This is a genomic window from Acinetobacter sp. SFB (genome assembly GCF_001647545.1).
Taxonomy (GTDB): Bacteria; Pseudomonadota; Gammaproteobacteria; order Pseudomonadales; family Moraxellaceae; genus Acinetobacter.
In genome coordinates, this window is record NZ_LSZH01000001.1 from 271,815 (window position 1) to 329,485 (window position 57,671).

General features: G+C 41.2%; 45 protein-coding genes, 1 tRNA gene and 2 pseudogenes (1 of these 48 only partly in view). 26 read left to right on the plus strand and 22 right to left on the minus strand.

Translation table 11 applies throughout. The features are described from left to right. From AY606_RS01310 to AY606_RS01335, 6 genes are all read left to right on the plus strand, one after another. Positions 1–944 (plus strand): lactate permease LctP family transporter (locus AY606_RS01310; protein ID WP_081408342.1); only part of this gene is annotated, 944 nt, incomplete at its 5' end. 20 nt (positions 945–964) lie between these two features. Beyond that, the gene (gene lldR, locus AY606_RS01315; protein WP_067863541.1) at positions 965–1,708 is read left to right on the plus strand and encodes a transcriptional regulator LldR; all 744 of its coding nucleotides are present in this window, start codon (positions 965–967) and stop codon (positions 1,706–1,708) included. Between the two features lie 2 nt (positions 1,709–1,710). Continuing rightward, positions 1,711–2,865: an FMN-dependent L-lactate dehydrogenase LldD gene (gene lldD, locus AY606_RS01320; RefSeq protein WP_067863544.1), complete on the plus strand. Its 1,155-nt coding sequence runs from the start codon at positions 1,711–1,713 to the stop codon at positions 2,863–2,865. A 295-nt stretch (positions 2,866–3,160) separates the two neighbouring features. Then, positions 3,161–4,858 carry a D-lactate dehydrogenase gene (gene dld, locus AY606_RS01325; RefSeq protein WP_067863546.1) on the plus strand — a complete coding sequence of 566 codons (1,698 nt, stop codon included), beginning with the start codon at positions 3,161–3,163 and terminating at the stop codon, positions 4,856–4,858. A gap of 184 nt (positions 4,859–5,042) precedes the next feature. Beyond that, positions 5,043–7,076 carry an NADPH-dependent 2,4-dienoyl-CoA reductase gene (locus tag AY606_RS01330; RefSeq protein WP_067863548.1) on the plus strand — a complete coding sequence of 678 codons (2,034 nt, stop codon included), beginning with the start codon at positions 5,043–5,045 and terminating at the stop codon, positions 7,074–7,076. A gap of 97 nt (positions 7,077–7,173) precedes the next feature. Further along, positions 7,174–7,264: transfer RNA gene (locus AY606_RS01335), tRNA-Ser, on the plus strand. Positions 7,265–7,516: 252 nt separating this feature from the next. On the opposite strand, the pseudogene AY606_RS01340 reads toward AY606_RS01335, so the two are convergent. Then, positions 7,517–8,267, minus strand: a pseudogene (locus AY606_RS01340) (LysR substrate-binding domain-containing protein); the annotation flags it as partial. Between the two features lie 251 nt (positions 8,268–8,518). Here AY606_RS01340 and AY606_RS01345 point away from each other — a divergent pair. Both AY606_RS01345 and epmA read left to right on the plus strand, forming a co-directional pair. Next, positions 8,519–9,586 (plus strand): 4-phosphoerythronate dehydrogenase, encoded by a 1,068-nt coding sequence (locus tag AY606_RS01345; RefSeq protein WP_067863550.1) that lies wholly within the window; start codon positions 8,519–8,521, stop codon positions 9,584–9,586. A gap of 2 nt (positions 9,587–9,588) precedes the next feature. Then, positions 9,589–10,575 carry an EF-P lysine aminoacylase EpmA gene (gene epmA / locus AY606_RS01350; protein WP_155858104.1) on the plus strand — a complete coding sequence of 329 codons (987 nt, stop codon included), beginning with the start codon at positions 9,589–9,591 and terminating at the stop codon, positions 10,573–10,575. A 99-nt stretch (positions 10,576–10,674) separates the two neighbouring features. Here the strand turns inward: epmA and AY606_RS01355 are convergent, their stop codons facing one another. The 6 genes from AY606_RS01355 to ahcY form a co-directional block, all read right to left on the minus strand. Further along, on the minus strand, positions 10,675–11,910 hold the full coding sequence (locus AY606_RS01355) for a multifunctional CCA addition/repair protein (RefSeq protein ID WP_067863557.1): 1,236 nt from the start codon (positions 11,908–11,910) through the stop codon (positions 10,675–10,677). 88 nt (positions 11,911–11,998) lie between these two features. Continuing rightward, positions 11,999–14,272, minus strand: coding sequence for an NADP-dependent malic enzyme (locus tag AY606_RS01360; RefSeq protein WP_067863560.1), 2,274 nt, complete (start codon positions 14,270–14,272; stop codon positions 11,999–12,001). A 149-nt stretch (positions 14,273–14,421) separates the two neighbouring features. Next, positions 14,422–17,283, minus strand: a complete 2,862-nt coding sequence (locus AY606_RS01365; RefSeq protein ID WP_067863564.1) for a bifunctional diguanylate cyclase/phosphodiesterase — start codon at positions 17,281–17,283, stop codon at positions 14,422–14,424. Between the two features lie 170 nt (positions 17,284–17,453). Further along, positions 17,454–18,170 (minus strand): 16S rRNA (uracil(1498)-N(3))-methyltransferase, encoded by a 717-nt coding sequence (locus tag AY606_RS01370; RefSeq protein WP_067863567.1) that lies wholly within the window; start codon positions 18,168–18,170, stop codon positions 17,454–17,456. Between the two features lie 29 nt (positions 18,171–18,199). Next, the gene (gene metF, locus AY606_RS01375; protein WP_067863570.1) at positions 18,200–19,036 is read right to left on the minus strand and encodes a methylenetetrahydrofolate reductase [NAD(P)H]; all 837 of its coding nucleotides are present in this window, start codon (positions 19,034–19,036) and stop codon (positions 18,200–18,202) included. Positions 19,037–19,187: 151 nt separating this feature from the next. Beyond that, positions 19,188–20,570, minus strand: a complete 1,383-nt coding sequence (gene ahcY / locus AY606_RS01380) for an adenosylhomocysteinase (RefSeq protein ID WP_067863572.1) — start codon at positions 20,568–20,570, stop codon at positions 19,188–19,190. A 235-nt stretch (positions 20,571–20,805) separates the two neighbouring features. Here ahcY and AY606_RS01385 point away from each other — a divergent pair, with 235 nt between their 5' ends. Both AY606_RS01385 and AY606_RS01390 read left to right on the plus strand, forming a co-directional pair. After that, positions 20,806–21,312, plus strand: a complete 507-nt coding sequence (locus tag AY606_RS01385; protein WP_067863575.1) for a cysteine peptidase family C39 domain-containing protein — start codon at positions 20,806–20,808, stop codon at positions 21,310–21,312. Positions 21,313–21,452: 140 nt separating this feature from the next. Continuing rightward, complete coding sequence (locus AY606_RS01390; protein WP_067863578.1) at positions 21,453–22,028, plus strand: hypothetical protein; 576 nt, start codon at positions 21,453–21,455, stop codon at positions 22,026–22,028. 90 nt (positions 22,029–22,118) lie between these two features. On the opposite strand, the gene AY606_RS01395 is transcribed toward AY606_RS01390, so the two are convergent. From AY606_RS01395 to AY606_RS01410, 4 genes are all read right to left on the minus strand, one after another. After that, positions 22,119–22,631, minus strand: coding sequence for a tetratricopeptide repeat protein (locus AY606_RS01395; protein ID WP_067863581.1), 513 nt, complete (start codon positions 22,629–22,631; stop codon positions 22,119–22,121). 481 nt (positions 22,632–23,112) lie between these two features. After that, entirely contained in the window at positions 23,113–24,084 is a 972-nt protein-coding gene (locus AY606_RS01400) for a Tim44 domain-containing protein (protein ID WP_067863584.1), read from the minus strand. A 112-nt stretch (positions 24,085–24,196) separates the two neighbouring features. Further along, positions 24,197–25,588 (minus strand): DNA repair protein RadA, encoded by a 1,392-nt coding sequence (gene radA, locus AY606_RS01405; protein WP_067863587.1) that lies wholly within the window; start codon positions 25,586–25,588, stop codon positions 24,197–24,199. A gap of 113 nt (positions 25,589–25,701) precedes the next feature. Continuing rightward, positions 25,702–27,057, minus strand: a complete 1,356-nt coding sequence (locus AY606_RS01410; protein ID WP_067864493.1) for an alanine/glycine:cation symporter family protein — start codon at positions 27,055–27,057, stop codon at positions 25,702–25,704. A gap of 411 nt (positions 27,058–27,468) precedes the next feature. Between AY606_RS01410 and AY606_RS01415 the strand changes: the two genes are divergently transcribed. From AY606_RS01415 to AY606_RS01440, 6 genes are all read left to right on the plus strand, one after another. After that, positions 27,469–28,872 carry an amino acid permease gene (locus tag AY606_RS01415; protein WP_067863590.1) on the plus strand — a complete coding sequence of 468 codons (1,404 nt, stop codon included), beginning with the start codon at positions 27,469–27,471 and terminating at the stop codon, positions 28,870–28,872. A gap of 132 nt (positions 28,873–29,004) precedes the next feature. Beyond that, a complete protein-coding gene (lptM, locus tag AY606_RS01420) occupies positions 29,005–29,223 on the plus strand; it encodes an LPS translocon maturation chaperone LptM (RefSeq protein WP_067863592.1) in 219 nt (72 codons plus the stop codon). Positions 29,224–29,260: 37 nt separating this feature from the next. Next, positions 29,261–30,505, plus strand: coding sequence for a diaminopimelate decarboxylase (lysA, locus tag AY606_RS01425; protein ID WP_067863595.1), 1,245 nt, complete (start codon positions 29,261–29,263; stop codon positions 30,503–30,505). A gap of 13 nt (positions 30,506–30,518) precedes the next feature. After that, positions 30,519–31,364 (plus strand): diaminopimelate epimerase, encoded by an 846-nt coding sequence (dapF, locus tag AY606_RS01430; protein WP_067863598.1) that lies wholly within the window; start codon positions 30,519–30,521, stop codon positions 31,362–31,364. 259 nt (positions 31,365–31,623) lie between these two features. Then, positions 31,624–32,520, plus strand: a complete 897-nt coding sequence (locus tag AY606_RS01435) for a tyrosine recombinase XerC (RefSeq protein ID WP_067864496.1) — start codon at positions 31,624–31,626, stop codon at positions 32,518–32,520. Between the two features lie 263 nt (positions 32,521–32,783). Further along, complete coding sequence (locus tag AY606_RS01440; RefSeq protein ID WP_067863601.1) at positions 32,784–33,155, plus strand: hypothetical protein; 372 nt, start codon at positions 32,784–32,786, stop codon at positions 33,153–33,155. A 332-nt stretch (positions 33,156–33,487) separates the two neighbouring features. Here AY606_RS01440 and AY606_RS01445 read toward each other — a convergent pair whose 3' ends face one another. After that, a complete protein-coding gene (locus AY606_RS01445; RefSeq protein ID WP_067863604.1) occupies positions 33,488–33,982 on the minus strand; it encodes an Lrp/AsnC family transcriptional regulator in 495 nt (164 codons plus the stop codon). Between the two features lie 114 nt (positions 33,983–34,096). On the opposite strand from AY606_RS01445, the gene AY606_RS01450 reads away from it, so the two are divergent. The 4 genes from AY606_RS01450 to gyrA all read left to right on the plus strand — a co-directional run bounded on the left by AY606_RS01450 (position 34,097) and on the right by gyrA (position 40,468). Then, complete coding sequence (locus tag AY606_RS01450) at positions 34,097–34,702, plus strand: LysE family translocator (RefSeq protein WP_067863606.1); 606 nt, start codon at positions 34,097–34,099, stop codon at positions 34,700–34,702. A 501-nt stretch (positions 34,703–35,203) separates the two neighbouring features. After that, entirely contained in the window at positions 35,204–35,953 is a 750-nt protein-coding gene (locus AY606_RS01455) for an electron transfer flavoprotein subunit beta/FixA family protein (protein ID WP_067863610.1), read from the plus strand. A gap of 17 nt (positions 35,954–35,970) precedes the next feature. Continuing rightward, positions 35,971–36,903, plus strand: coding sequence for an FAD-binding protein (locus AY606_RS01460; protein WP_067863613.1), 933 nt, complete (start codon positions 35,971–35,973; stop codon positions 36,901–36,903). Positions 36,904–37,459: 556 nt separating this feature from the next. Further along, positions 37,460–40,468, plus strand: a complete 3,009-nt coding sequence (gene gyrA, locus AY606_RS01465) for a DNA gyrase subunit A (RefSeq protein WP_067863616.1) — start codon at positions 37,460–37,462, stop codon at positions 40,466–40,468. A gap of 58 nt (positions 40,469–40,526) precedes the next feature. Here the strand turns inward: gyrA and AY606_RS01470 are convergent, their stop codons facing one another. The 7 genes and pseudogenes from AY606_RS01470 to AY606_RS01495 all read right to left on the minus strand — a co-directional run bounded on the left by AY606_RS01470 (position 40,527) and on the right by AY606_RS01495 (position 47,766). Then, positions 40,527–41,693, minus strand: coding sequence for a type I restriction endonuclease (locus AY606_RS01470; protein WP_067863619.1), 1,167 nt, complete (start codon positions 41,691–41,693; stop codon positions 40,527–40,529). Between the two features lie 175 nt (positions 41,694–41,868). Beyond that, complete coding sequence (locus tag AY606_RS16835) at positions 41,869–42,051, minus strand: cation:dicarboxylate symporter family transporter (protein WP_502692087.1); 183 nt, start codon at positions 42,049–42,051, stop codon at positions 41,869–41,871. A gap of 62 nt (positions 42,052–42,113) precedes the next feature. Beyond that, positions 42,114–42,570: pseudogene (locus tag AY606_RS01475) on the minus strand (cation:dicarboxylate symporter family transporter); the annotation flags it as partial. A 233-nt stretch (positions 42,571–42,803) separates the two neighbouring features. Then, positions 42,804–43,937, minus strand: coding sequence for an ABC transporter permease (locus AY606_RS01480; protein ID WP_067864498.1), 1,134 nt, complete (start codon positions 43,935–43,937; stop codon positions 42,804–42,806). Between the two features lie 8 nt (positions 43,938–43,945). Further along, positions 43,946–45,076: an ABC transporter permease gene (locus AY606_RS01485; RefSeq protein ID WP_067863621.1), complete on the minus strand. Its 1,131-nt coding sequence runs from the start codon at positions 45,074–45,076 to the stop codon at positions 43,946–43,948. Further along, entirely contained in the window at positions 45,076–46,257 is a 1,182-nt protein-coding gene (locus AY606_RS01490) for an HlyD family secretion protein (RefSeq protein WP_067863624.1), read from the minus strand. The genes AY606_RS01485 and AY606_RS01490 overlap by 1 nt, the downstream gene beginning before the upstream one ends. Positions 46,258–46,275: 18 nt before the next feature. Continuing rightward, positions 46,276–47,766, minus strand: coding sequence for a TolC family protein (locus AY606_RS01495; protein WP_067863626.1), 1,491 nt, complete (start codon positions 47,764–47,766; stop codon positions 46,276–46,278). A gap of 604 nt (positions 47,767–48,370) precedes the next feature. Here AY606_RS01495 and serC point away from each other — a divergent pair. Continuing rightward, positions 48,371–49,450, plus strand: coding sequence for a 3-phosphoserine/phosphohydroxythreonine transaminase (gene serC / locus AY606_RS01500; protein ID WP_067863629.1), 1,080 nt, complete (start codon positions 48,371–48,373; stop codon positions 49,448–49,450). 99 nt (positions 49,451–49,549) lie between these two features. On the opposite strand, the gene AY606_RS16250 is transcribed toward serC, so the two are convergent. Beyond that, positions 49,550–49,690 carry a hypothetical protein gene (locus AY606_RS16250; protein WP_165494286.1) on the minus strand — a complete coding sequence of 47 codons (141 nt, stop codon included), beginning with the start codon at positions 49,688–49,690 and terminating at the stop codon, positions 49,550–49,552. 397 nt (positions 49,691–50,087) lie between these two features. Continuing rightward, positions 50,088–51,020 (minus strand): hypothetical protein, encoded by a 933-nt coding sequence (locus tag AY606_RS01505; RefSeq protein ID WP_067863633.1) that lies wholly within the window; start codon positions 51,018–51,020, stop codon positions 50,088–50,090. 278 nt (positions 51,021–51,298) lie between these two features. Between AY606_RS01505 and AY606_RS01510 the strand changes: the two genes are divergently transcribed. After that, a complete protein-coding gene (locus AY606_RS01510; protein WP_067863637.1) occupies positions 51,299–51,769 on the plus strand; it encodes a YaiI/YqxD family protein in 471 nt (156 codons plus the stop codon). 12 nt (positions 51,770–51,781) lie between these two features. Then, a complete protein-coding gene (locus AY606_RS01515) occupies positions 51,782–52,693 on the plus strand; it encodes a DMT family transporter (RefSeq protein ID WP_067863641.1) in 912 nt (303 codons plus the stop codon). A 4-nt stretch (positions 52,694–52,697) separates the two neighbouring features. On the opposite strand, the gene AY606_RS01520 is transcribed toward AY606_RS01515, so the two are convergent. Continuing rightward, positions 52,698–53,267, minus strand: coding sequence for a PilZ domain-containing protein (locus AY606_RS01520; RefSeq protein ID WP_067863644.1), 570 nt, complete (start codon positions 53,265–53,267; stop codon positions 52,698–52,700). 23 nt (positions 53,268–53,290) lie between these two features. Here AY606_RS01520 and AY606_RS01525 point away from each other — a divergent pair, with 23 nt between their 5' ends. From AY606_RS01525 to AY606_RS01535, 3 genes are all read left to right on the plus strand, one after another. Continuing rightward, positions 53,291–54,526 carry a lipoprotein-releasing ABC transporter permease subunit gene (locus AY606_RS01525; protein ID WP_067863647.1) on the plus strand — a complete coding sequence of 412 codons (1,236 nt, stop codon included), beginning with the start codon at positions 53,291–53,293 and terminating at the stop codon, positions 54,524–54,526. Next, a complete protein-coding gene (gene lolD / locus AY606_RS01530; protein ID WP_067863650.1) occupies positions 54,519–55,202 on the plus strand; it encodes a lipoprotein-releasing ABC transporter ATP-binding protein LolD in 684 nt (227 codons plus the stop codon). Before AY606_RS01525 ends, lolD begins: the two co-directional genes overlap by 8 nt. Before the next feature lie 85 nt (positions 55,203–55,287). Continuing rightward, positions 55,288–57,671, plus strand: the 5' portion of a protein-coding gene (locus AY606_RS01535) for a DNA internalization-related competence protein ComEC/Rec2 (protein WP_067863653.1). It continues 43 nt past the right edge of the window; the window shows 2,384 of its 2,427 coding nt (coding positions 1–2,384); its start codon is at positions 55,288–55,290; its stop codon lies beyond the right edge, outside the window.

The following is a 57,671-nucleotide window of genomic DNA, read 5'->3' on the forward strand; positions in this document are numbered from 1 at the left end:
TAACATCTAATTTTGTTGGTCCCGAATTACCCGATATTACGGCGGCAATTGCTTCATTAATAAGTTTGACTATTTTGTTGAAATTGTGGAAACCAAAACATATTTTCCGCTTCCAAGATGAAGACGTTAAATTAGATGAAACGGTTGTTGCGGCAGCACGTAAGCAATATAGCTTAGGTCAAATTGCAAAAGCATGGTCGCCATTTGCGGTATTAACTGCAATGGTTACGGTTTGGAGTATCAAACCATTTAAAGATTTATTTGCTAAAGATGGTGCGCTCAGTGATTTGGTGGTTTCGATCAAAGTGCCTTATTTGCATCAGATGATTCAAAAATTACCCCCTGTGGTTCCTGAAGTTAAAGATTACGATGCAATCTATAAATTTGACTGGTTCTCTGCGACGGGTACAGCAATTATGATTGCCGCAGTCATCACCATCATTTATTTAAAAATGAAGCCGAAAGATGCGGTGGCGACTTTCGCTGAAACAGTAAAAGAATTGAAAACGCCAATTTATTCGATTGGTATGGTATTGGCCTTTGCCTTTATTGCCAACTATTCAGGTTTATCTGCAACGTTGGCATTGGCACTGGCCCATAGCGGTAAAGCCTTTACTTTCTTTTCGCCATTTTTGGGTTGGATCGGGGTGTTCTTAACCGGTTCCGATACTTCTGCCAATGCGTTATTTGCGGCATTACAAGCCACTACAGCACAGCAAATTGGTGTTCCTGAGGTGTTATTGGTTGCAGCAAATACCAGTGGCGGAGTCACCGGAAAAATGATTTCACCGCAATCCATTGCGATTGCCTGTGCCGCGGTAGGGCTTGTAGGCAAAGAATCTGATCTGTTCCGTTTTACCGTTAAACACAGTATCGTCTTTACCATCATGATGGGTATTATTGTTAGCTTACAAGCTTATGTGTTCCCGTGGATGATTCCATAACACGCCATTGAGGTCAGCAAATGAAAGTTTCCGACAAAGTCGTACAAAGCCTGCGCATATTGATTGAGCAAAACAATATGCAAGTTGGAGACCGTTTGCCTGCTGAACGAAAATTATGTGAACAACTGGGCGTGTCCCGTTCCTCTTTACGCGAAGCCATTCAGCAACTGACCAGTCGAGGTATGTTGCTGAGTAAAGTGGGAGCCGGTAATTTTTTGCAGCAATTGCCGACCAATTGGTCACAACATCAAATAGTGCAGCCTTTAAGTGATTTGATTGATCAGGATCCGGCTTACCGCTTTGATGTGCAGGAAGCACGAACTATTTTGGAAGGCGGAACAGCGTGGTATGCCGCAGAGCGTGCCACACCGGAAGACCTGCAAAATATTCGGGATTGTTATGCGCAGATTAGCCATTTTCAAGCCATTGGTGATGATGATCAGGCCGCACAGGCTGATGCCAGATTTCATCTTGCCATTGCCGAAGCTTCGCATAATCTGGTGCTGATCCAGATGATGCGTGGCTTATTTGATTTATTGCAATTCAACGTGGTTCTGGGACGCCGAAAAGTGTATTCCGAACCTCATCGTTTTGATCAGTTGCATTTACAGCATCAACAAGTGATAGATGCGATTGAACGTCGAGATCCAGAAGCTGCCCGACAGGCAGTGTGTGGACATATTGAGTTTGTTATCCAACAAGTACGCTCGATTGATGAGGAAGATGCCCGTCGTCAGCGTGCGAGTCGATTAAATAGGATTTAACCATGATTATTTCTTCTGCTAATGATTACCGCGAAGCCGCTAGACGTCGCTTGCCACCTTTCCTGTTTCATTATATTGATGGGGGCGCATATGCGGAATATACACTCAAGCGTAATGTAGAAGACTTATCCAAAATTGCTTTACGTCAGCGTGTTTTAAACGACATGTCAGAACTAAGCTTAGAAACCAAATTATTTAATGAAACCTTGTCGATGCCTGTGGCTTTATCGCCAGTCGGATTGACTGGGATGTATGCACGCCGCGGTGAAGTGCAGGCGGCGGTCGCGGCAGATAAAAAAGGCATACCTTTTACCTTATCGACGGTTTCCGTATGTCCGATTGAGGAAGTGGCACCGGCCATCCAGCGCCCGATGTGGTTTCAGCTGTATGTATTACGTGACCGCGGTTTTATGAAAAATGCCTTGGAGCGTGCCAAAGCCGCGGGTTGTTCAACTTTGATTTTTACTGTGGATATGCCCGTTCCAGGCGCGCGCTACCGCGATGCCCATTCTGGAATGAGTGGCGCCAACGCCGCCATGCGCCGTTATTTGCAATCGGTATTGCATCCGCAATGGGCGTGGGATGTGGGATTGCATGGCCGTCCGCATGACTTGGGCAATATTTCAAAATACTTGGGCAAACCGACCGGACTTGAAGATTATATTGGCTGGTTAGGCAATAATTTCGATCCGTCTATTTCATGGAAAGATCTGGAATGGATTCGGGAATACTGGGATGGACCGATGGTCATCAAGGGTATTTTAGATCCTGAAGATGCCAAGGATGCAGTACGTTTTGGGGCCGATGGTATTGTGGTCTCGAATCATGGTGGACGTCAGCTGGACGGTGTTTTATCCAGTGCCCGTGCTTTACCGCCCATCGCCGATGCAGTTAAAGGCGAGATTAAAATTCTGGCCGATTCCGGTATCCGTAATGGTCTGGATGTGGTGCGTATGCTGGCGCTGGGCGCAGATACCTGCATGCTCGGCCGTGCCTTTGTCTATGCCTTGGGTGCAGCGGGTGGAGCAGGGGTTTCTAATCTTCTGGATTTGATCGATAAAGAAATGCGGGTAGCGATGACTTTAACAGGTGCCAAAACCATTGCGGATATTAGCTCCGATTGTTTGGTGAGATTGGATCGAGAGTTGGTCGTGTGATTTTTAATTAATTTTTTTTCAGATGATTTATACAGGAATGCTCCTTCTCTTTGCGCCAAAAATAGCTCAGGGAGAAGGTGAGGATGAGGGAGCTTTAATTTTTTTGTCAACACCTCTGCCTGACCCTTTCCTAGAAGGAGAGGGAACTTCAATTACATATTTATACGCTCGTTTTTAGAATCGAAATGTTTTGGATCTCAAAAGATCATTGGATGAATGAAAAAAATCCAAATCCATAAAGTACGACGTTAAAAAAATTATCGTTTAGATATTTATAAATGGAAAAATGCCGAACATGAGTTCTCCAACAAATTCACCGCAAACCATTCAAAACCTCATCACGATTGTCGGCAAGCAGCATGTACTGACCGATGACAACGATACCCGTTTATACCGTCAAGGTCGTCGCTATGGTTCAGGTCAAGTGCTTGCCGTTGTGGCGCCCGGTTCTTTGGTTGAACAATGGCAAGTTTTGCAAATTGCTGTTCAGGCAGATTGTATTGTGATTATGCAGGCGGCCAATACCGGCCTCACCGGGGGTTCAACCCCTTTTGGTGATGATTATGATCGGCCTGTGATTTTAATGAGTACTCGCCGATTAACCGGTATTCAAGTAATTAATGATGGGAAACAAGTGGTTTGTTTGCCTGGAGCAACATTAGATAAATTGGAAAAGCAGTTGGCGCCGTTCAATCGTGAGCCACATTCCGTGATTGGTTCATCCTGTATTGGCGCGTCAGTTTTAGGCGGAGTTTGTAATAATTCGGGTGGGGCCTTGGTTCGCCGTGGACCAGCCTATACCGAACTTGCGCTGTATGCCCGCGTCAATGATGCTGGACAGCTTGAGCTGGTTAATCATTTAGGGGTAAACCTAGGCTCAACCCCTGAAGAAATTTTATCAAAACTGGAAAATCAGCAATATCAAATTGATGATATTCAGCACGATTCTAATTGTTGTGCATCTGATCAGCATTATGCTCATGATGTCACTCAAGTCGATGAAAATACTCCAGCACGCTTTAATGCAGATCCATCGCGTTTGTTTGAGGCTTCAGGTTCAGCAGGAAAAGTCTGCGTGTTTGCGGTACGTCTGGACACTTTTGAAAAGATTCCCAGTCAGGTCTTGTATGTCGGCACCAATACGCAACAAGATTTGACCGCAATTCGCCGTTTTCTCCTCACCGATTTAGCCCGCTTGCCGATTGCCGGTGAGTATATTCACCGGGTCGCTTATGACATTGGTGCCGAATACGGTAAAGATACGTTCATGTTTATCGAGAAATTCGGGACTGCCAAAGTACCGGCGGCTTTTGCCATGAAAGATAAGGTCGATGGCTACTTGGAAAAAATTGGCATGAAAGGGCTGTCAGATAAAGTCTTGCAAATGGTGAGTAAATTTTTACCCTCGCATTTGCCGAAACGCATGAATGAATTTCGTGATCTATACGAGCATCATTTGGTGCTGCGCATCGAAAATCAGGAGGTGGAACAGGTTCAGCAATTTCTGCAATACTATTTTGCAGATCATCCCACTGGAAACCATTTTTTGTGTAGCGAAGAAGAAGGCCGTAAAGCCTTTTTACATCGTTTTGCCATTGCAGGTGCAGCGATTCGTTATCGTGATACGCATTTAAATGAAGTGGAAGATATTGTCGCGCTGGATATTGCTTTACGCCGTAACGACCGTGAATGGGTGGAAACCTTGCCCAAGGAAATGGATGAGCTGATTATTCATAAGTTGTATTACGGGCACTTTTTATGTCATGTTTTCCATCAGGATTATATTGTGAAAAAAGGCGTCGATCCTTTGGCGATGGAACATCAAATGTGGCATTTATTGGATAAGCGCGGTGCAGAATATCCTGCCGAGCATAATGTCGGACATTTATATGTGGCCAAGCCTGCGCTCAAAAATCATTATCAAAAGCTGGATCCAACCAACAGTTTTAATGTCGGCATTGGACATACCTCGAAATTAAAACACTGGAATTAAAATCCTGTAATTAAAATATAAATAATCATGTGTTTTATATGTGGTGCAGTCTGAAAACTGCACCTTTTTTATGGAAAATTGACTGTTTCGTCAGACAATGTGGCAAAGATGTCATAAACAAATAAATAAAAATAGGTAAAGTAGTATGCAACAAGTTGCAAAGCCAATAAATTAAGGATTAATCATGACAACAAGCTATGCAAATATTTTAAAACCGCTACATTTGGGCTTTACGACCATTAAAAACCGTGTCGTGATGGGTTCTATGCATACCGGTCTGGAAGACCGTTTTTACAACTATGCAAAACTGGCAGCATATTTTGGAGAACGTGCAAAAGGTGGGGTGGGGCTGATTATCACAGGCGGGATTTCACCGAACCGTCAAGGCTGGTTACTGCCAGCTGGCGGAACCATGAATAACTTGGGCGATGTGGCGCCGCATCGTCTAGTGACCCATGCGGTACATAAGCATGGCGCAAAAATTTTGATGCAGATTCTGCATTCTGGACGTTATGGTTACCAGCCTTTTGTGGTTTCTGCCAGTCCAATCAAATCGCCAATTTCACCATTTAAACCGCGGCAAATGAGTGAAAAGCAGATTCTGGATACCATTGATGATTATGCACATACCGCCAGCATTGCCAAAAAAGCTGGTTATGACGGTGTGGAAATCATGGGGTCGGAAGGTTATTTGCTGAACCAGTTTTTAAGCCGTCATGTTAATCAGCGCGATGACCGCTGGGGTGGTGATATTCTAAACCGCATGCGTTTTGCAGTGGAAATTGTACGCGCGATCCGTGAAAAAATTGGGGAAAACTTCATTATCTGTTTCCGCCTGTCGATGCTCGATCTGGTTCATGATGGCAATACCATGCAGGAAGTGATTACCGTAGCTCAAGCTCTGGAAAAGGCAGGGGTGACTTTGCTGAATACCGGTATTGGCTGGCATGAAGCACGTATTCCGACCATTGTGACTTCAGTACCGCGCGCTGCATTTGCAGACTATACTGCTGAAGTGAAAAAACATGTGGCAATTCCAGTGATTGCATCCAACCGTATTAACATGCCTGAAACAGCCGAAGCCATTTTAGCGGCTGGAAAAGCAGATATGGTGCAGATGGCACGACCCCTGTTGGCCGATGCCTTTTGGGTCAATAAAACTGCGACCAATCGGGTTGATGAAATCAATACCTGTATTGCCTGTAACCAAGCCTGTTTAGATCATACGTTTAAAAACCAACGTGCAACCTGTTTGGTTAATCCACGCGCTGCTTATGAAACTGAATTGGTGTATGTCAAAACCAAAAATCCTAAAAAAATTGCCGTTATTGGTGGTGGCGTAGCAGGAATGTCTGCTGCAACCGTGGCTGCAAGTCGTGGTCATCGGGTCACTTTATTTGAAGCTGCCACTGAGGTCGGTGGACAGTTTAATTTAGCCAAAGTGGTACCGGGTAAAGAAGAATTTCACGAAACCATCCGTTATTTTAAAGTTCAGATTGAAAAAACCGGGGTGGAACTGCGCTTAAATACTAGAGTCAACCGGGAGCAATTGGAACGTGAAGGATTTGCTGAGGTGATTGTCGCAACTGGTGTTGTACCGCGTAGTTTAAAAATTGAAGGTAGTGACGCACCTCAAGTGTTGTCTTATGCAGAGGTGTTGCGCGGCGCTCCAGTGGGTCATAGAGTTGCAGTAATTGGTGCCGGTGGGATTGGTTTTGATGTCTCGGAATTTTTGTTAAGACCTGAACATCAGCCACAACCGCAACCTTTGGAAGATTGGCAGCGCGAGTGGGGCATTGATCCAAATCCAAATTATATTTCTGAAGGCGGCATGCAAGCGGCTGAAGTAGATCATCCGGTACGCGAGATCTATTTGTTACAACGTAAAACCACCCCACTGGGGATTGGATTAGGCAAAACTTCAGGTTGGGTGCATCGAGCGCAATTGAAAAAGCATGCTGTGAAGATGCTACGCGGTGTGCAATATAAGTCTGTTACCAGTGAAGGCTTATGGATTGAAACCAACGGTTATGACCAACTGTTACGGGTAGATACCGTGGTGGTGTGTGCAGGACAAGAGTCAGTCAAAGATCTTATGCCAAATGATGATGATTTTACCTTAGCAAATTACCATATTATTGGCGGTGCCAAACTGGCAGCAGAGCTGGATGCGAAGCGCGCCATCCGTGAAGGTGCTGAATTAGCAGCCAGATTATGATTTTTTAACTCAATGTGGTGAAACTATATTCAGTTGAATGGTTTGCTTGCAATTTTTGCTTGTCAGTTTTTAAAAAGCTCCGTATGATTGCGCACATGGAAGCGTGGCAGAGCGGTTTAATGCACCGGTCTTGAAAACCGACGAGGGCTTATACCCCTCCGTGAGTTCGAATCTCACCGCTTCCGCCAAATTCAAAACCCCGATCAATGATCGGGGTTTTTTATTGCCTAAAATTTTTTATTGATAAAAAACTTAAGTATAAATGAAGCAGAAAATCTGAAATTTATAACGATATGATTTTTGAATTATCACCGACAAGTAGTTGGTTTTTATACCGTATAAATACACAATAGAGCATGACTAAAAAACTTGAAAAAGATGATTTAGCTTCATGGTTTCTATCTTAGCTGACCTAAATAAAAGCATGGAGATACGCTGTTTTATGCTTCTATATTTCTATCATCATTTTTAGTGAATGAAAGCAGTAATTCTTGTTGAATCCAATCAATAAATTTTTGGATCAGTGGAGAGGACTCTTGACTAGAATGTACTAAATAATAAGAGTGGCTTCCTTCCAGTTTTTTACTGGAGGCAATGACTAATTTTTTATTATGTAATTCGGGATTAATCAGTATTTGTGGAATGAGCGCCATACCCATGGATTGCTTGGCTGCAACCGCTAACATGGAGAACAGTTCATGCCGATGACCATCGTAGGCTTTTGGATGAAATATTTGATGGGTTTTAAACCATTCATGCCAAATGGTCGGGCGCGTGGTTTGTTGTAATAGAGGAAGCTGAATTAGCTGTTCAGGACTTAAATCATAGCTGTATGCATTAATCATTTGCGCATCTAGGAAATTTTTTTAAAATCAGCTGCGGGGAGCAAACTGCAATCAGATCTTCTTTCATGAGGTAATGGGTTTGTACACCTGGCCAGTGTGCAATTTGTTGCGGAGTTCCTGCATATATTGCAGCATCAAAGATAGTTTCATTAAATAAGAAGGGCTTGGTGCTGGTTTCTAAATGTACGGTAATTTCAGGATAAATTTCATTAAAGCGGTGCAGTTTGGGAAGTAGCCAACAGGTTGCAAAAGTGGGAACCACCCCTAATTTTAGCGTTCCCCCTAAACCTTTGTGTGCCATGATATCTAAAGTACTTTGCTCCAGACCTAATAAATAAGGTTTGATCAGGCTCCTTAATCTATTTGATTTAAGCTTTACTGATGGCTGTTTTGACCGATTTTTTTACAGAATTCGGTCTTTTTAATTTTTGCTGGTTCAACATCGAATTGATAAACGAGTCGAACAGTCTGGAAAATAAAAAATGGGGGTTACGAACGATTTAATCTCGCGCTAAGCCTTTGCTGCTACTTTAACGTGCATAGTCAGATTCGCTTTCAAGGGTTATTATAGCGGTCTTCATGTCATTGGAACGCACTATGAAAATCGTTGCAGATGAAAATCTGGCCTTTACCGAATATTTCTTTGCAGATTTTGGCGAGATTCAGCAAGCAGCAGGGCGGACTTTAACCCATGCAGATGTACAGGATGCTGAAGCTTTGCTTGTTCGTTCTGTGACCCAAGTAAATGAACCGCTTATTCAAGATACAAAATTAAAATTTGTCGGCAGTGCCACCATTGGTACCGACCATCTTAATATTCCAGCTTTAGAAAAACACCATATCGCATGGTCAAATGCGGCAGGATGTAATGCCCAAGCAGTGGCTGAATATGTAATTACCGCACTGCTATATTTACAATCCGATTTAATCGATAAAAACGAGCAATTCACCCTCGGTATTATTGGTTTGGGGAATGTCGGTTCACGTCTAGCCTATATTGCAAAATTAATTGGTTGGAACGTGATTGGCCATGATCCCTTTGTTAACCATGAACATATCCAACAAGTTGAATTAGAACAATTATTAAAAACAGCAGATGCCATTTCTATTCATGTCCCCTTGACCACAACCGGTGAGCATCCAACTTTTCATTTGATCAATGCTGATGCCTTGGCAACAATGAAACCTGAAGCGATCTTGATTAATTCAGCACGTGGTCCCGTAGTCGAGGAAGCGGCACTGATTGCTGATCTTCAACAGACCAAGCGTCAAGTGGTTCTGGATGTGTTTGAACATGAGCCGGAAATTTCAGAACAACTGTTAATTCTGATTCGACTGGTTACACCGCATATTGCGGGCTATAGCCTGGAAGGTAAGGCTCGAGGTACGCAAATGATATACGATGCCTTGTGTAAAACTTTTGATTTCACTGCAGACAAAAAGTTTGAAACCCAGCTCCCCGTATGTGAACAATATTTCCAGAATCAGGATTTGAAACAGGTACTAAAACAGTATCTTGCTCAAATTTATGATATTGCACGTGACGATGCAAATCTGCGTGCCTGCTTAAAAGAGGGCAAGGTGGATCAGAAAGCCTTTGATTATTTGCGTAAAACCTATCCCTTACGTCGTGAATGGGCAGCGCACGGAGGCCCTAAAGCATGAGCATGGCGAATACAGAAAGCATCAATTATCAACCGACATGCGATATCAAAGCTATAAAAGCCCGTGCCAAAATGTATGGTCAAATCCGGCAGTTTTTTGCTCAACGTGATGTGCTTGAAGTAGAAACACCGATATTGTCCCAAGCTGGCGTAACCGATGTGCATCTAGCATCTATTCAAGCCCAACGTCATCTCGGTGGTCGCAAATACACTCATTATTTACAGACTTCGCCTGAATTTTCCATGAAGCGATTACTTGCCAGTGGCAGCGGTGCAATTTACCAAATTTGTAAAGTCTTTCGAGATGATGAGCATGGACGCAAACACAATAGTGAATTCACCATGCTGGAATGGTATCGCCCCCATTTAAGCTTGAAAGAACTGATGTTTGAAGTCACCGATTTGCTCAATGTGACTTTGGTGCATCGTTTTGGTGCTGTTCGCCCAACGATTTTAAGTTATAAACATGCTTTTATGGACCGTCTGGATCTCAATCCCTTACAAGCCAGTTTAAAACAGCTCAAAGACTGCTGTAATCGTATCGGTCTAAATCTGGATTTGGGGGATGACCGCTTGGGTTATATCGATCTGTTATTTTCACATATGGTTGAACCGAGTCTGGGCTTTGATACGCCGGTATTTTTAACCGATTTCCCCCCGGAAATGGCATCACTTGCCAAAGTTAAAGTCGATGAAGATGGGGAACAGGTCGCAGCACGTTTTGAGCTTTATATTGAAGGTTTGGAATTGGCCAATGCCTATGATGAGCTGATTGATGCTGCGGTATTACGTTGCCGTTTTGCAGCCGATAATCTGGAGCGTGAAAAGCTTGGCTTGCATGTGATGCCGATTGATGAATATCTACTGGCAGCTTTACCGCATATGACCGAATGCTCAGGCATTGCTTTAGGCATTGACCGTTTATTGATGGTGGCGACTGAACAAATGAAACTGGAAAAAGTCATTACTTTCCCTGCGGATGTGTCTTGATATAAATCATCGTCTTAAATCCCTCTGTAATAATAAAGGGGAATTTTTTATCATCCTCGCGACATAAAAAAGCTTCTCAAAAGAGAGGCTTTTTATAAGTTATTCAGCAGCAATAATCTGCCGGGCTTTTAATTCTTCAAGCGCTTGAATACGCCGTTGAATCAACATTTCACCAATATCAGGGCCACTGATATCCGGTGGTAAATCCTGCGCTTTAATGCCACGAACCACTTCCATTGCATCTAACACATATCGTGCTTGCGGATACTCACGATCTTCTAGGCCTAAGCGACCACGTGAATCACATTCACAAGCCTGAACATAAGCTTCCACACGTTCAGGTCGACGTAATACATCTAGTCGTTGTAATAAGCGCCATAAAGTGCCCGGTTTAAGATTCAAAGCTTGATGACATTTTAAATGTTCTTTACATACTGCAAGGGCAAGCTGTTTGGTATTTGTGGGAACTTTAAGACGTTCACAGACTTCGGTGACCGGATTTATCCCACGTTCTTCATGCATGATATGACGCGGTAATTCCTCTGTTGGCGTGAGGGCTTTTCCTAAATCATGAACCAGAACAGCAAAGCGGACATCCAGTGAATAGTTGGCTTTACAGGCTTGTTGTAGCGACATCATGGTGTGAATGCCACAATCAATTTCCGGATGATATTCAGGACGTTGCGGAATACCATATAAAGCTTCTAATTCCGGAAACAGAACTTTTAAAGCACCGCAGGCACGCAGTACTTCAAAATATTCATCAGCATGATCTTCCATCAAGGCGCGAGAGGTTTCTTTCCATACCCGTTCTGGAGTCAATGCCTGTAATTCACCCGATTCAGCCAGTTGTTGCATCAGTGCCAAAGTTTCAGCTGCCACCGTAAATCCGAGTGATTTATAACGTGCGGCAAAGCGTGCAATACGGAGAACTCGCAATGGATCTTCAACAAAAGCATCGGATACATGACGCAATATTCGATTGGTTAAATCTTGCTGACCATGATAAGGGTCATATACCTTGCCATCTTCATCCATTGCCATCGCATTAATGGTCAGGTCACGACGGATCAGGTCTTCTTCAAGGCTGACACTTGTATCTGTATAAAATTCAAAGCCATGATAACCCTGACCGGATTTACGCTCGGTACGGGCTAAAGCATATTCTTCTTTTGTTTGGGGATGGAGAAAAACAGGGAAATCTTTACCCACAGGCTGATAGCCCTGAGCAAGAAGTTGTTCAGGTGTTGCACCAACAACCACATAATCTTTTTCGTGATAGGGGTGACTGAGTAAGTGATCACGTACTGCACCGCCTACTAAATAAACTCGCATGAAAAAAACCTCTATTCTTCAAGCAATCATGCTACAGAATAGAGGTTTTCTCAAGTAAAGAACCTTAGCTTTTTGCTAAAGTTAAATACTAGCCTTCTTGTGACTGTTGAATTTCAGCAACCGTCAACGCCGTCATATTTACTACACGACGTGTTGTTGCAGTCGGTGTCAAAATATGAACAGGTTTCGCAGCACCCAACAGAATTGGACCAATCGTTACATTGTTACCTGAAGTTGCTTTTAACAGGTTAAATGAAATATTCGCTGAATCTAGGTTTGGCATGATGAGTAAGTTTGCAGAACCTTTGAAACGCGAGTTCGGGAATGCAAAATGACGAATATTTTCATCCAGTGCAGCATCACCGTGCATTTCACCTTCCACTTCTAGTTCAGGTGCAATTTCACTTAAAATTTCAAATACTTTACGCATTTTCTGTGCGCTTGCATCAGTCTGGTCAGAACCAAAACTTGAATGCGATAACAATGCAATACGGGGAATTACACCAAAACGACGCACTTCTTCCGCTGCCAAAATGGTCATTTCCGCCAACTGTTCAGCCGTTGGATTGGTATTGACATAAGTATCGGCAATGAACAGGTTACGATCTTGAAGCATCAATGCATTGAGGGTAAAGAAGGTGCTACGGCCTTCTTTTAAGCCAATCACGTTTTTCACGAAATCTAGGTGAATGTCATAGCTTGAATAGGTACCACACAGCATACCGTCTGCATGACCGTGTTTGACTAACATTGCCGCAATCAGGGTAGAGCGGCGACGTGCTTCACGATGTGCGTATTCAGGTGTTACGCCCTGACGTTGCATCGTTTGATAGTAATCATCAGCAAACTGTTCGTAATGAGGGTTCTTTTCTTGATCCACAATTTCAATGTTTACACCGTGTTCAAGACGCAAGCCCAATTTCTTGATATTTGCTTCAATGACCGCAGTACGGCCGACAAGAATTGGGAAGGCCAAGCCTTCATCTACCGCAATTTGTACGGCACGAAGCACACGTAAATCTTCACCTTCAGCATAAGCAATACGCTTAGGTGCCGTTTTTGCCTGAGCAAAGATCGGTTTCATCATGAATGCAGAGTTGTATACAAACTCAGACAATTTTTGACGATATGCAGAGAAATCCTGGATTGGACGAGTCGCGACACCAGAATCCATTGCCGCTTGTGCAACCGCAGGGGCAATTTCAAGAATTAAGCGCTGATCAAGCGGGCGTGGAATAAGGTAGTCACGACCAAATGATGCAGATTTTTCACCATAAGAGGCTGCATCTGCTTCAATGTGCGCCATACGTGCAATGGCATGTACACAGGCAATTTTCATTTCTTCGTTAATGGTGGTTGCGCCAACGTCTAAAGCACCACGGAAGATATACGGGAAACAAAGGGCATTGTTAACTTGGTTTGGATAATCCGAACGACCCGTTGCCATAATCACGTCATCACGAACTTCGTGTGCGTGTTCAGGCAGGATTTCTGGATCCGGGTTTGCCAAAGCAAAAATGATTGGATTTTCAGCCATCACTTTAACCATTTCTTTGGTCAAAATGCCTGCGGCAGAAAGTCCCAAGAACATATCCGCACCCGCAATTACGTCTGCTAGTTGAGTGCCTTCAATATCCTGAACATAACGTTTTTTTGATGCATCCAGATTGTCACGGTGAGTGGTAAGCAGACCGCGTGAATCGGCAACGGTAATATTGTGTTTGCTTGCACCTAAAGCGCAAAGCAAATCTAAACAGGACAATGCAGCTGCACCGGCACCTGAAGCGACAATTTTAATCTCTTCAATTTTTTTGCCAGTCAGTTGTAAAGCATTGAGTAAAGCTGAACCGACAATGATCGATGTACCATGTTGATCATCGTGGAATACAGGAATATTCATGCGTTCGCGAAGTTTTTGCTCGATGTAGAAACATTCTGGTGCCTTGATATCTTCAAGGTTAATACCACCAAAAGTGGGTTCTAATGCAGCGACGAGGTCCACAATTTTGTCTGGATCGTTTTCAGCAATTTCGAGGTCAAATACATCTATGCCTGCGAATTTTTTAAACAGTACGCCTTTACCTTCCATAACCGGTTTAGAGGCTAAAGGACCGATGTTACCTAAACCTAAAACCGCAGTACCATTACTGATCACTGCAACAAGGTTGCCACGTGCTGTGTAAAGTGCTGCAGTTGATGGGTCGCGTTCAATCTCTAAACATGGTGCTGCGACACCTGGAGAGTAAGCCAGCGCTAAGTCATGTTGATTGACCAGCTGTTTGCTTGGCGTAACACTGATTTTCCCTGGGGTTGGATATTCGTGGTAGTACAAAGCTTGCTGTTTTAATGATTGATCGTCCATCTGTATCTCTATTGTTGCTTGAGTTGCCCAGCCCGAGCTGGTGGTGGTTTTTTGCTTAATTTGATTGAATATAACATTTGTTGCGACCTTAGCACAGTCGTGAATATGCCATTTTCAAGCAAACTGAAATTTAGACCTGTTGACTTATATCAAGAAGGTATAAGTCGATGTTGTTCCAGAAAGAGGGTTGCTTCACTTTCGGGTAAAGGTTTTGAAAACAAGAAGCCTTGGGCAATATCACATTCCAGATTTTGTAGATACTGAAGCTGTTCCTCTGTTTCAATGCCTTCTGCAACCACGACCATACCCATGGCCTTGCCCATGGCAATCATGGCACTGACAATGGCTTCTTGTTTGTTTTGCCCAATTCTGGAGATGAAACTGCGGTCTATTTTTAAGATATCAATTGGAAAATCAGCAAGATAAGATAGAGAAGAATAGCCTGTTCCAAAATCATCCAGCGAGATATTGATCTTACGTTTTTTGATTTCATCGAGCAGATTTTTTACTGTAACCGAGTTCTCGAGGAGTGATGATTCGGTAATTTCAAGTTCCAGGCTCGAGCCGGAAATTTTATAGATTTGAATGGCATGATCGAGGTCTTCGAGTAACTGTCCACGTTGCAATTGCTGTGCAACCACATTGACCGAAACACATATATTATTAAAGCCTAAATCATTCCAGTTCCTAATTTGCTTAGCGGTTTGTTGTATAACAATTCTGCCAATATCCGAGATTAAACTGGTTTGCTCAGCTAAGGGAATGAACAGGTTGGGTGGAATTATACCTTTGCTTGGATGATTCCAGCGAACTAAAGCTTCAAAACCATAAATATTTTGATCGCTAAAATTAATTTTTGGCTGATAGTAAACGATCAGTTCATTGTTGTTAATCGCCAGTCTTAAATCGCGTTCCAGATAAATTCCTTGCTCAAGTAAAGTGTTATTTTTATTGGAGTAAAAACGGATGGTATTGCCACCTAAACTTTTCGCTTCGGTTAAAGCCTGTTCTGCGCAATTATTCAGATAATCCAGTTGGCGACCATTTTCTGGATAGAAAGCAATCCCCATAGACAGGGTAATAATATGATCCTGACCAAAAATGTTAAATGGTAATGAAAATGCTTTACTCATCCGTTCACAGTGCTGCTGAACCGAAGGGCGAATATGCGAGACTTCATAGACAATGGCAAAGTCATCCCCATTTAAATGGGCTACAAATAATGCTTCAGCATTGGTAAGCCGTAGTCGTTGGGCTACCTGACGTAACAGTTCATCGCCACCGCTATTGCTCAGAAATTCATTCAAAGGTCTGAAACGGTCGATATTTAGACGAATCACAGCAAGTTGTTCAATCGAATCCTTTTGACTGACGAGATATTGATGTAATTGATAGTTGTAATAAAACCGATTCGGCAGGTCGGTCAGTGGATCATAATTTTCTAAATAAGACAGACGCTGTTCTTGCAGTTTACGTTCCGTTAAATCAGAGACGATGCCAATATAATGCGTGACCCGATTTTTTTCATCGCTAATGGCATTTATCCGCATCCAGATTGTAAGTTCTTTACCAGACAGAAAATTTTCATTGAGCTCGCCATCAAACTCACCCATTTTATCGAGTTGATTGATGATGGCGGAATGGCTGTTTCTTTGTTGCGATTTATAATTTGCAGCGATATCAAATAAATGTTTACCAATCATTTGCTCATGGGTAAAACCCGTCAATTGTTCATAGAACGGATTGACATCAATATAGCAAAGTTGTTCATCAAGAATAAAGATTCCTTCAGCTGCTTGTTGAAGCACATTCGCTGCAAGTTTTAAGCGTTCCTGATCGGTACGTTCCTGATGAATATCCCGACGAATACCGACCATACGCAAAGGCTTCTGATTAACAGGGTCACGTGCTATGACTCTGCCAATATCATGCACCCATTTCCATTTGCCATTGCTGTTCTGAATTCTATAAGTGGCTTCATACTGATCAGTCTGACCGCGTAAATTTTGCTTCATCGATATTTTGAAGTGTTCGATATCTGCGGGATGGAGGATGTTTTGTAGCTGGTTATGATGCACTTTTGAAGGTTTTAAGGTCTTTTGATGCTTAGAATCGGTCAATAAAATTTCCCGATCTTTAATATTCCAGTCCCAAGGTCGAAGTCCCGCAACGTCATGTGCCAACATCAAATTTTGCTGCTGATTTTCTAGATCCGCATTCATTTTAGCAATATCAAAAGTTCGTTCTTTAACTTTTTGTTCAAGCAATTGATTGTTGAGTTGAAGTTGTAATTCGATTTCCTTGGATTTATTAATTTCAGTTTGTAATTGCTGACATAGCTCATCTGTCCAGAGCACTTGTTGTTCGGCATTTTTAACCAGACGGTTATTTTTGGAATACAGTGCTGAAATACGCTTATGAATGCGCGTTGTAGAATTTGCGCAGAGTAAGATGACAATGAGCGAAAAATTGATTGTTAAATGAAATAAAGGATTTGAAATCTGGGTAGTAATAAATTGGGAGGCCAGATAGGGAAAAACCGAGGGTATAAAAGCCAAACAAAAATAATTTAAACGTTGGGTTAAAAAAGTCAGAGCAAATGCCTGACTCACAATCAGTAATAAAGCTGAAAGGATTAAAGCATTAACATCGCTAAAATTAGGGTTATATTGCGGTAGATAGTAGTAAATCACACCAATACCAACAGCAATACAACTTCCTATTGCCAGACATTGAAATTGTAGCCAACGATGTGCGTGATGGAGTGTGAAATGATGTGGCTTAAAATAGATGCTAATGATGACTAAACTTAGACAACTCAAAAGTTCGGTCGCAATAAACCATAAATTGAAATAGAAAGATGGTTTTGTAAAATAAAACGCATAAATGCAATAAACATATAAGGAAAGGATCATAATACTGACGAGAAAGAATCGACTAAGTCGAATCGTATTGGTAATTTGAGCAGCACTCACATGCTCTTTAATATACTCGTCTTGAACATCTGACATAAAAGCAAAAGCCTTATTTTTGTTTTGCGATAAATTAATTTTTAAATATTGTTAGTGTATAAAAAACTAAACTGTATTTTACATATACATTTGTATATCGAAATCAAGATTAGTTATGTTATTCAGAAAAATCAATCAAATTGGCTACTATTTAGCTAAAATCAGATGAACTATACAGTTACGTTATAATTCAAAATAGATAAAGCAACAATCGGGGCCGTTTCGGTGCGCAAAACGCGATTGCCAATACACCAGTTAATAAATCCAGCATCGTTGGATAATTGTATTTCAGCTTCGCTGAGGCCGCCTTCAGGACCGATTAACAGGGCAATATCAGGTGTAGCATTCGCTAAAACATCGACTTGATCTTTATTGGGTGCGAGTACCAGTTTTGTCGCAGGTAATTCACTGGCCAACCAGTCTTGCAAAGAGAGCGGTGCTAAGACTTCGGGAACTTTATTCATTCCGCATTGTTCACAAGCCGCGATGGCGATACCTTGCCAATGATCTATTTTCTTTTGATCACGGTCATATTTAAGACGCATCTCACAGCGTTCTGAGGTGAGGAGCTGGATTTTTGCAACACCCAGTTCAACTGCTTTTTGAATGGCATAGTCCATGCGATCACCTTTACTCATCACTTGTCCAAGTAAAGTTGTAAATGCGGGTGTCCGATCATCAGGATTGAATGTATCGACAGAAACACTGGCTGATTTTTTTGAAATATTCACCAGCGTTACTTGGTATTCACCACCTTGTCCATTGAACAAGGTGGCTCTTTCACCGACTTGTGCACGCAATACTTTGACCCAATGATGAAAAACCGTTTCGGTTAATTCAACATTCATATTAACAGCCAAATCAGCTTCAATATAAAAACGCGGCATTTAAGTATTACTCACAAATCAGATAAAAATTAAGCTAAACCAAGATCAGTCACAAGTTGACGTGTTGGATCTGTGGTGTTCATGGTGTAGAAATGCAGACTTGGTGCACCGCCTGCAAGCAGACGTTCACACAATTTCACCACAACTTCATGACCAAAAGCCTTGATGCTGGCAGAGTCATCACCATAAGTGGCCAGTTGCTTGCGAATCCAACGCGGAATTTCAGCACCTGTTCCATCTGCGAAGCGAATCAGGTTGCTTGCATTGATAATCGGCATAATACCCGGAGCCACAGGAATGTTAACGCCTTCTTTTTGAATGCGATCTACAAAGTAGAAATACGCATCTGGATTAAAGAAGAACTGGGTTAAAGCAGCATTGGCACCGGCATTGGCTTTTTCGACAAAATGTTGAATATCTTTATCAAAGCTGTCCGCTTGTGGATGCATTTCAGGATAAGCTGCGACTTCAATAGTAAAGTGATCACCTGAATGTTCACGAATAAAACGAACCAGATCCTGTGCATAAGGCAATTCGCCTAAGCCCACCTGACCAGAAGGCAAGTCACCACGCAGCGCAACAATACGGTTAATGCCTTGTGACTTATATAAATCCAGCAATTCTGCAATACGCGCTTTGTCATCGCCAATACAAGACAGGTGAGGGGCTACCGGTGTGCCTTTGCCGTTAAAGTCATTGATTGCAGCGAGTGTGCGTTCACGGGTCGAACCACCAGCCCCATAAGTTACAGAGAAGAACTCAGGATTCAATAGTTGTAATTCTTTATGAACAACACGAAGTTTTTCCGCACCGACATCAGTCTTGGTTGGAAAAAATTCAAACGAAATTGGGACACGTTTGGTCATTTTTCAAATCCTTTTTTATCAATACTTACTTGATTTCACCTCTGCCTCACCCTCTCCTAAAAGGAGAGGGAATTTTCAATATCAATTGAATTAATTATGAAAAATCCCTTCTCCCTATGGGAGAAGGTTAGGATGAGGGTAAAACTGAAACTTAGTATTTATAATTCTCAGATTTGAATGGACCTTCAACTTGTACGCCAAGGTAATTTGCTTGTTCTTGAGTAAGCGTGGTTAATACACCGCCAAAACCAGCAACCATTGCAGCAGCAACTTCTTCATCCAGTTTCTTAGGAAGAAGTTCTACACGAATCGCAGCTTGTTTTTGATCTTCAGGAAGGTCAGCAAATTTTTCAGCGAACAAGTGCATTTGAGCCAACACCTGATTAGCAAAAGAACCGTCCATCACACGTGATGGGTGACCCGTTGCATTACCCAGGTTAACCAAACGACCTTCAGAAAGAAGGATCAAGTAGTTATTTTCATCTTCTGAACGATAAACCTGATGTACTTGAGGTTTAACTTCAACCCATTTGTAACCGCGTAAGTAGTTAGTATCGATTTCAGTGTCAAAGTGACCGATATTACACACCACAGAACCTGCTTTTAATGTATCTAACATTGCAGCGTCACATACGTGGTAGTTACCCGTAGTGGTTACGATCAGGTCAGTGTTTTGAAGAAGATCAACGTTAATGTCTTCTTTGTTGCCAGTTTGTACGCCGTTTTTGTATGGAGATACAACTTCATAACCGTCCATGCAGGCTTGCATCGCACAGATTGGATCGACTTCAGTTACGCGAACAATCATACCTTCTTGACGAAGAGACTGAGCCGAACCTTTACCTACGTCACCATAACCAATCACAAGTGCACGACGACCAGACATCAACATGTCTGTACCGCGTTTGATTGCATCGTTTAGAGAGTGACGGCAACCGTATTTGTTGTCGTTTTTAGACTTGGTCACTGAATCGTTTACGTTGATAGCAGGAACTTTCAAAGTGCCGTCACGTAACATTTCATAAAGGCGTTGAACGCCCGTAGTGGTTTCTTCAGTCACGCCGTGAATTTTAGCAATCAATTCTGGGTATTTGTCATGAACAACAGCAGTCAAGTCACCGCCATCATCCAGAATCATGTTGGCATCCCAAGGTTTGCCGTTTACATTGATTTGCTGTTCAAGACACCAGTTGTATTCTTCTTCAGTTTCGCCTTTCCAGGCAAAAACAGGAATACCGCGCGCAGCAATAGCAGCAGCAGCGTGGTCTTGAGTAGAGAAGATGTTGCATGAAGTCCAGCGAACTTCAGCACCCAGTTCAATAAGCGTTTCAATTAAAACGGCAGTTTGAATGGTCATGTGGATACAGCCGAGAATTTTCGCGCCTGCAAGTGGTTTAGCCGCAGCATAACGCTTACGTAAACCGATAAGTGCCGGCATTTCTGCTTCAGCAAGTTTGATTTCTTTACGACCGTATTCAGCAAGTGAAATGTCGGCAACTTTATAATCTGTAAATGAAGCATTAACCGCGTTCATCAGGATCTCCTAGGATAAAAATAGATTGGATCGTTATGTTCGCGGATGCCGTTTTTGATCAAAACCAGTATTTTAAATAAGCTTTAACCGGATCGTCGAGCCTAGCGATTTCACATTTAGTGCCTGTGAAAAAGTCGCAGCATCCCTCGACTAGGCGGCTATTGTACTTGGAAATTGATTTTGTTCCAATCTGAAATTGATTATTATCAGCACAATCATATTTTGGATGAAGATTATGGCTTTAGAAATGCCTGAAGAATTAGAAAATCTAGAAGCAAATGGTGGGATTTTTGCGGTATGGATGTTGCTGCAACACTTAGGGATTGATGCCGATATTCAGCAACTTGTAGATGTCTGTGGATATGGTGCTGAAAATGGCACGACGACCATAGGTCTGGCGGCAGGATTAAAAAAGTTTGGTTTTACTGTTCAGTTTTATACCGATCCTGACCCTGATCTTCAAGAGAGTGAAAAACTTAGTTATCAACAAGCAGAGCAACTGGGTTTACCTATTCTGCCTGCGTTAAATTATAAGCAAATCCAGCAAGCGTTCGATCAAAATAAATTTGTGATTGTCTATTACGATACATTAGAAGATGTGGGTAATCACTCACTTGTTTATGATGTAAATGCGGATGAAATCTGTTTCTTTGACAGTTTTGATCCTATGCCCGCGGCTCTATTTGAACAGCAGCGTCGAGTAGACGGAATTTGTCGACAAGTGATTGTTGTTGATAATTAGATTTTTTTATAAATTCAGTCATTAAATAAAGTTCAATTTGAAGAATTTAAATATTTCGAATTTTGAACTTTCTGGAATCGATGATTTGGATTTCGGTATGTATAAGGTACTTAATAGATACTAAAAATTAGGGAATGAATATGGATGATTTATATGACATTACATTAAAAGTAGATAATTTTACTGAAGAAAATTGGAGGGAACTACTTTCAAGTACACTGCCAAATTCTGAAAAAATTTTGCTTATAGATATTTTGATTAAATTTAACGAGTTAGAGTATGAGGTTAAAAGGTTAGTAGCCTATGAAGGAATAAAAACATATAAAAATGAAATAAAAACGCTTCCACTAGCACAACTATTGTTAAATATTGAAATTATTAAATATTTTGATGATGACATAGTTTTATTATTACAGAAATTAAATATGAATTTATTTTTAAGAAATTTAATCGCACATTCTATCCCTAAAATAGTTAAGAATAAATATATTCTATTTTTGTCTCATGATTTTATTGAAGCTAAAAAGATGAGAGTAGAAGCGAATAGAGATAGTTATAAGTATCGGGATCTCAGTAGAACGAAAGCGTTGATTAATAAGCCGTTTGAATCAGACTTAAGTAATTATAGTATAATGAGAGTAAGAGATTTAGAAAGGTATTTAGAACTTTTGGAATATATCAAACCCAAAATTGAAAAAATTGTCAGTAAAATATAATTAGAATTAAGTCAAAACTAAATTTTTTTGATTATTAAAGTTGAATATATGAAAAATAAAGCCCATCAATCGATAGGCTTTTTCATCTCATTATTCTTCAGTAGATTGAGCTTTATCATGCCAATAATCGGCTTTTTCATCATCCACATCGACACCTAAACCGTGTTCATAAATGCAGGCCAAATCGCGCATGGCTTGAGCTTCACCCAGTTCAGCGGCTTGCTTGACCAATTCAACCGACTTGGTCACGTCTTTTTCTACCACATCGCCACGGCGATAAAAATTCGATAATTCTAAAAGAGCAGCAGGATGTTTATGTTTCGCGGCTTGTTCTAACCAGCGGTAAGCATGTTCAAAATAGGTTTTTGCTTCCTTCGGATCTTCTTCCAGTATGTCTTTTGCATAAAATGCATAACCTTCACCCAGCCAGTACATGGCTTCAACATGCCCCAGTTGGGCAGCTTTGAGTGCCCATTCTTCAGCAAGTGCAACATGTTCATCATTTTCACTTTGCATATAAATTTCAGCAAGCTCAAATTGTGCATCACGATTGCCTGCCATCGCACGGTTAAAAAGTTCGGTAGAAATAGGGAGATCAGACATTCAAAAATCCAAAGCACATAATTGCTATAGCCTAAATGTTTGGCACAAAAAAGCCAATCCGAAGATTGGCTTTTTACACTGTTCAGTTTTAGATAAAAGAGGTAAATGTGCTGATAATCCAAATTATTGCGGTTGCAATTGCGATCTTCTTAACCTGGGATTCGATGTAACTTAAATACAATCCGATAAATAAAGCCGAGAAGGTAAGTACACCCACCCAATAGCTGATCATCTTGCTTAAATTTCCTTGTAAATATACAGCACTAAGGCGGAGCAGCAAACTTCAGCCGGAAATACGGATAAGACAGTTTTTAGATACTTTAAGCTTACAATGAAAAATTTAATTTGGTTTTTAGACATGCACATCTGGTTACGACACAATCTGATTGAAATACAAGGAGGGCAAAAATTAAAACCAATCTTTGATTTAAAATCACAAAAAAAACAGCGACTGAAGTCGCTGTTTTTAGCTCAAAAGACCTTAAGCCTCTTGTTGAATACCGGCAACCAACCATTCCTGGTTAGAAGCTGCAGGTTTGGTGAAATGCCAAACTTCTGCAAAAGGTTGCGGTAAGCTGTTTAAATCTTCGCTTACAGTACCCGTGAAACGTACGCTCACCACATACTGACCATTTTCAGTTGAAGAATCGACCACCATCGCATTGAGGTTAGAGAATTCAGCAACGTCTTGGTCTTGGTTTGCCATAATGTCGTTATGCATAGACTGATAAAGATCAGGCGTTAAATAACGTTGAATTTCAGCAATATTACTGGCTGTATTCATGGACTGAATATGGTTGAAGCGCTGACGAGCAACACGTAAGAATGCAGCAGGTTCAGTACCATCTGGCAATTGATTGCCATTGCTGGTTGAAGCCGCACCAAAAGGCGCTTGAGTTGCTGCACCTGCAGAACCACCTACGGATTGACCAAAAATATTGCTGCTGTCATTTGACGTACGTGGTGCTGCATTTTGTTGACCAAACGGTGCTGTATTGCCAGCATTGTTTGGTGCATAGGGATTGTTAGCGGCTAGTTTTTTTTTTGCACCGAATTTACGGAACAAGAAGAATGCGATTGCAGCTGCTAGAAGAATCCAGATCCAGCCTGGAAGTCCGCCTTTTTCTTCCTGCTGTTGTGCTGTAGCATCAGCACTGCTTGCAGCAGGTTTGTCATCTGCCAGTGCATTCGCTGCAACTGCACCAATCGCAGCACCGGCAACACCAGCAGCAACCATTTTACCTACGCCAGAACCTGATTTTTGAGCAGGTGCGGTAGTCGGTTGTTGGGCAGGAGTAGCTTGACGCGGTTGTTGGTAAGACTGGGTTGGAGCAGCAGAACGACTCATGCCGTGGCTTTTACCACCACCTGCACGTTTCGCTTCAGCCATTGGTGCAACCACCAAAGCTGCCATTAAAAGACCTGCCATCAAACCACGCTGTCGAACTTCCATCGAATTTTTCCTAAATAAAAAGTAAATTGTAGCCCTATAGTTATGCAGTCATTTGCACCGAATTTCAATATCAAAATGGTGTTTTTTTACATAATTTTTCATATGTTAAAGCTTAAGCCAATTCTTCACTTAAGCTCATGGCTTCGCTGAGTGCTTCATGTAAACGTGCTACAGAAATGATCTGTACACCGGGAATCGGTTTTTGTGGCGCATTGCCTCTAGGCAGAATAATGTATTTAAAACCATGTTTAACCGCTTCTTTTAAGCGTTCCTGGCCATTCGGCACAGGGCGAATTTCACCCGATAGCCCCACTTCGCCAAACACAGCCAGTTGCTGAGGTAATGCTTTACCACGCAAGCTTGAAGCACAAGCCAGTAAAACGGCAAGGTCAGAGCCTGTTTCAGTAATTTTTAAACCGCCGACCACATTAACATAGACATCTTGTCCTGCAGTTTGTACGCCACCATGACGATGCATCACCGCAAGTAGCATATTCAACCGGTTTTGATCTAAACCTAAAGCGACACGACGCGGTTGACCGTGTGCATCGTCTACCAAGGCTTGTACTTCAACAAGTAGGGGACGTGTACCTTCACGACTAATCATCACAATCGAACCAGGAATGGCTTCATCGTAACGACTGAGGAAAATAGCGGATGGATTGGAAACTTCACGCAGGCCTTTCTCGGTCATGCCAAACACGCCCAATTCATTGACTGCACCAAAACGGTTTTTTACTGCACGAATCATGCGGTAACGCGAGTCAGATTGACCTTCAAAATATAAAACACAATCGACCATATGTTCTAAAACACGCGGACCCGCTAAAGCACCTTCTTTGGTCACATGCCCCACCAGAAATAATGAGGTGCCACTATTTTTAGCAAAACGGGTCAGTAAAGCGGCAGATTCACGAATTTGGGAAACGCCGCCCGGTGCAGATTGCAGCGTTTCAGTGTAAAGCGTTTGGATCGAATCGAGAATGGCAACCGCAGGACGCACTTGCGCCAACACTTCACAAATCCGCTCCACACAGGTTTCTGCCATGACTTGAAGATGTTCTGTCGGTAACTCTAAGCGGTGGGCACGCAATGCGACTTGCGAAAGTGATTCCTCACCGGTGACATACAGCGCAGAGCTTTGTGCCGAGGCCATATGCGTAGCGGTTTGTAAAAGAATCGTGGATTTACCGATACCCGGATCACCACCAATCAGCACCACAGAACCCGTCACCAAGCCACCGCCCAGAACACGGTCAAATTCACTAATACCAGTCGCCAGACGTGATTCATGTGAAACGGAAACTTTATTTAAGGTCGTAATATTGGCGACTTGACCTGCATAACCGCCACTTATTTTCGGTTGCGCACGATGAGTCACGGCAGGTGCAATGCTGACTTCGGTCAGACTGTTCCATTCACCACATTCGCTACATTGACCTGCCCATTTTAGATGGTCAGCACCACATTGTTCACATCGATAAACACTTTTCGCTTTGGCCATATTTTTTATTTGAAATATACAAAAATTGGAAACTGGCTACAGCATACAGCGCTAGATGCAAATAAAAAAGCCACCGCTAAGGTGGCTTGTTGGTCATGATAAAAAAACTTGAATTAATACAGTTCGCCGGATTTACGTTTTGCGATAAAGTCTTTCGATTCTTTCACAATAACGCCTGACAACAACAGTAAAGCTATTAAGTTTGGAACTGCCATCAAACCATTGAAAGTATCGGCAAATAACCAGACCAAATCCAGCGTGGCGATACAGCCAATGAAAACTGAAGCGATATAAATCACCCGATACACCAGAACGTACTTTTCTCCAAAAATATAAGTACAGCATTTTTCACCGTAATAACACCAACCTAAAATAGTGGAATAGGCAAAGAAAATAATACCGAAGGTCACTACCCAACCGCCCACACCCGGCAATAATTGATCAAAAATATGAGTCGTCAGCACGGCACCCGTTTCATTTCCAAAACTATTGCCGGCCATAATGAAACCCATCACCAAGACGATACCGGTAATACTACATACGATGATGGTGTCAATAAATGTCCCGGTCATTGAAACAAGACCCTGACGTGCAGGATGATCGGTTTTTGCCGCTGCGGCTGCAATAGGCGCAGAACCCATACCTGCTTCGTTCGAGAAGACACCACGTGCGACCCCGTAACGAATCACAGCACCAATTGCACCACCTGCAACTGCTTCACCGGTAAAGGCATCTTTAAAGATTAATTCCAAGGCAGGCATCACTAGATCAAGATTGTTTAGAATAATGACCAGACCACCTGCAACATAACCAATCGCCATAATAGGCACAATCAGGGTCGCTGCCTTGGCAATCGATCGAATACCGCCTAAAATCACCAATGCCGAGAAGACAGTAATCACAATGCCCGTGATCCAAGTTTCAATGCCCATACTGTTTTGCACCGCAAGTGCCACGGTATTGGACTGTACTGAACTGCCAATACCAAAAGAAGCCACTGTGCCAAAGAATGCAAAAATCAGCGCAAGCCATTTCCACTTTAAGCCCTGTTCGATGTAATACATCGGCCCACCGGACATCAGACCATTTTCATTTTTAACGCGATATTTGACTGCCAATACGCCTTCACCATATTTGCTTGCCATGCCAAATAAAGCCGTCATCCACATCCAGAAGACAGCGCCAGGACCACCCAGAACGCATGCTGTCGCAACACCTGCGATATTACCGGTACCAATGGTGGCGGAGAGTGCCGTCATCAGGGAGGCAAAGTGTGAAATATCTCCTGCGTGTGATTTAGCTTGAGGATGCTTGCCAAAAACCTGTTTAAAGGCCAAAGGCAGCATACGGAATTGCCAGAACATGAGGCGGAATGTGAGAAATACACCGGTACCCACTATCAGTACCAGCATATATGGACCCCAAACCCATCCGCTGAGTGTTTCCATTATTGACTGTAAATTTTGCATCATATTTTCTTCTTGTCGTCCTGAGTTTGGTAAATGGCTTATTTAGATTTATCAATGCTTAAGCAAGTGATGTGCCATATTTAGATCTTCCTGATTATTTGCTATAACGAGACTGAATTTTTATTCCTTATGCTTTAAAAGTGCTTTAATTTTTGTTTGTCGAAAATTCAATTTTTATCAGCATATTCTTTTGGTTATTTATTTTTTAGCTAAAGTTCAGCACTTTTACAAGCATTAAAAATGAATTATTAATGTTTATTTTTAAATCAATTATTCACCAGTTAAGTGTATGAGAAAAATAAATTAACTTTTTTACTTAATTAGAAAATATAGATAGTTCACAATTTTTTGTTGTTTTCTCTGTTTTTTGCGGTAATTTGTTGCGATAGACGTCGAAGATGAATGAAATAAATGTCAAATCAAAATACAGGTTCGACCAGTGAAGGTGGTGAACTACAACGGAGTCTGTCTAATCGACATTTGCAATTGATTGCAATAGGCGGGGCAATTGGTACCGGTTTATTCATGGGCTCAGGTAAAACCATCAGCCTGGCCGGACCTTCAATTCTGATCATTTATATGATTATTGGTTTTATGGTTTTTTTGGTCATGCGTGCGCTTGGCGAACTGTTACTGTCTAACCTGCAATACAAGTCTTTTATTGATTTTGCGACAGATTTAATCGGTCCATGGGCAGGTTATTTTGTCGGCTGGACCTATTGGCTGTGCTGGATCACCATCGGTATTGCTGACTTATCCGCGATTATTTATTACCTGCAATTCTTTAACGGAGGGCTGCCGTTTACGCCTGGCGAAGGGGTAATGATCAGTATGGCGGCCATCATCTTTATTATGGGCTTGAATCTGGTTACCGTTAAATTATTCGGTGAATTAGAGTTCTGGTTTGCCTTAATCAAGATTATTGCCATTGTGGTCCTGATTGCTGTCGGTTTGTGGATGATCTTTACCGGCTTCACTTCAACTGCAGGTGAAGTAGCGTCATTTACCCATCTCTGGGCACATGACGGGATTTTTCCCACCGGAGTATCCGGGTTTCTGGCAGGTTTCCAGATTGCGATCTTTGCCTTTGTTGGGGTAGAGCTAGTCGGTACAACTGCGGCTGAAACCAAAGATCCAGAGCGCAACTTGCCTAAAGCGGTCAACTCGATTCCGATTCGTATCATCATTTTCTACGTGTTGGCCTTGGTGATTGTGATGTCGGTAACGCCGTGGAATAAAATTGATCCAACCATTAGTCCGTTTGTAAATCTGTTTAGTCAAGCGGGTATTGCAGCTGCGGCAATTATCATGAACTTGGTAGTATTGTCTTCAGTCATGTCATCCATGAACAGTGGGGTATTCTCGACCAGTCGTATGCTGTTTGGTCTTTCACGTGAAGAGCAAGGTCCAAAAGCGTTTGGACATTTAAATAAGCGTGCTGTTCCTGCGAATGCTTTGTATTTCTCTGCGGTGTGTTTACTTCTGGGTGCTGCACTTCAGTACTTTGTACCAAACACGGTGGAAGCCTTTACTTTGGCAACCACGCTTTCAACCATCCTGTTCATCTGTGTCTGGTTGATGATTATCTGGAGTTATATTGTTTATTATAAAACTCGTCCAGAACTGCATGCCAAGTCAACCTTTAAACTACCGGGTGGATTGTTTACCTGTTGGTTGGTGATCATCTTCTTTATTGGCATGATTTACGTCTTGTCCTTAGAAGCAGATACCATGAAAGCGCTGATGGTGAGTCCAATCTGGTTCATTATTTTGATTATTGGTTACTTTGGTTTCTACAAACCGAAACATAAATAAGCCCTTTGTTTGTGAAAACGCCAGTTTGAAACTGGCGTTTTTTTTTAACTAGCGATAATCTCTAGCGTTTAGCCCTTTGGTCACGGCGGTGATCGAGTTATACTTCTTCGAAAATATAGGATAGGTGGTCAGATGCGTCTTGTCATTTGCTACATCAGTTTATTGGCAACAGGTGTTGCCTTGGTCGGTTGTGGTCAATCCGGAGCTTTGCAGTTGCCGAGTGACCAGAATTACGACAAGCGTGCGAAATATTTGTTATATCCCAATGTCGATTCAAAACAGCAATCTTCGCCTAAGGAGGAAGCAGCTCCGGTACAAGAGCTTCCTGCTTCATCTGCTGAAACGAATTAATTTTAATATCTAAACGCGTCATCGAAAGGATACATTCATGAGTTTTACCCGCATTAATGGGGTTCTGCACGCAGAGCAATGTTCGTTGCAACAACTTGCGCAGCAATTTGGCACGCCACTTTATGTTTATTCAAAGGCTACTTTTGAAAAGCATTATCTCGATATGGATCGTGCATTTGGCTTTATCGATCATCAAATTTGTTTTGCGGTAAAGTCGAACTCTAATATTGCGGTCTTGAATGTACTGGCGAAACTAGGTGCAGGTTTTGATATTGTCACTGGCGGTGAGCTGGCTCGTGTGCTGAAAGCGGGTGGGAATGCAGCTAAAATTGTGTTTTCCGGTTTAGGAAAATCAGAAGCGGACATTAAGAAAGCCTTAGAAGTCGGTATTGCCTGCTTCAATGTTGAATCCTATGCAGAGCTGGATCGCATTCAAAAAGTGGCGGCTGAACTGGGCAAAAAAGCCCCGATTTCTTTACGGGTAAATCCGGATGTCGATGCCAAAACCCATCCCTATATTTCGACCGGTTTAAAAGAAAATAAATTTGGCATTCCATCGGACAGCGTATTTGAAACTTATCAATATGCAGCATCATTACCGAATCTGAACGTAGTCGGGATCGACTGTCACATCGGTTCACAATTGACCGAAACGCAACCTTTCGTTGATGCGCTTGACCGCGTGATCATGATGATTGAGCAACTAAAAGAACTCGGTATCCATTTAAAACACATCGACATTGGTGGTGGTTTGGGGGTTACTTATAAAGATGAAGTTCCGCCAACTGTTGTCGAATATGCCAATGCGCTGAAACCGGCTTTAGAAAAATTGGGTCTCAAAGTGTATATGGAACCGGGACGTAGCATCTCTGCCAATGCAGGTGTGTTACTGACTAAAGTTGATTTGTTGAAACCGACCAATCACCGTAATTTTGCCATTATTGATGCCGCAATGAATGACCTTATTCGTCCTGCTTTATACGAAGCATGGATGGATATTCAGCAAGTCACTCCACGTAGTGATGTTGAAACCAAAGAGTGGGATGTGGTCGGCGCGATTTGTGAAACCGGTGATTTTCTCGGTAAAGAACGTCAACTGGCCTTGCAGGAAAATGATGTGCTTGCAGTATTGGGTGCAGGTGCATACGGTTTTGTGATGAGTTCAAACTACAACAGCCGTGGTCGTGCTGCTGAAGTAATGGTCGATGCTGATCAGGCACATTTGATTCGTGAGCGTGAAAGCATTGAATCATTGTGGGATAAAGAACGTTTATTGCCTTAAGGAGTAATGCAAGATGTTTTTAGAATTTACCAAAATGCATGGTCTGGGCAATGACTTCATAGTAGTTGATCTGATCAGTCAGCGCGCTTACCTAGATAGCATGACCATTCAGCGTTTGGCTGACCGTCATTTCGGGATTGGTTTCGACCAGCTTTTAATTGTTGAGCCGCCCGATTTACCCAATGTCGATTTTAAGTATCGTATTTTTAATGCAGATGGCTCTGAAGTCGAGCAATGTGGCAATGGCGTTCGCTGTTTTGCCCGTTTTGTGCATGAACGTCGATTGACCACGAAAACCAAAATTAAAGTGCAAACCAAAGCCGGTATTGTTGAGCCTGAACTGGGACAAAATGGCTGGGTCCGCGTGAATATGGGCTATCCAAAATTCTTGCCCAACCAGATTCCGTTCCTTGCAGATCAGCCTGAAAACCTCTACAGCTTAGCCTTGGCCAGTAGTGAAAGTATTATCATTGATGTGGTGAACATGGGTAATCCGCATGCAGTGACTGTTGTTCCAGATGTGCTTACCGCTGATGTTGCCGGCATGGGACCTCAAATTGAATCGCATGAACGTTTTCCACAACGCGTCAATGCCGGCTTTATGCAAATTATTGATGAAAATCATGCGCGTTTACGGGTATTTGAGCGTGGTGTAGGCGAGACATTGGCGTGTGGTACAGGTGCTTGTGCGGCTGCAATTTCAGGTATGCGCCGTGGCTTGCTAGCTAATGCTGTAGAAATTGAACTTGCTGGTGGTAAGTTGCAAATTGAATGGAAAGAGGGCGATGTGGTTTGGATGACCGGTCCAACTGCAAATGTCTATGAAGGTCGTATCGACTTGAGTTTTTACCAGCAATAAAACTCATGGTTTGACTTAAAAAGCACTGTCAGCATGATGGTGCTTTTTTTATCTGTAGAATGATTGATTGTGTAAATAGCGATGAAACCGATAGAATCAAAATGAAAGGGCGTATCCTATGCTGTGCTTGATTATTAAATCTAAGCAGTTTAAGCATGAAATCAATAATTGTCGCCGTTGAGTAGCGTCCATTAAATACAGTGAGAAAAACGTGATTGATCCAGAGCTGCAGATACGTTCTCCTGCTGATTTATTGCTGATGTGGTTAAAAGAAAGAGAGATTCAAAATCAGTCCAAACATACTTTGCAGGCCTATGAACGTGATGTTTCGGATTTTTTAAATTTTTGTGTCGTAAAAAAAATGAATCTGGCAAATGTTGAATCGACTGATCTGCGTGAGTTTTTGGCGCAAAAGGTTGAGCAGCAGCAATTGAGTTCCAGCAGTTTGCAACGGCTTTTATCTTCCATTCGTCAATTTATGAAATGGGCGGAGCAAGGGCAATACCTGGCTTTTAATCCTGCCGATGATTTTCAGTTGAAACGATTGCCTAGACCGCTACCCGGTATGGTGGATATTGAAACCATTAATCAAATTCTAGATCAGCCCAAACCTGAAAAACACATCGAACAACAAATGTGGTTACGCGATAAAGCGATCTTGGAATTGCTTTATTCGAGTGGTCTGCGACTGGCAGAAGTGCAAGGCTTGCGCATTAAGGATATAGATTTTAATCGGCAGCTGTTACGCATAACCGGTAAAGGCAATAAAACCCGTGTGGTGCCTTTTGGATCTAAAGCTAAAGATGCGGTGATGTTGTGGCTACAAGTTTATCCGTTATGGAATGGTGACTTTGTCCCTGATGCCAATGTATTTATCACGCAAAAGGGTAATCCGCTGGGCGCAAGACAAATTGAAAATCGGGTTAAATTCCAGGCGCAACGAGCCGGAGTAAATGTCGATTTGCATCCACATTTATTGCGTCATTGTTTTGCCAGTCATATGCTGTCGAACAGCGGAGATTTACGCGCTGTACAAGAAATGTTGGGGCACAGCAACTTAACCACAACGCAAATCTATACCCACGTTGATTTTGACCGTTTGGCGCAGGTCTATGACCAGGCACATCCGCGTGCCCAACTTAAGAAATCTGACTAGAGATCTACCTTTTGTCTAAAAGTGAAACTGGTTTTTTGAGAAAAAGAACATAAATTAATAAAACTTAAATACATCTATAGGTAGTATTGCGGAATATTTCGGGCGTTTTAAACTATTGTAGAATAATAAAAAGCCAATTTATCAGGTATAAAAATCAAGTATAAATATGAAATAGCTGGCATAAATAATGCTGGTTAATAAAATTATGTGTTGTTTCAATGGATGTCAAACAGAGTTGGGGAGTAAAAATGATAGGGAAAACAATGATTTCAGATGTTCAAGAAAAATATGACCGATTGAGTACGGAACAAAAAGAGATTTTTGCAGGCTATGGTCTGCGTCAGGTAAAGCATTTTGTTGAAATCAGTTTGCCCACTATTGAACCCTCTTTGCCAGAAAATACTCATGTTCAAGGCATCAATGCTGAAGGGAAGGTACAAGCGGTCAATACACAGACACAACAAGGCTATATCTGGATTTCAGACTTGCAATGGCAGCAACGACCGATTGCTACAGTGGGTGTGGATTTAAAACAAGACTTTTTAGAAGTGTGGAAAATATTTAACCTTCAGGAATATGACCTGATTGATTTAAGCCATATTCACCGTGATTTTTTACAACATCATCACGTTTAATGGGGGGGTAGTCTACCTAAATTGAGCCTTATCTATTTGATAAAGCATAGGTCTTTGCAAGGGAATAGTGTTATCTAAAGCCAGGTAGTTGAAGTCATGTTTAAATTGCATATCTAAACCTTGCATAACGGCTTGGGTTTTGGTGCTTTGTACTGCAGTGAATGCAACCGGGTTTAGTTTGAGTGAATCAAAAGTAAAGTTTAATTTATTTCCGATTTAAACAATGGGAAAATAACGCATCACTTCTGTGCATAAAACCACTTCAGATCAGAATTTTTCCCTATTTTTAAAATTAAATACGGTGTCTCAAACTCTACACTCCTCATCCTGTCTTAAAGATCATCTAGGGGAAGCTGGAAACTTTGTTTAATAATTTGACTGGGTAAATCTGTTTTCACGCTGGTAATGCCGTTTTTCTTGGTTAAATGTGTGGACTGAAACTTACGGTAACTTTCCAGATCAGGAACGACCACTTTGAGCATGGCATCACATTCACCCAAAATAATATAACACTCCATCACATGAGGCAGTTCTTTCATCGCTTCAATAAAGCAGTCAATGGTTTCAGCATCCTGACCCACCAGCCAGATACGCGAAAACAAAATCAGTTGTAAACCAATTTTTTGTGGATCCACTACGGTGGTGTAGTTCTGAATCACTCCGGCTTCTTCGAGTAATTTCACCCGACGCAAACATGAAGAAGGTGACAGTCCAATTTCACGGGCAAGATCGTTATTTTGCATACGACCATTATTTTGCAGTGCACGAATGATATTTTTGTCGGTACGATCGAGTTTTACTGAAATAGATTTGGAAGATAATTTCATAAATTAGAATATAATTCGAAAAATAATTAGAATTATAGAATAAATTGAAATCCTATTTTGTAGTATTTATTCGATACTAATTTTCACTTTCAAGACATGGAAAGGGAAAAGGAAATGTCTGTATTTGCACTGTTTGCCTTAACGGTTATCCCGCTTATTTTTACACCTGGACCAGATATGTTATTTATCCTGTCACAAGTGATGGGAAAAGATGCAAAAGCAGGCATGATGGCAACTGTAGGGGTGTGTCTGGGGTATTTGGTGCATTCTGTTTTGGTGGCGCTCGGCATTGCCGCCATTATTGTTTCCTTCCCGCTATTATTTGAAACCATTCGCTGGCTCGGGATTGCTTATCTATTATTTTTGGCCTTTAGTTTAATCAAGTCAGTTTTTAGCAATAAAAAATTGGCGATTGAAAACAAAAGCACCTCGAACCCGATTCAAAAAGGGTTCTTTACCGCTTTGCTGAATCCAAAGGGCATGTTGATTTATTTTGCGATTTTACCGCAGTTTATTAATAAAAGCGGTGATACGGTTACTCAAGGTTTGATTCTATCGTTTATTTTTATCGGATTAATCTTTGTGGTGTACTGCAGTTTAAGCTTAATTTTTGCCAAAATTACCCGTAAAACCCAAATTGATGAACGTAAACAAAAATGGATTGACGGTGGTTCGGGCGGTTTATTAATGCTTGCTGCCACTTGGCTCATCATTCATTAACATGCCTATAAAAAGCATGTCACGGTGGCATGCTTTTTTAACTAGAACTGGATTTGTTAATTAAAAGTAATTTATTACACGTTTATGCTAAAAAAATGATCATTTTTTCTGCAGATATAGCACCAAATTGATATCAATCTGTCTTAAATGACAGTTTGCAACTTTATGGTTTGTGCAAAAAGCGTAAGCTGTTCGAGTTAAAAAGTAAGCGAAAAAAATTATTAAATCAGAACTTTTGATGAGTTTAATCAGATAAAAAAATAATACAAATCAATGCTTAAAAAAATAATAAATATTGAGGTATTTCATCTTAATAAGAATGCTTGAAAAAAATATGAACGCCTAGTTCAAGTAATTTTACGCATTTTAACCGCTCTTTCGATAATTGTGACTTGACCGAAATGCCATACGCATTGCAAGATAGGGCACCTAAAAATTTTAAGTGAAGAGTTATTATAACTTTTCTCAACATTTACTTTTGCTGAAACAGCCGAGGATTACATGAAGGCTCTTGTTGCTGTAAAACGTGTGGTTGATGCCAACGTTAAAGTTCGCGTTAAACCGGACAATAGTGGGGTAGACCTGACTAACGTTAAGATGTCGATCAACCCATTCTGTGAAATCGCAGTGGAAGAAGCGGTTCGTTTAAAAGAAAAAGGAACAGTTTCAGAAATCGTTGTGGTTTCTATCGGTCCTAAAGAAGCGCAAGAACAAATCCGTTCTGCCATGGCTTTGGGTGCTGACCGCGGTATCCTGGTAGAAACTGCTGAAGAGATTGGTGCACTTGAAGTGGCTAAAATCTTGAAAGGCATTGTAGAACAAGAAAAACCGGAACTGATCCTTCTGGGTAAACAAGCGATTGATGACGACTCGAATCAGGTCGGTCAGATGCTGGGTGCTTTACTCGGTGCCGGTCAAGGTACATTTGCTTCTATCGTGAATGTGGCGGGCGACAAAGTTCAGGTTACCCGTGAAGTGGACGGCGGTTTACAAACGGTTGAATTGAACCTGCCTGCCATTATCACCACCGACTTGCGTTTGAACGAGCCACGTTATGCGGCACTTCCAAACATCATGAAAGCGCGTAAAAAACCGCTTGATGTGAAGTCTCCTGCAGATTATGGCGTTGCAGCAACCACCAAACTTAAAACAGTGAAGGTTGAACCACCGGCAGAGCGTAAAGCTGGCGTACAAGTGAAATCTGTGGACGAGCTTGTGGCAAAACTTAAAAACGAAGCGAAAGTGATCTAATACAGAAGGATAATATCATGAGTATTTTAGTTATCGCTGAGCACGACAATAAAGCACTAAACGGTGCAACTTTAAACGTTGTGGCTGCAGCTCAAAAAATCGGTGGTGATATCACTGTATTGGTTGCGGGTTCGGGCGCTCAGGCCGTTGCTGACCAAGCGGCTCAAGTGGCCGGTGTCAGCAAGGTCTTGCTTGCTGACAACGCAGCTTATGCAAACCAGCTGGCTGAAAACGTGGCTGCTTTAGTTGCACAAGTGGGTACAGGTTATTCACATATCCTGGCTGCCTCTACCTCAAATGGTAAAAACGTATTGCCACGTGCGGCTGCATTGTTAGATGTCAGCATGATCTCTGACATCATTGCTGTTGAAAGCCCAACCACTTTCAAGCGTCCAATCTATGCCGGTAACGCCATTGCAACGGTTGAATCTTCTGAATCTGTCGTGCTGGCCACTGTTCGTGGTACTGCATTTGATCCTGTAGCAACTACAGGTGGTTCTGCAGCAGTTGAAGCTGTCAGCGACGTTCAAGATGCCGGCATCTCGAAGTTTATTTCTGAAGAGATTGTTAAATCTGAACGTCCAGAATTAACCGCTGCACGTATTGTGGTGTCTGGTGGTCGTGGTGTGGGTTCAGGTGAAAACTACCACAAAATCCTTGATCCATTGGCCGACAAGCTGGGTGCTGCTCAAGGTGCTTCACGCGCTGCGGTGGACGCAGGTTTCGTACCTAACGACATGCAAGTGGGTCAAACAGGTAAAATCGTTGCACCTGACCTGTACATCGCTGTGGGTATTTCCGGTGCGATTCAGCATTTGGCAGGGATGAAAGATTCTAAAGTGATCGTTGCGATCAACAAAGATGAAGAAGCGCCAATCAACGCAGTAGCTGACTACTGGTTAGTGGGTGACTTGAATACTGTTATTCCAGAATTGGTTTCTAAAATCTAATTCTTGGCCTCAGGCTTCAAAAAACGCTTCTAGTTTCTAGAAGCGTTTTTTATTGTCAAAATTTTTCACCCCCCTCTGACAGATTTACGCAATGCAAAAGTGCATTAACTCATGAGTCATGAGACTCATGACTCATGTAAATGTAAAGCAAGATTTATGGCTTTTAAGAGTGATAAATTGCATCATTTCAATGTGCTTTGGAGAGGATTTAAAGAGATGACCCGTCATTAATTTTTCATGTTGATGAATGAACCAAAAGAGCAGCTCAATGGAGCAAGATTATGAGTTGTCGGGTGATTTAAATTTAAATAAAGTCGGTGAAAAAATGAATTAATTCACATAAAATTCCGACAATTGAAACAGATTAAAAAATAAACGATAAATTGTAGAAAATTAACAAGATTAAGATGCTTGATAGGAGACAAAAACAAGAGAATTTATGCTATAATTTACGGCTGTATTTAGACTTTAACCCAGCTTATTTTGGGTTAATTTTTTGCTAGATTGATTATATAAAACGAGCAGTTCCAAATACTGTTAGTAATAAGGAGTATGCATGAGCCTATCGGAAATCCGACCGATTGCCATTGAGGATGAACTCAAAAGCTCATATCTCGACTATGCCATGAGTGTTATTGTTTCTCGTGCATTACCAGACGTGAGAGATGGCTTAAAACCGGTGCATCGTCGTGTGCTTTTCGCTATGCACGAGTTAGGCAATGACTACAACAAAGCTTATAAAAAGTCTGCCCGTGTGGTGGGTGACGTAATCGGTAAATATCACCCGCATGGTGACTCAGCTGTTTACGAAACCATTGTCCGTATGGCACAAGAATTTAGCTTGCGTTATCAATTGGTCGATGGTCAGGGTAACTTTGGTTCTGTCGATGGCGATAGCGCTGCGGCAATGCGTTATACCGAAGTGCGTATGCGTAAGTTAACCCATGAACTTTTGGCTGATCTGGAAAAAGACACCGTCGAATGGGAAGACAACTACGACGGCTCTGAGCGTATTCCTCAAGTCATGCCAACACGTGTTCCTAACTTACTGATTAACGGTGTAACCGGTATTGCAGTCGGTATGGCGACCAATATGGCGCCACACAACATGACTGAAGTTGTGAATGCCTGCCTGGCTTATGCCAATGATCCGAATATCAGCATCGAAGGTTTGATGCAGCATATTTCTGGTCCCGATTTCCCTACAGGCGGTATTATTTACGGCAAATCGGGGATTGTGGATGCTTACCGTACCGGTAAAGGCCGTTTGCATATTCGTGGTAAATATCACTTCGAAGAAGATCCGAAGAATGGCCGCATTACGATTGTTTTCACAGAAATTCCGTATCAAGTTAACAAAGCGAGAACCATTGAGCGTATTGCTGAGTTAGTCAAAGAGAAAAAACTTGAAGGAATCTCGGAACTTCGTGACGAGTCTGATAAAGACGGGATGCGTATTGCAATTGACTTGAAGCGTGGTGAAAATGCTGAAGTGATTGTCAATAACCTGTTCCAAAACACTCAGCTTGAAAACTCTTTCAGCATCAACATGGTTTGTCTGGACAACGGTCAGCCGAAGTTGATGAATTTAAAAGATATCATTGCTGCGTTTATCCGTCACCGTCAAGAAGTAGTCACACGTCGTACCATGTACGAGTTACGTAAAGCGCGTGAACGTGGGCATATCTTGGAAGGTTTGACGGTTGCTCTGGCAAATATTGATAGCATCATTGAAACCATTAAGACTTCTGCAAATCCAGGCGAAGCGCGTGAGCGTTTACATGCCGGTGAGTGGTCCGCGGGTGGCGTGGTTGCATTGCTTGAAAAAGCAGGTTCAGTTTCTGTACGTCCTGAAATTATTGAAGGCGAAGACCTGTCTAAACCGTATGGTTTTGATGGCGGTATTTACCGTCTTTCACCAACTCAAGTCAGTGCGATTCTAGAATTACGTTTACACCGCTTAACTGGTCTTGAACAAGACAAGTTACATGCTGAATATTCTGACATTTTATCTCAAATTGCTGAATATACTGCAATTTTGAATGACTTTAATTTGTTGATGAACGTCATTCGTGAAGAGTTGGCGCTGATTATTCAGCAATATGGTGATGGACGTAAAACATCTATTGTTGAATCTCGTATCGATTTCTCTCGTGAAGATTTAATTCCTGAAGAGCAAATGGTACTGACTGTTTCTAAAACAGGTTATGCGAAAACTCAACCATTGTCTGACTATGCCGCACAGCGTCGTGGTGGTCGTGGTAAGTCTGCAACCTCAATGAAAACTGATGATTACATTCAGCATCTGATTGTGACATCGAACCATGCGACAGTTCTATGCTTTACCAATGTCGGTAAAGTCTATCGCCTGAAAGTATACGAAGTGCCACAAGCGTCTCGTGGTGCAAAAGGTCGCCCAATGGTGAACTTGTTGCCGCTGGATGCCAATGAAACAATTACAGCGATTCTTCCTGTAATTGATGCACCGAAGAAATTCAAAGACCGTCTGGCCGATTTCCAGGCATTTGTAAAAGCCAATGCTGCAAAACTGCAAGAAAATGAAATCATCAATTCGCATTTTGCTGAACTTGAAGCGGCTTTAGCCGAGCTTGAAGATGGTGCAGATGACTTGTCTGATGCATTACGTATTCAATTGAAACAACTGGGTCTTGAGCTTTCTACGACAGATCTGGATGATGAAATCATTGCTGATTTTGCACAGCAAGCTGAAGCGGTTCGTAAAAACTTCTATGTGTTTATGGCGACCGAGTACGGTACGATCAAACGTGTAGAGCTTGAACAGTTCAGTAATGTTCGTTCAAATGGTTTACGTGCGATTGAGTTAAATGGCGACGATACCTTGATTGGTGTGGCGATTACCGATGGCGAACAGCAAATCATGTTGTTCTCAAATGAAGGTAAAGCAATTCGCTTCGCAGAAACTGATGTACGTTCAATGGGCCGTTCTGCCAAAGGTGTACGCGGTATGCGCGTGACCATCGGTGCCGCAGCGCTGCTTGAAGATGCGGAAACTGAAGTAGATGCAGATGATGAAGATACTTCAGATTCGGCATTAATCAGCCGTATCGTGTCACTGGTGGTTGTACCGGAAACTGGCGAAGTACTTTGTGCATGTGCCAACGGTTACGGTAAACGTACCCCGGTGGGCGAATTCCCAACCAAGAAGCGTGGCGGTAAAGGTGTGATTGCAATTAAAACATCTGAACGTAATGGTGAATTGGTCGGTGCGGTATCGATTGATGAAAGCAAAGAGCTGATGTTGATTTCTGATGGTGGTACGATGGTTCGTACCCGAGCTTCAGAAGTTGCTACCACAGGTCGTAATGCCCAAGGTGTTCGTCTCATCCGCTTAGGAAATGAAGAAGTCTTGGTCGGTGTTGTTTCTGTTGAAGCCGTTGAAGAAGACGAATTTATTGAAGCAGTTGAAGGCGAAGAAGTTATTGCCGCTGAAGCTTTGATTGATTCTGAGACTTTGGTTGATGATGAAACGATTGCTGATGAAGCTGAAAGTGAATCAGATCTAAGAGATTCTGACGAAGAATAAGCTTTTTGCAATAATAAAAAAAGGACGCTTCGGCGTCCTTTTTTTATTGTTATTAAAATCAAGAAACAGCATTTCTTTTAAAATTATCATCGTTACTACAATAATCTAAACAATCTTTGAGGATGCCTACCGCTCGATAAATATGTTCTGGTTTATCTAAATAAACTTGTCCATTATTTAATACTTCTAATCCGGCACGTAACAATTCTAGTTTTCGCTGATCATCAATATTTATATTAAATTGAATCGTTGGACGTTTACGATTTACATCGTATCTAAATAACCAACGATTGTTTTTGTTTTGGTATAAGACAGAGTAATAGCTTTCTGTATCTCTAGTTGCTAAATCTGATTCAGGAAAAAGTTCACTCACTATACGAAATAGTTCTTGCTCATCCTTTGTCGTAATAATCTTGTCGTTGTCAGAACTAACAATATCTTTAAACCCTTTATCAATGGGTTGTTCAGCATTTTGTTCTAGTTTTGGTTCAATTGTTTGAGCGGTAATAATCGTTGGAGATGATAAGCCCTTTACGACCGTATCACTAATGGCTTGCTCTACAGCTTGCTTTACAAAAGGTTGGATTGTCTCTAAAAATTTAGTGTTTAATTGACGTTGAATATTGGCTTGCTGGGCAACATAGCGAACAAAATCGATATCCACTTCATTAATACTTTTCTTTATCACTGTTTTAAATTGTTGGATATATTGATTTTCTTCAGCAAAAAAACGTAATTTTTCGACATGAAAATTATCATGTTTAAATTCTGCCAATTGCACAAGTTCTTCAGCTTTATGTTTCATGAAATCAACAGTAAGAAATGGTTTTTCATCCATAACATTGGTATTGATTAAATCTGTAAAGAAACGCCATTCTTTACCATTGGTAATTGCTCCGATGGTAACGCCAAGACTACTGTTGAAATAACGTGATAATTGCGGGGCATGGTTGGTTAGATTTGCTGCATAGGGTTTTGCTTCAATGAACATAACAGGCTGTCCATTACAATATAAAGCATAATCAACTCTTTCAGTGGATTTGACGCCTGGAAAATCAGCAGCAAATTCTGCTAATACTTTTGTTGGGTCGTAAGGGTTAAAGCCAAGAATGTCTAGGAGCGGTAAAATTAATGCTTGTTTTGTTGTTTCCTCAGTAGAGCAGTGTTCCCCAACACGTTTAACATGGTCTATATGGCTTTGAAGCTTATTTATAAAATTTTCCATATATATCCTTTTATGAATTGTTGTTGATTATGATTTAACCAGTATTCACTTTTTTACTTTATTTTTCAATTATTAAAATCAAAGAAAAATTAGGTTTATTTTAAGTCTCAGTAAAAATTTACTAAGTTTAGAGTATAAAAAATGAAGCCTCGGCTTCCTTATTTGATTTTATAAATTATGCAGCCTGCTTTATTTCAATTTGATAATCTTTTTGCTTTTCAGCACCGAATTGACCTTCCCATTTACTGATTACAAGAACAGCCAACGAGTTACCAATCACATTCAACACAGTACATGCCATATCTAAAATACGGTCAATACCTGCAATAAATGCCAAACCTTCAAGGAGTACCGACACTGCCCAATGTTGCCAACAGCACTACGAAAGACTCGCCTGGAACACCTGTGCCCCTAAGTCCGTGATCCAAAAATATTGGAAGGAATGAGAGACAAAATGGTATTCACCAGACCATGAGCATGGCTACTCACTTCTTGTGTGGTTTGCTGATATTGAGAAATATCAGTTTGTGTCAAGCTCGACATATCAATACAGGAACCCGGCTGAAACACATTTGCCGCAACGAGACCGGCAATAATCGCCACTGTGGTAATAATCTCAAAATAGACAATCGTTTTGAAACCAAGTTTACCGACATTTTGACCGTGACTTGCATTGGCAATACCTAAAAATCAGCATTGAAACTACAAGGGGAGTCACAATCATCTTAATCAAATTAATAAAGATTGCGCCCTAAGGACTCAGCAGATTATTAAGTAGAGTTTCATGATATTCGGGAGAATAGTGTAGAAAAGAGCCTACAAGCACATCTAAAATGAGCGCAATAACGATTTGCCAAGCAAGATTAATCTTCTTCATGCTAAGCCCTTAAAATCAAATATTTAAAGAAAAAAATGCGGTAATAATACGGTCGACATCATAAAAAGAGGTTAATAGGAGCATGGGAATGAATAAAAAATATATTCAGAGAGTATGGACAAAAATCTATTTTGCGTCGATTAAGATAAGCAATTTAACTTTTTATTCATACTGGGTTTAATCGGTTAATAAAATTACAGTTTGAGTTGAAAATTTAATTAAATTATAAAGTTTTATTTAATAATCTTATCAGGCAGTCTATTAAAAAATTGTTTCTTATTTGGCTGGTTTAAACGGAAATATCCCCAGGTCAATAACACAGCCGCAATGGTCGCCAGATAAATCATTTTTGCAATGACGATATTTAAAGGTACACCCATTTGGTTCAACTGAATAAACATTTGAATCCCTTGGGTCGAAGGTAAAATATTTCCTAACCATTGCATCCACTCCGGCATCGCAGAGTGTGGCCAGGCCGTTCCTGATAGTAAAAAAAGTGGAATGGAAGTAAAGACAATCACATGTCCTGCACGTTCAGGCATATCGAAAAAGGAAGCAATGACCATGGTTAGACCAATCACGCAACTGATAAAAATCGGTACGCCCATCAGCATGCCGAAGAAATTTCCACCATGTGGATAATCATAAAGCCAAAAAGTAAAACCAAATAAATAGAAACAGCCCAAGCAGCCAATGGTTAAAATGGCGCTAAAGATTGCAAAAAATTCAGTCTTATTCGGTCGCCAGTTTTGCACTCGGTAACCCGCAATCAGCATACTTAAACCCAAAACAATGGTCTGATGAATAATTAAGGGGGCAATAGCAGGAAAAATATAACTGCCATAGCCAGACATAGTGTTGAATAACGGAATTTGATGAATGGAAAGTGCAGGTGCGAAATGCGAAATATCACCAAATTTCTGTGCCTGTTCCGCAATTGCATGTTCAATAGACGTCGCTAAACCCAAACCAATCTGTTTGGTTCTTAAAAAATAGGCTGCACTTAGATATAAGCCAACGCCTCCGACTTCGCCGCGACGAATACTGTTGGATAAATTATCCGGCAAGAGTAAAATACCATCTGCTTGCTGGGTTTTCACCATCATTTCCGCTTCAGCAAAATTGCTTGTGACCGCCTTGATTTTCACGCTTGGACTTTTTGACACTTCACCAATAATGCTCGAAGTGATCATGCTCTGTTCTTCATCTACAATGACAATTGGCAACGACTCGGCATGTTCAGCTTTATAGGCGGTGGGGTAGAAGAAGCTATATAAAAATACTGATAAAACCAGAGTGGTAAAAATTGAACTGTTACGCGCAATATCTTTAAAGGTTTTGAAATAAAAGTGTAGGAAGTTTTTGATGCTATTTTTCATGCTTTAACTCCCTTTAAGTTTTTACTGAGGAAGAAATAGGCAGTACCAAAATAGAACAGACAATAGATAGCCAATACCGCAAGCGGTAATAAAGAAATGGATACAGGACTGCCAATCACCCATTGTTCCGTTTGTAATTTTGCATAAGGGGTGTAGGGAATAATATTGGCCCAGAATTGGGTAAACAGTGGCGCATTATTTAAAGGTAAGGTGACTCCGGCAAAACTGAGGGAAGAGCCACCATATACTGCAATGAAACCGAAAGATTTGCCTAAGTCTCGCGTGGCTAAAACCACTGTGCTACTTATAAATGCATAAGCACTATAAAAGAGAAACTGTCCGAGTAGTATCATCCACAAATGACCTGCAACGAACCAGCCACGGATTTCAATCAGCCAGAACATCCATGCCCAAGTCCATGCGGTAAAAATCAGGACATAGGTTAAATTTTTCGATAACAATGCCTTAAAAATATGGGACTGGTTGAGCCATTGTCCGGTGGTATTAAATTTTAGTTCTTGTCCAACTGCAAAAGCCACACAGCAACACAGCAATAAATGCAAAACCGCAGGAATCATAAACGGTTCTAAATAGAACTCGTAACTTAACCCCGGATTATATAAAGGGGATATTTTGACATTGGGTGTTGGGGCAGCCAGATAAGGAATTTTATTTTCCAGATAATTGTGCCCGGTAAAATCGGTAATTGCCTGTACGGTACTAAGCAGCATTGCAGAGGAAATTGAATTCCCGACACTAAAATAGCTTTGATTGAAGGCAATACTGATTTCGGCATCTTTGGCTTGAACCAGTCGTTGTTCAGCCCCAGCCGGAATAGAAATATAGCCCCAAATCTTAGTTTGATTGAGTAGCTTTTCGACATCATCGGGGTTTTGCGAAATAACTGCAACTTCTAAAGCGGCATTATGACTGACATATTTTTCAATATTTCGGCTAAGTTCACTTTGGTCTTGGTCGATGATGGCAATGGGTAAATGTTCAGGCTTTCCTTGAGAAAACATACTGCTAAACAACACGATTATACATAAAGGAGCCAGTGTGACTAAGCACAAGTCCCATCTACTGGACAGTAAATAGCGTAGTTCACGCAGCATGCCAGACCACATTATTTTGACTCTTTAATTTTAAAAAGCACACTCATGCCCACTTTTAAATCTGCAATTGGTTTTATCGGTGCTAAATGAACTTTAAAGCTGCGAATATCATAACCACCGGTTTGGCGCGTGGTTTTAATGGTGGCAAATTCACCTTCTGCATCAATGTTTTTAATTTTAAAAGTGGCAGTTTGATTTAAGGCCGGAATAAAACCATCTATGGTTTTGCTTTGATAAATTTGCCCATAGAGATCTTCACGCACATTCACGCTGATCCATAAATCATCATCCTGAATAATGCTGACCACGGGGACACCCATCGCCACCAGTTCAGAGGCTTTGCCGTAGGTTTTAGACACGGTGCCATTAATTGGTGAAAGCAATAGGGTTTCAGCTTCCAAGGCATTGGCCTCGCTAACTGCCGCTTTGGCAATATCGACCTGGGCATTGGCTGAAGATTTCTGTTCAGGTGTGCTGCCACGTTTTGCACGTGCATATTGTTGATATGCGGCTTCAGTCATTTGACTGGCTGAGACTGCTGCGGCCTGCATTTCATCCCGACGCTGCCGGGAAATCACACCTTGCTGAAACAAAGTTGCTCCACGTTGATATGTGGTTTGTGCCAACGCCTGTTGTGCTTTCAGGCTTTGCCAGTTGGCATATAACGTATCAATATTTTCTTGTTGTGAGCCACGCTCGGCTGTTGATTGCAGCGCTAAAGCAGATTGCAAAGCAGCCAGAGCTTGCTGTTTTTTTGCTTCAATTTCAGGGCTGAATAAACGCACCAGTTGCTGGCCTTTTTTAACTTTATCGCCATCATGTACATACACTTCTTCAATACGGCTTGGCACTTTAGTACTGACATGAATGGTTTCCGCTTCAACCCGGCCTTGCAGTTCAACTTGCTGCGGTTGATAGCTTTTCCATAAACCGAAAGCAATTAAGCCTAAGAGTAGAATCAGAATGATGATGCCGACAACTTTAATAGCCGCTGACTTTTTTGTATTTGGCGCAGTATTTTCACTGTTCGGAGCTTGTTCTGAATAACTGAAAAATTCATGATCTATAAAGCTTTGCTGTTCAGCGCTTTTTTGCGAATCTATCTTGCTGTTTTGAGCTGACGTATCTGCAGAGCTTCCGTCCGAGGAAGTGTTTTCTATATCTTGATCAGGCTTGTTTTGATCTTGATTCATATTTTTCCCCAGTAAAAATTAACGGATATAATAAGTTTGAGCTTGATTGACATAGCTTTGGAATTGATTAATTGAGCCATGACTTTGTAATAAAGTTGCCAGTGACAGCACATACTTATAAGCATTCAGCGCCATTTCACTTTTTAAAGCGCTCAAAGTATTTTGTGCATCAATGACTTGGGTAGCCGTGCCCATATCTTCTTTAAAAGACAGGGTTTGAATACGCAGATTTTCTTGAGCAGCTTTCATGTTTTGCTGTAGCAACGGGTGACTTTGCTGTGCAGTGGTCACTTCGCTATACGATTTATAAATGATATTTTCAATTTCCTGCTTGCTGCGTTCAGTCATCAGTTCAGAAGCATAGCGTTGTAATTCGGCAGCCTGAATATTTTTATTTTTATCGACCCCGGAAAACAGGTTGTAACGTGCCACTATACCGATAATCCAGTTTTGTTTTTCATCCAGACTGTATTCCCCAAATGCAAAAAGATTGGGCTTTTTCGCTGCACTTTGTGCTTTGACATTGGCATTGGCTAGTTGGGTATCCAGTTGCATTTTACGAATGAGGGAGGATTGATCCTGATAAGTTTTCAGCAAGGCATTTAACGATTGGCTTTGCGCAGAATTTATAAAGAGAGGGGTGCTCAGCTCGGTAATTTGGCTGCTTTGCAACAAATTATTCAGTTGAAAAAGACTAGATCTGAGACTGGCTTCCACATTTTGATAGCTGCGTTCAGCATTGTTTTTTGCTACTTCAAACTGCATGCGCTGCCCTTTGCTAATAAAACCTTGCTTTTCCAGTTTTAGCGCATTGTTATAGTGGGTTTGCATGGCATTAAAATTGAAAAGGCTTGAATCGAGTAATTGTTTTTGCAGTTGTGCATTGAAGTAAGCCTGAATCAGTTCAAAGCGCTGTATGTCTTGTTGTTGCTGAGTATTAAGCTGGCTGCGCTGTGCTTTAATACTGGCCACTTCTTTAGCGCTGGAAGTCAGTCCACCGGTATAAAGCGGCATCAATACTGAAACTGTGGGACGGATCACCTGATCTTCCAAAATCACATTGGCAGAATCGGGAAATAGACCCACACCGCTATGAATGGTTTGATTAAGACCTTGTTTTAAAGGATCGGCTATACCTGAAGGAAGGTTTTCTTGATTAATACGATCATTGATGCCTTGAGAGAGCGTTTGTTCCAAATTGTTTTTAAATGAATCGAGCGGAATATCCACTTCATTATGAAATGCATAAGCCCGTACATTTAAATCGACCCGTGGCAGCCCTAAACCTTTTAATGCTTCTGCTTCAAGTTTTGAAGCCTGTTGTAAGGCGAGATTGGCTTGAGTGCTATATGAATCCGTTAAAACCGATTGTTCAGCTTGTGCATAACTAATACTTTGTGCCCATACTGTTGTTGTATAAAAAGTCGAACTAGACAATAAAGTAATTTTAATCAGTGTTCTGATGCTCTGATCTATATTTTTTTGTGCCCATGTCAAATTCAGTAACATCGATTCGGCTCTCAACATTGTTGTAACAAATTATACATCGCTTGAAAATAAGATGTCTTTATCGTTGGTCTCTATATTGTTTAATATGCATTTGTATATTAAGCACTATTTATAATTTAGACCAGAATGATCTTACTCGATAATGCCATAGAAGCTCCGACTCGCTATACCGAACAAATTCGGGTGGATCATCCTTGGCATCGTCCATTTTAATTTTTATGCTGTAGCGATACGAAACTGGCTGAAGATGCATAAATAATGCAGTCATACCCGATTCAAGACAATAAAAAATGCAACAGGAAAGAAGAATAATGGATCTGTCATGGCCGCACAGGATCGAGTTTGCTCTTTATCTGTTTTAGGCTGTTTTTATTCACTCCCATATTATGTTTTCTGCTTTAAATATGCGTCCTGTCAGTTATTTAATTATAGTTGAAGTATTTATTGAGATTACTAAACTGAAAAGAATCACAGTTCTTTATTGAACTTTTGACTTTAAATGTCCGATAGCATTGAAATATTTTCAGGATAATTTACTGCAAGCACAGGCTATCTGTGGTTAAATGCCGTTATTTTATTGTGTTTCACTTTGAAAGGAAAAATCATGCGCGCGTACAATTTCTGTGCTGGCCCTGCTGCATTACCGACTGCCGTTTTAGAAAAAGCCCAAGCTGAAATGCTCGATTGGCATGGCAAAGGTCTTTCGATCATGGAAATGAGTCATCGCAGTAATGACTATGTAGCTGTGGCAGAAAAAGCAGAAGCAGATTTACGCAAATTGATGAACATCCCAGAGAACTATAAAGTATTGTTCTTACAGGGGGGGGCTTCACTTCAATTTTCTGCAATTCCTTTAAACCTGTTAGGTAAAAATAATAAAGCAGATTATATCCATACCGGAATTTGGTCTGAAAAAGCGTTAAAAGAAGCACAACGCTATGGCGATATCAATGTCGTGGAAGCGGGTACAACTATTAATGGTAAATTAGCGATTACCGATCAAAGCCAGTGGAACTTATCTGCCGATGCGGCTTATGTGCATTATGCAGATAACGAAACTATTGGCGGTCTTCAATTTGCAGGCATTCCTGAAGTAAATGTACCCTTGGTAACTGATTTATCTTCAAGCATTCTTTCTGCTCCAATTGATGTGTCCAAGTTTGGTTTAATTTATGCAGGCGCGCAAAAGAATATTGGTCCTGCTGGCTTAACTTTAGTGATTATTCGTGATGATCTACTTGATCAGGCGAAAGCTGAAACTCCAAGTATCTTGAAATATTCTGCACAAGCCAAGAATGATTCTATGGTGAATACACCATCAACCTATGCTTGGTACTTGTCTGGTTTGGTGTTTAAATGGTTACTTGAAAAGGGTGGTGTTGAAGCTATTCATAAAGTTAACCTTGAAAAAGCCAAATTGCTTTATGGTTATATTGATGCGAGTGATTTCTACGCCAATCCAATTGCGGAACAAAACCGTTCTATCATGAATGTGCCATTTACTTTGGCAAATGCTGATCTAGATAAATTGTTTTTAAAAGAAGCAGAACAAAATCATCTTCTTAATTTGGCAGGTCACCGTTCGGTTGGGGGGATGCGTGCAAGTATTTATAACGCCGTACCATTAGAAGCTGTACAAGCCTTAGTGAACTTTATGGATGACTTTGCGAAACGCAATGCTTAAGCGCTAAAGCTAAAAAAGCCCATCACAGGATGGGCTTTTTATTGATTAAAAATAATTTTGTTTAAACCAGTGTGTTGAAAATCAGGTATTAAAATAAGCTTAAAGAATAAAGTGATGCAACATATAGGCAGACATAAACATGCCTAACATAAAAAATAGACATGAGGTAGAGTCTAACTGGAAACGTTTTTCAAGTTGATGTTCAACTTGTTGTATATTTTCTTCTTGCACGATTTTCATGGAAAGCTCTATTCCGATTTATTTATCGTTAATTTCTATTTGTAATTTGCATTTTTAGCATAAAAATTTGATTAAATAAAGTACTAAATAAAAATATGTAATTAAAATATTTATTTTATCGAAAGAAATATCTCATTTATTGCTCACTTCTTATCAATCAAGGGGAGCAGGAGATAAAAGCTTAAGAATTAATTACTAAAATATAATCTTAAGCATATTTTTAAAATATAAAATTTTGAATTTAAAGTGTGGATAAATGTATTTTAAATTAAATTCAAAAACGTTAAATATAATAAGGGTCTGTGGATAAACATGAAAAATTATTTGAAATGAGATAATAAAAAAGCAGCTCAATTGGAGAGTTGATCAATCACCATATTGAGCTGCTATTTTTAGATTACTGTTTTTTAGAATAAATATTCACTTGAATCCACAGGTTGCCGCGAATAAATTGACCAATCTGAAAGTCTTTATTGGCCGCATTCTTAGTGGCAATACGAATCAAGGTTGCTTCCTGATTTTCATCATGAATTAAAGCCACATCATAAAGCGTGTAGTCCTGATCCATAAAGGACATTGAGGTTTTACCGACAATGTTGCCCTGGAACCAGGCTTCATCTTCTTGTCCCATATTTTCGCCATAAAGATAGGCCACCATTTTTGAAAAATCGACGGTAACCGGTTCTTTATCATCTTCAGATTTAGGCTGCCAAGCATCAATCTGCTCTTGTAAATTCGCTGGAGCAACGCCGTCATTGGCGGCTAAAATATCGTTTAAAGCACGGTGGTGTTTGATTGAGGCAGGATCATCGACCACCAATTGTTCATGGTCTGAAACGGCTTCCAGTTCATAAGCCCATGCATTTAACTGGGCAAGATAGCTTTGGCCTTTCTGATAGTGTTGATGATTAACGCTATACAGGGTATCAAAAGCATAAACAGTAGTATTTGCACCCAAGTTTAGGCGTAAAACAGCCTGTGTATTGGATTTGCAGCTAATAATCCGTTCAATTTTGGCATCGACTTTATACGGACTTTCGAAACTTGGAAATGCAGTTTTCACAGCTTGAGGCTTGTTATTTTCAACCGCAATTATTTGATTGATTTGCACCGCTGCCTTTTTGGGTCCTTGAATGAGCCATGTTGTTTCATCCATGTCACATTCTTCGGCACATACACCCATTGGCATAACCGGGGCATTCAGTGCCAAACCAAGCCACTTCGGTACGTCTGTTGTGGGATTGTCTGTGAGTAAATTCCAGTGTTCGACATGGCTGCCAAAGTTTTGATCTTCAATGGTGATAATTTCTGGTCTATTTTGATTTTTCATATTCACAATTGATGTTGGGTTATATTTGTATATTAAATCGAGGGTTATTTTGAAATTTCAAGTCATTTGACTAAATTTAACCATCAAATGATGAGAAATAGGCAAAATCATCAGTCAAGCAAAGTACTGGAAATAGAAAAGAAGCTTAAAAATGAGTTTGTCTTATTCAAATTCACAGTGGTTAATTCATTAAATGGATTTATCTATCATCTTGTCACACGAATTTGTTAAACAATTTGTTAAACTGGATTTTAATATTTTCTTACTATGGATGCTTTGTGCTGCCATTTAAACTTTGGGTCGATGCCGATGCATTACCTAAAATTCTACGTGAAGTCATTATTCGTGCTTCAGACCGTTATCAGTTAGAAGTCACTTTTGTCGCCAATCAAAATGTAGGCATCACGCCTTCAGTTCGAATCAATTCCATTCAGGTGATGAGTGGGGCAGATGCCGCCGACAAAGAAATCATAGATCGCATGAAAGAGCATGATATTGTGATGACGCAAGACATTCCGCTTGCAGCGCTGGTGATTGAAAAGGGCGGTATTGCAATTCATCCACGCGGTGAGGTGTATACCACGGCAAATGTCAAAGCTCGTCTGCATTTGCGCGATTTTATGGATTCATTACGCGGAGCAGGGGTCAACACTGGCGGGCCACCGCCAATTTCTGAACGTGATAAACGTGAATTTTCCAGCTCACTCGATCAAACCATCCAAAAACAAAAACGTAAAACTGCCCAATAAGCCGAGCTTGATATGCCTTCTAAAGCCAATATTGTTTCAACCTATGCCTTATTGGTACTTATTTGGGCCACGACGCCCTTGGCGATTGTGTGGAGTGTTTCAGATTTAAATAATCTGTGGGCTTTGGCATTGCGGTTTCTGATTGCGTTACCCTTAGTATTCAGTTTGTTGCTATTACTGAAGGTGAAATTACCCACAGATAAAATTTCAGTCCACAGTTATATCGCCGGTGCCTGCAGTTTTATTGGATCGCAATTTTTTACCTATTTGGCAACCGCATATTTAAGTTCAGGCATTATTGCCTTAATGTTCGGCTTGGCTCCGATCATGGCAGGCTTAATTGGATATTTTGGCTTTCAAATTCATTTGAATCGTTTGCAATGGCTAGGCATGTTCATTGCAGTCGCAGGATTAGCAATTATTTGCTTGGGTGGCAGTGAGCATCATATCCAGCCGATAGGAATCGGGCTCATGTTGATCAGTGTATTCGTCTATTGCTCTTCAATTTACTGGGTCAAAAAAGTTAATGCACCGCTAGAACCTATGGCCCAGGCTACCGGTTCAATTTTGGTTTCTGCACTGTTTGCTCTGGGAATGTTGCCTTTTATCTGGCAGCATGCACCTACACATATTCCAGATACCAAAGCCTTGGTGGGCCTGTTTTATGCAGTCATCTTGGCCTCGGTAGTCGCCATGATCTGTTATTTTAAACTCATACAGAATATTAAGGCGACGACATTATCACTGACAACGGTATTGACTCCAATGTTGGCACTGTTATTTGGTGCCTTACTAAATGATGAAAAATTATCAGTGATGATTTTTGTCGGTGCATTTGTCTTAATCTTTGGTTTATTTATCTACTTTTACCGTGACATTCAGGCGAGTCGAAACCTCGCCCACAAGATTAAATCTGGCGCTTAAGTTTTTAATCTTTAGTCTTGCTCACGGTAATACATTCGCTTAGTTTTACCCGATCTTGTGGATGTAAGGTAATGAAATAGGCACCGGTACGGAATTTGCCATTGTCTTCAGCTCGGCTATAAACCACTTGTGCAGTTGCTGCAATATGAAAGAAATTTTCCGGATGGCTTAAGGTCACGTGAATATATGTTCCTTCCTGAATAGGATGCTCATTAAAGAAACTGAATCCGGTTTCTGAAAAATTGACATTTTCCGGGATAGGTAACATGGATTGTACAATTGCATCGTACAAAGAACCGGTAATAAGGTTTAATTTTTGATTGAATAAGGATAATATTCGAGCAATTTGTTGATCTCTTTCAGATAATTGTTCTAATTCGTAGTTTATTGCGTGATCAAATTGATCTAATTCTGCGAGTAGTAGAAAATAGCGCGGCAGCACAAAGTTAGGATCATAAGGGTCATTAAATGCGACATCATCAGAAATAATCTGATAATTAACTCGCAAGGCAGCATCTATACGCGACATAACGCGACGTTCCATGTTGCCGCTTTGATGCTGTGAATTTTCCATAATTATTCCTCGGACTAAATGGTATGTTTAAACCAATCTCGCTGTATATAGGGTTGAGATATACTCGCGCACGGCGTAGTAACCACTTTATTTCTTTTATTGCTCTGGTTTCTATGATCGGTCTCACATTAGGTGTAGCTGTACTCATTACCGTCTTATCGGTGATGAATGGCTTTGACCGAGAACTGAAAAACCGTGTCTTAGGAATGATACCTCAAGCTACTGTTTCTTCAACACAAATTTTAACAAATTGGCCTGAACTTGCAAAAAAAGTTGAACAACATGAGCATGTCAAAGGCGTAGCCCCATTTACCCAGTTACAAGGGATGCTTACAGCGCAAGGACAAGTGGCCGGAATCATGGTTACGGGGATCGAACCTTCATATGAAAAGAAAGTTTCGATCATCCAGGATCACATGATTGAAGGCAGTATTGATAGCCTGAAAAAAGGTGAATTTGGCATTGTTTTAGGTAAACAAATGACTGATTCACTGGGTTTGGGCTTAAATGACAATATTACTTTAGTCCTGCCTGAAGCTACGCCATCACCCGCTGGTGTGGTACCCCGCTTCAAGCGTTTTAAAATTGTCGGTATTTTCAGTATTGGGGCAGAAGTCGATTCGATGATGGGCTATATTGCCTTGAACGATGCTTCGACCTTATTGCGCTTACCTGATGGCGCTCAAGGTGTCCGTTTAAAGCTGGATGATATCTTCCTTGCACCTGAAGTGGCGGATGATATTGTCAAAGACTTGCCAAGCAATTTCTATGCATCGAACTGGACCTTTACCCATGGTAATTTGTTCAGTGCCATTCAAATGGAAAAAGCCATGGTGAGCTTGCTGCTGTTCCTGATTGTTTTGGTGGCTGCATTTAATATTGTGTCATCACTGGTCATGGTGGTCACCGACAAAAAATCTGACATTGCGATTCTGCGTACTCTTGGTGCTTCACCTGCAACCATCACCCAGATTTTTATGGTGCAGGGAACCATTATTGGGGTGATTGGTACCGTTTCCGGCGCCATTCTCGGGATTATCTTTGCTTCAAGTATTAGTAGTGTAATTGGCTGGCTCAATACCTCGTTTGGTTTGAACCTGTTTGATGCTTATTTTATTAATTACTTACCGTCTTATTTGCGTTGGCAAGATGTGGTCGTCATTGTCTGCTTATCATTGCTTTTAAGCTTCCTTGCCACGATTTATCCAGCTTTCCGTGCTGCAAAGACTCAACCTGCAGAGGCCTTGCGTTATGAGTAATATTGTCCTCGAAGCGAAGAATATCTCGAAAAGTTTTACCGATGGAAAAACCACGGTCGAGGTGATTAAAAACTTGTCATTGCAAGTCAAGGCAGGTGAGTTTATTTCGATTGTCGGTTCAAGTGGCTCGGGTAAAAGTACCTTGTTGCATGTCTTGGGCGGTTTAGATGGACCCACAGAAGGTGAAGTGTTTCTAAATGGCAAACGCTTTGATACCTTGGGTGAAGCTGAGCGTGGTTATTTACGCAATCAGCATTTGGGTTTTGTGTATCAGTTTCATCATCTCTTGCCGGAATTTACCGCATTGGAAAATGTCGCAATGCCGCTGATGCTGCGCGCAGGAACCACCTATAAGCAATCGAAAGAGCAGGCAGAATACTTGCTGAATCGCGTTGGATTATCACACCGCATGACCCATAAACCGGGTGAGCTGTCTGGTGGTGAACGTCAGCGTGTGGCTTTGGCGCGTGCTTTGGTGGCGAAGCCTGAACTGATGCTGGCCGATGAACCGACCGGTAACCTGGACCGCAAAACTGCCTTAAAAATTTTTGAACTGCTGAGTGAATTACGTAGCGAGTTCAATATGGCAATGCTGATCGTGACTCATGATGAACAACTGGCTCAAGCCGGCGATTCCATTTTGCATATGCAAGATGGGGTCTGGATTGATGCTTAGACACCGATCGGTAAATTAAGAAATTGATTGAAGCCCACTACGGTGGGCTTTAATATTGCGAAAATTAAAAAATATTATAAAAATAATGATTCAATTAATGTGTCTAGGTTGGGTAATTGGTATTGCCAGTATAGGAAAAAATTTCCCGATTTTGCAGTCTTTGCTGATGCCTAGTATGGGGCTTTTTATCCTGTCTTTACTTTTAAAGCTGACTGTTTCGAAACCCGTTCATTCTTTATGGTTCAAATTTTTACAGCTCTGTATTGGTTTCAGTCTGGGTATTAGCCTGGGCTATAGTTATGCTCAGCAGCAACTGAATGATCGTTTAAAGTTTCGAGAGAAGCAGACTGAACAAGTTGAAGTAGTTGTCTATATTAAAAACCTCAATGAATTGAGTGAATCATCCATACAACAAAAAATACAGGTGCTAAACCGACATGCTGAAGTTGTGCAATGGCAGACATTTTTAAAAAATGAAAAACAGGCTGATCCTCAGCCTGCACTTGAACTGGGGCAATATTATCGCTTGCAGGGAAAGACTTTGCCGGCGCATAGCTATGCAACACCAGGTGCTTTTGATCAAGAGCAATGGTACCTCCAGCAAAATATTATGTCTGGGTTTAAAGTAACATCGATACACAAACTGTCTGAGCAAGATATTTCTGCTTTGGGTTATGGCCGATATGTCAGGCAACAACATTCTTTTTCGCAACAGATCCAGCTGTGGATGGAACAGCAACGCTTAGCGCTACGTAATTTTATTGATCAGCAGCCTGTAAAGCATAAAGGCTTACTTTTAGCTTTATTGACAGGAGATAAAAGTTTACTCACACCCGAAACAGAACAGTTATTTCAGCGCTTTGGCATGAGCCATTTGTTGGCCATATCAGGACCCCATGTTCTGATTTTTGCTTTATTGGTATGTTGGAGCTTGCATCTACTGATTTGTCGCTATTGTCCGCAAGTTTATTTAAAGTGGCCAAAACAATATCTATTGATTGTGCCTTTTTGTATTTGCGTACTGTTGTATTGTGCTTTTGTGGGGTTTGAAATTCCAGCTCTCAGAACTTTGCTCACGTGCTTGTTGATCAGTGGATGTGTACTGTTAAAACAAAAAATTCAACCCTTAAGTGTTCTGTTGTTGAGTGCTTCAATTTTATTAATGTTTGACCCGTTTAGTATTTTATCGGCTGCATTCTGGCTGTCCTATGGCGCATGCTTTGTGCTGTTGCGTATTTATCAAACTGTACAGCAGCAAAGTCAGGGTGAAGAAATTAAGACTAAAACTCAGGCCATCAAAATCCAACTCAAAATTTTAATCGAATCGCAATGGAAAATATTTTTGGCGCTATTTCCATTGATGCTGATTTTCTTTAAACAGGTGGCTTGGATTACGCCATTGAGCAATTTATTTGCCATTCCATGGATTGGTGTGGTGATCGTTCCTTTAGATGTGATTGCGGCAGTGTGCTATTTCATTTTTGAGCCTGTGGGAAGCCTGATTTTTCAAATTAATGATCTGTGTTTTTCTGGATTGCTCATCTTCATGCAAGGTTTAGATTGGCTTTTTTCACCTGCACTACAACCGGTTGCCATGAGTTTTTGGATGTTGCTGAGCTTATGTCTCGGTTTGCTGATTCTGTTTTTACCGCGTGGGACGGTGCCAAAAACTTGGTCGGTCTTATGCTTTGTGCCTTTAATAATGATCGATTCCAATAAGAATGAGTTTGAACTCACGATATTGGATGTTGGGCAGGGCCAAGCGATTTTTGTCCGTGATCAGGATCAGACAATGATGATTGATACGGGTGGGAATTATGATGAAAGTAAATTTAGCGTAGGCAAACAAATCATTTTGCCATTTCTATCGGTGAATGGAGTCAGTGAATTGAATCAACTGATTTTGACCCACTTGGATCAGGATCATAAAGGAGGCTATGAATCGATCAAAGCTGATTTGCCGATCAACACCATATATTCAAATGAACAGCTTGCAGTCGCCAATTCCAGCCAATTTGATTATTGTCATCAAGGCCAAAAATGGCAATGGAATGATCGAGTCAAAATGACCATTTTGTTACCCAAAGCAGAGCAGTTGGGCTATGCCAAAGATGAAAAGAATGAAATGTCCTGTGTGGTTTATTTGCAGGTGACAAATGCAGAGCCCTATCAAAACTTTCTATTGATGGGTGATGCCGGCTGGCCAACCGAATATCAGATTCTGCAGGATTATCCAAACTTAAAAGTTGATGTTTTAGTTTTGGGGCATCATGGCAGTCGACATAGCTCTGCCTATCATTTTTTAAAGCAGTTAAATCCAAAACTGGCCGTGGCATCAGCAGGTTTTAATAACCGCTATAGACACCCAAGTGTGGTTGTTGAATCCCGCTTAAAAGAATTAAAAATTCCGTTACTTAGCACCATAAAACAGGGCAGTATTCGTTTTTCCAAACATAAAAGCATCATGGC

Excerpts from the sequence above, each read along its gene's own strand:
- radA (WP_067863587.1), bottom strand. The coding sequence starts at position 25,588 with ATGGCCAAAGCGAAAAGTGTTTATCGATGTGAACAATGTGGTGCTGAC.
- lldR (WP_067863541.1), top strand. The coding sequence starts at position 965 with ATGAAAGTTTCCGACAAAGTCGTACAAAGCCTGCGCATATTGATTGAG.
- AY606_RS01495 (WP_067863626.1), bottom strand. The coding sequence starts at position 47,766 with ATGTTACTGAATTTGACATGGGCACAAAAAAATATAGATCAGAGCATC.
- AY606_RS01360 (WP_067863560.1), bottom strand. The coding sequence starts at position 14,272 with ATGGACGATCAATCATTAAAACAGCAAGCTTTGTACTACCACGAATAT.
- AY606_RS01435 (WP_067864496.1), top strand. The coding sequence starts at position 31,624 with ATGTGGTTAAAAGAAAGAGAGATTCAAAATCAGTCCAAACATACTTTG.
- AY606_RS01505 (WP_067863633.1), bottom strand. The coding sequence starts at position 51,020 with ATGAAAAATCAAAATAGACCAGAAATTATCACCATTGAAGATCAAAAC.
- AY606_RS01525 (WP_067863647.1), top strand. The coding sequence starts at position 53,291 with ATGTTTAAACCAATCTCGCTGTATATAGGGTTGAGATATACTCGCGCA.
- AY606_RS01445 (WP_067863604.1), bottom strand. The coding sequence starts at position 33,982 with ATGAAATTATCTTCCAAATCTATTTCAGTAAAACTCGATCGTACCGAC.
- AY606_RS01520 (WP_067863644.1), bottom strand. The coding sequence starts at position 53,267 with ATGGAAAATTCACAGCATCAAAGCGGCAACATGGAACGTCGCGTTATG.
- AY606_RS01440 (WP_067863601.1), top strand. The coding sequence starts at position 32,784 with ATGATTTCAGATGTTCAAGAAAAATATGACCGATTGAGTACGGAACAA.
- AY606_RS01330 (WP_067863548.1), top strand. The coding sequence starts at position 5,043 with ATGACAACAAGCTATGCAAATATTTTAAAACCGCTACATTTGGGCTTT.
- AY606_RS01370 (WP_067863567.1), bottom strand. The coding sequence starts at position 18,170 with ATGCCGCGTTTTTATATTGAAGCTGATTTGGCTGTTAATATGAATGTT.
- dapF (WP_067863598.1), top strand. The coding sequence starts at position 30,519 with ATGTTTTTAGAATTTACCAAAATGCATGGTCTGGGCAATGACTTCATA.
- lysA (WP_067863595.1), top strand. The coding sequence starts at position 29,261 with ATGAGTTTTACCCGCATTAATGGGGTTCTGCACGCAGAGCAATGTTCG.
- AY606_RS01385 (WP_067863575.1), top strand. The coding sequence starts at position 20,806 with ATGGCTTTAGAAATGCCTGAAGAATTAGAAAATCTAGAAGCAAATGGT.
- epmA (WP_155858104.1), top strand. The coding sequence starts at position 9,589 with ATGGCGAATACAGAAAGCATCAATTATCAACCGACATGCGATATCAAA.
- AY606_RS01390 (WP_067863578.1), top strand. The coding sequence starts at position 21,453 with ATGGATGATTTATATGACATTACATTAAAAGTAGATAATTTTACTGAA.
- AY606_RS01485 (WP_067863621.1), bottom strand. The coding sequence starts at position 45,076 with ATGTGGTCTGGCATGCTGCGTGAACTACGCTATTTACTGTCCAGTAGA.
- lolD (WP_067863650.1), top strand. The coding sequence starts at position 54,519 with ATGAGTAATATTGTCCTCGAAGCGAAGAATATCTCGAAAAGTTTTACC.
- lptM (WP_067863592.1), top strand. The coding sequence starts at position 29,005 with ATGCGTCTTGTCATTTGCTACATCAGTTTATTGGCAACAGGTGTTGCC.
- AY606_RS01365 (WP_067863564.1), bottom strand. The coding sequence starts at position 17,283 with ATGTCAGATGTTCAAGACGAGTATATTAAAGAGCATGTGAGTGCTGCT.
- AY606_RS01450 (WP_067863606.1), top strand. The coding sequence starts at position 34,097 with ATGTCTGTATTTGCACTGTTTGCCTTAACGGTTATCCCGCTTATTTTT.
- lldD (WP_067863544.1), top strand. The coding sequence starts at position 1,711 with ATGATTATTTCTTCTGCTAATGATTACCGCGAAGCCGCTAGACGTCGC.
- AY606_RS01490 (WP_067863624.1), bottom strand. The coding sequence starts at position 46,257 with ATGAATCAAGATCAAAACAAGCCTGATCAAGATATAGAAAACACTTCC.
- AY606_RS01395 (WP_067863581.1), bottom strand. The coding sequence starts at position 22,631 with ATGTCTGATCTCCCTATTTCTACCGAACTTTTTAACCGTGCGATGGCA.
- serC (WP_067863629.1), top strand. The coding sequence starts at position 48,371 with ATGCGCGCGTACAATTTCTGTGCTGGCCCTGCTGCATTACCGACTGCC.
- dld (WP_067863546.1), top strand. The coding sequence starts at position 3,161 with ATGAGTTCTCCAACAAATTCACCGCAAACCATTCAAAACCTCATCACG.
- AY606_RS01410 (WP_067864493.1), bottom strand. The coding sequence starts at position 27,057 with ATGCAAAATTTACAGTCAATAATGGAAACACTCAGCGGATGGGTTTGG.
- AY606_RS01470 (WP_067863619.1), bottom strand. The coding sequence starts at position 41,693 with ATGGAAAATTTTATAAATAAGCTTCAAAGCCATATAGACCATGTTAAA.
- AY606_RS01400 (WP_067863584.1), bottom strand. The coding sequence starts at position 24,084 with ATGGAAGTTCGACAGCGTGGTTTGATGGCAGGTCTTTTAATGGCAGCT.
- metF (WP_067863570.1), bottom strand. The coding sequence starts at position 19,036 with ATGACCAAACGTGTCCCAATTTCGTTTGAATTTTTTCCAACCAAGACT.
- gyrA (WP_067863616.1), top strand. The coding sequence starts at position 37,460 with ATGAGCCTATCGGAAATCCGACCGATTGCCATTGAGGATGAACTCAAA.
- AY606_RS01455 (WP_067863610.1), top strand. The coding sequence starts at position 35,204 with ATGAAGGCTCTTGTTGCTGTAAAACGTGTGGTTGATGCCAACGTTAAA.
- AY606_RS01460 (WP_067863613.1), top strand. The coding sequence starts at position 35,971 with ATGAGTATTTTAGTTATCGCTGAGCACGACAATAAAGCACTAAACGGT.
- AY606_RS01345 (WP_067863550.1), top strand. The coding sequence starts at position 8,519 with ATGAAAATCGTTGCAGATGAAAATCTGGCCTTTACCGAATATTTCTTT.
- AY606_RS01415 (WP_067863590.1), top strand. The coding sequence starts at position 27,469 with ATGTCAAATCAAAATACAGGTTCGACCAGTGAAGGTGGTGAACTACAA.
- AY606_RS16250 (WP_165494286.1), bottom strand. The coding sequence starts at position 49,690 with ATGAAAATCGTGCAAGAAGAAAATATACAACAAGTTGAACATCAACTT.
- AY606_RS01515 (WP_067863641.1), top strand. The coding sequence starts at position 51,782 with ATGCCTTCTAAAGCCAATATTGTTTCAACCTATGCCTTATTGGTACTT.
- ahcY (WP_067863572.1), bottom strand. The coding sequence starts at position 20,570 with ATGAACGCGGTTAATGCTTCATTTACAGATTATAAAGTTGCCGACATT.
- AY606_RS01355 (WP_067863557.1), bottom strand. The coding sequence starts at position 11,910 with ATGCGAGTTTATTTAGTAGGCGGTGCAGTACGTGATCACTTACTCAGT.